This is a genomic window from Embleya sp. AB8, from assembly GCF_049739465.1.
Lineage (GTDB): Bacteria > Actinomycetota > Actinomycetes > Streptomycetales > Streptomycetaceae > Embleya.
Map to the genome: position 1 here is coordinate 223,353 of NZ_JBMHHY010000012.1, position 57,671 is coordinate 281,023.

The following is a 57,671-nucleotide window of genomic DNA, read 5'->3' on the forward strand; positions in this document are numbered from 1 at the left end:
GGCGATCTGAGCATCGACGAGGCCACCTACAGTGCGAAGTTGCGCGGCCGGGTGCTGGACCTGACGTTCAAGGAGTTCGAGCTGATCAAGTACCTCGCGCAGCACCCGGGTCGGGTGTTCACCCGGGCCCAGCTGTTGCAGGAGGTGTGGGGCTACGACTACTTCGGCGGCACCCGCACGGTGGATGTGCACGTACGTCGGCTGCGGGCCAAACTCGGGCCCGAGCACGAGTCGTTGATCGGCACCGTGCGCAACGTCGGCTATCGCTTCGTGGTACCGGACCGGGGTCTCGGGGAGCCCGCCCTCGCCGAGCGCGGCTGAGCCGACGGGGCGTCATATCCCTTACCCCATCGCACAAAACAGACTTTTCCGGAGCAACGCGGAGGACCGTCCCCGGCTCGCGTCCGGGTTGCGAACTCCCGTGAGCCGCGCCGATCCTCGTCCCTACAATGACCGCGTGCCCAAAGTGACCCGCGACGATGTCGCCCGCCTGGCGGGGACCTCCACCGCGGTGGTCTCCTACGTCGTCAACAACGGCCCGCGCCCGGTCGCTCCGGCGACGCGCGAGCGTGTGCTCGCCGCGATAGACAAGCTGGGCTACCGGCCCGACAGTGTGGCCCAGGCGATGGCCAGCCGCCGTACCAACCTGATCGGCCTGGTGTTGCCCGACGCCCGCCAGCCCTTCTTCGCCGAACTCGCGCACACCGTCGAACAGGCCGCCTTCGAACAGGGTCGCCTGGTGCTGATCGGCAACTCCGATTACGAGGACGACCGCGAACTGCACTATGTACGGGCCTTCCTGGGCATGCAGGTGTCCGGCCTGGTGCTGGTCAGCCAAGGTCCCTCGGAACGCGCCGCGCGCGAGATCGCCACCCGGGATGTGCGGGTGGTACTGATGCACCGTCAGCCCGATGCGCTGGGCGGCGACGCGGTCATCCTGGACGACGTACAGGGCGCCTACACCGCGGTCCGCCACCTGCTCGACGTGCACGGCCTCACCCGGGTGGACTGCCTGGGCGGGCCGCCCACCACGCCGGACTCCGGCGACCCGGTCACCGACCACGTCACCGGCTGGCGGCGGGCGATGGCCGAGCGCGGGTTGCCCACCGACGGCCTGCTGCACGAGGCGCCGTTCGGCCGGTTCGGCGCCTATCAGGTCGCGCGCTCGCTGCTGACCGGGCCGGATCGGCCCGGGGCGCTGTTCTGCTCGACCGACGACCAGGCGATGGGTGTCCTGCACGCGGCCCGCGAGGTCGGCGTGCGGGTGCCGGACGAACTCGCGGTGGTCGGCTTCGACGACATCGCCGAGGCGGCCATCGCCGACCCGCCGCTGACCACGGTGACCTCGGACCGGCCCGGCATGGCGCGGGCCGCGGTCGAACTGGCCCTGGAGCGCGAACCGGCCGCAGCCGGCGACCCGCGGGTGCGTACCTTCCCCTCCACGCTGGTGGTCCGCCGCAGCTGCGGCTGCGGCTGACCGCGGGCGGCTCGGTAGCGTGGGCCCATGGACCTCGCGGATGTGTCGATCGAGACGGTGAATCGGGCCTCGACGGAGGATGCCGCGGCCGTACTGGCCCTGGCCGAGGCGGCGGCACGGGTGGACGGCGCCGTGCCGCTGTCCGAGCAGTCCCGCCTGGAGCTGCGACACGGGGCGCCCGCCGCCCGTGAGCTGATCGCCCGGGCCGGCACCGGGATCGTCGGTTTCGCGCATCTGGACGGCGCGGACGAGGTGGACGGCCCCGCCGCCGAACTGTTCGTCGCGCCGGCCGCGCGCGGCGCGGGCCTGGGTCGGGCGTTGCTCGAGGCGCTCCTGGCCGAGGCCGCGCGCGTGGACGAGGGCGGCCGGCTGCGGGTGTGGGCGCACGGCAAGCTGCCGGCGGCCGAGCGGTTGGCCGCGGCGCTCGAGCTGACCGCGTTCCGTGAGCTGTGGCAGATGCGCCGCGCGGCCGACACCCCGGTGCCCGAGCTCGCCCCGCGTGCCGACGTGCGGCTGCGCACCTTCCGGCCGGGCGCGGACGACGCGGCCTGGCTGGCGCTCAACGCGAAGGCCTTCGCACACCACCCCGAGCAGGGCGCGTGGACCGAGGACGACCTGCGCCGCCGCTTCGCCGAGCCGTGGTTCGACCCGGCCGGTTTCTTCCTGGCCGAGGACGCGGACACCGGCGCGCTGCTCGGCTACCACTGGACCAAGACGCACCCCGCGACCGCGGACTCCGGCCCGCTGGGCGAGGTGTACGTGGTCGGCGTCGACCCGGCGGCCCAGGGTCGCGGGCTCGGCGCGCTGCTCACCTCGGTGGGTCTGCGGCATCTGGCCGAGCGCACGGTCGACGGCGCTCCCCTGGCCGAAATCCTGCTTTATGTGGACGAGGACAACCGGGCCGCGGTCAAGGTCTATACCCGTCTGGGCTTTCGTGTGCATACGATCGATGTGATGTACCGACGCTGAACACGGTGTGAAACCTGGCGAACATCTGTTTCGGGTTCGCTTCGCACAGGTGCACATAGACCGTCGCGAAAAGACAATGGTCCGATGAACGCCGAGACCCCCGCCGCGCGATCCTCCCGACACCTGACCGTGGCCGTACCGCCCGCGCAGGCCGGCGGCCGGGTCCCGGTGGCCGCGGTGCCACCCGAACCGGAGTCCGAGCTGCCCCCGGACCGGTTCCTGGACCGCGAGGGGAGCTGGCTGGCGTTCAACGAGCGGGTCCTCGAACTGGCCGAGGATCCGAGCACCCCGCTGCTCGAACGAGCGCGCTATCTGGCCATCTTCGCGTCCAATCTGGACGAGTTCTTCATGGTCCGGGTGGCCGGTCTCAAGCGCCGGATCGCCACCGGCCTCGCGGTGCGCGCGGCCAGCGGCCTCCAGCCGCGCGAGGTGCTGGAGAACATCTGGTCGCGCAGCCGCGCGCTGATGGCCCGGCATTCGACGTGCTTCCACCACGACGTGCTGCCCGCGCTCGGCGAGGCGGACATCCAACTCCTGCGCTTCGACGAGTTGACCGACGGCGAGCGCCAGTCGCTCTACGCGCTCTTTCGCGAGCGGGTCTTCCCGGTGCTCACCCCGCTGGCGGTGGACCCGGCGCACCCGTTCCCGTACATCTCCGGCCTGTCGCTGAACCTGGCCGTGATCGTGCGCAACCCGCGCTCGGGCAACGAGCACTTCGCCCGGGTCAAGGTGCCGCCGCTGCTGCCGCGCTTCGTGGAGACCTCGCCGGCCCGCTTCGTGCCGCTGGAGGAGGTGATCGCCGAGTTCCTCGGCGACCTGTTCCCGGGCATGGACGTACTCGGCCACCACGCGTTCCGGGTCACCCGCAACGAGGACCTGGAGGTCGAGGAGGACGACGCGGAGAACCTGCTCCAGGCGCTGGAGCGGGAGCTGATGCGCCGCCGGTTCGGGCCGCCGGTGCGGCTCGAGGTCGAGGAGAGCATCGACCCGCACGTGCTCGACCTGCTGGTGCGCGAGCTGGGCGTGGGCGAGAAGGAGGTCTACCCGCTGCCCGGACCGCTGGACCTGACCGGGCTGCACGCGATCGCCGACCTGGACCGGCCCGAGCTCAAGTTCGGCCGCTTCGTCGCGGGCACCCACCGCGACCTGGCCGAGGTGGAGACCGCACAGGCCGCCGACGTGTTCGCGGCGATGCGCAAGCGGGACATCCTGGTGCACCACCCCTACGACTCGTTCGCCACCTCGGTCCAGGCCTTCCTGGAGCAGGCCGCGGCCGATCCACACGTGCTGGCCATCAAGCAGACGCTCTACCGCACCTCCGGCGACTCGCCGATCGTGGACGCGCTGGTGGACGCGGCCGAGTCGGGCAAGCAGGTGCTGGTCCTGGTCGAGCTCAAGGCCCGCTTCGACGAGCACGCCAACATCACCTGGGCGCGCAAGCTGGAGCAGGCCGGCTGCCATGTGGTGCACGGCGTGGTGGGCCTGAAGACACACTCCAAGCTGTGCCTGGTGGTCCGCCAGGAGGGCGACGTGCTGCGCCGCTACAGCCACATCGGCACCGGCAACTACAACCCCAAGACCGCCCGGCTCTACGAGGACCTGGGCCTGCTCACCGCCGACCCGCAGGTCGGCGAGGACATGTCGAACCTGTTCAACCGGCTCTCCGGCTACTCGCGCGCGCAATCGTTTCGGCGCCTGCTCGTCGCGCCGCACTCGCTGCGCAACGGATTGATCGAGCGGATCGAGCGGGAGACCGCCAACCACGAGCAGGGCCTGCCGGCCTATGTCCGGCTGAAGTCGAACTCGCTGGTGGACGAGCTGGTGATCGACGCGCTGTATCGCGCGTCGCAGGCCGGGGTGCCGGTCGATCTGTGGATCCGCGGCATCTGCGCACTGCGACCGGGCGTTCCCGGTCTGTCCGAGACCATTCGAGTACGCAGTATTCTCGGGCGATTTTTGGAACACTCCAGGGTGTGGGTGTTCGCCGGCGGCGGCGAACCCGAGGTGTGGATCGGCAGCGCCGACCTGATGCATCGCAACCTGGACCGCCGGGTCGAGGCGGCGGTGCGGTTGCGCGGCGATCGACACCGCGACGAGACGACGTCCTTCATGGACCTGGGGATGAGCGCGGAGACCGCGTCCTGGCATCTGGACCGGGACGGTACCTGGACCAGGCACGCGATCGCCGCCGACGGCAGCCGGCTTCGGGACGTGCAGGAGCACCTCATCGAGACCCGGAGGCGCAGACGTGGGCCGGAGTAAGCAGGCGACGACCGTTCCCAAGCCGCGCGCGGCGGCCGAGGACACCTCGGCCGGGGCCATCCTGCTCGCCCATCTGGTCGGCGAGGCGGGCGCGTTCATCGACGAGCTGCCCCGGCTCGGCGCGGGCGAGGAGGAGGCGGCGCACAACGCGCGGGTGGCCGCCAGGCGCATCCGCAGCGCGCTGGCCACGTGCGCGCCGCTGCTCGACCCCGAACCCGCCGGCCGGCTGCGCGGCCTACTGCGCGAGGCCGCCGACGCGCTGGCCGGCGAACGGGACGCCGAGGTGCTCCTGGAGCGTCTGCTCACCGATCTGGACGCGCTGCCGGAGCGCCCCGGCTCGGCCCGGGCCCGGGCGCTGGTGGGCCGCCGGCTGCGCGGCGAGTTGGGCACCGGCCGGGATCGGGCCCGCGCCGCGCTCGGATCGGAGCTGTTCGCCACGCTGTCCACCGACCTGGTCGCCCCCTCGCTCGGCCTGACCTTCACCGAGCGGGCCGCCGCGCCGGGCGCCGAGGTGGTGCCCAGGCTGGTCGCCAGGACGCTGCGCCGGCTCGATCGGGCCGCCGACGCGCTGCCGCTGGTCGCGGCGGGCGTGCCCTACCCGGCCGACGACACCGGGTTCACCCCGTACGCGGGGACCGACGACGCGGCGTGGCACCGGGTGCGGATCCTGGCCAAGCGGGCCCGCTACGCGGCCGACATGTGCGTGCCCGCGTTCGGCCCGCCGGCCGCCCGACTGGCCCGGCGGCTCAAGGCGGTGACCGAGGTGCTCGGCGTGCACCAGGACGCCACGATCGCGGCCGAGGCGGTCGGCGCGTTGGCGGCCGGGCCGCGGGTGGGCGGGCCGGCCGCCTTCGTGCTGGGCGAGTTGTACGCGCACGAGCGGCGGGTGGCCACCGCGCAGCGCTACGCGTTCACCCGGGTCTGGCCGAACGCCTACGCTCCCGACGCCAGGTCGTGGCTCGATGGATGACCCGCCACCAGGAGCGGCGCGCGCCGGGCACGATCCGGTGCTCGCCGCGGGTGGGGTGTTGTGGCGCCGGTCGCCGGAGGGCGTGCGGGTGGCGCTGGTGCACCGGCCGCGCTACGACGACTGGTCCTTCCCCAAGGGCAAGTTGGCGCCGGGGGAACCCGCGGTGGTGGCCGCGGTGCGTGAGATCGCCGAGGAGACCGGCTATCGGGCGGTGCTCGGGCGCGAGTTGGGCGTGCGCAGCTATCCGATCCACTCCGGCGAGCGGCTCAAGATCAACCGCTACTGGACCGCCGAGGCGGTGGCCGGCGCGTTCGTCGCCAATCACGAGGTGGACCGGATGTGGTGGGGCGCGCCGGAGGAGGCCGCGGCGCGCAGCGGGACCCCGGACTACACCGCGTCGTTGATCGAGGCGTTCACGGCCGGGCCGTCGCCCGCGACCGTGCCGGTCCTGGTGTTGCGCGCGAGCCCGGCGTTCGCCGCGGACCTGGTGCCGATGCTGGCCGCGTTCGGACCCGTCGAGGTGCACGGCTGCGCGGATCCGGCCGCCGCCGCGACGGTGGCGCCGTACGTGGCGGCGGCGGGGGCGCGGGTGTATCCGGACGCCCGCTCGGTGGCCGAGGCGGTGCGCGGCGGCCGACCGACGCTGCTGTGTACGCCCGTTCCGGACCTGACGACTGCCGCCCCCGAAGTGTTTACCGCCCGGTTGGCGGCGGAGCCGTTGTTGCCCGGCGAGTTCGCCGTATTGCACGCCTGGGCGGGTCGGGTGGTGGCCGTCGGCCGCTACGCCCCCTACCCGACGGGAAGCTGAGCACTTGGTCAAGCGGTGATCACGGTTTACGTAACGTCATCCCGCGCTTTTCTGAACGCAGAGTGAACGGCAATCCGTCGACGCCACAAAGCCGCAGTTCACGGGCGGTAAATGACTACATGGGCGGACAATTCATCCAGCAGTCGGCTTATCTGACTCGACCGTTCAAGTTCACCCTCGGTTCACTTTCCGCGGCGGATCGCTTCATTCTCACGGCCTAACTTCGTGGATGACGGCGACCACTCGGGTCGTCGCACCACGAGCAGAGTTCGATCGAAAGGGAGCGCCGTGACCATTCGGCCCCGCAGTGTCCGTCGCGGTATCGGCTTCACCGGCCTGGCACTCGCCGGCGCGCTCACGCTGGCCGCGTGTGGCTCCGACGACAACAGCTCGAGTGGCGACAACAAGTCGACGAAGGCCGCGTCCGCCCCCGGCGCCGAGGCGCCCAAGGGTGACTGTGGGACCGGCAAGATGGCCTTCGCCGGGTCCAGCGCCCAGAAGAACGCGATCGACGAGTGGATCAAGGCCTACCAGGCCAAGTGTTCCGGCGCCTCGATCGACTACGCGTCCTCCGGCTCGGGCACCGGCCGGCAGTCGTTCTTCGACAAGCAGATCACCTTCGCCGGCTCCGACTCGGCGCTCAAGCCGGAAGAGGTCGCCAAGGCCGGCGCCGCGTGCGCCCCCGGCCAGGCGATCAACCTGCCCATGGTGACCGGTCCGATCGCGGTGTCGTACAACCTCTCCAGCGTCAAGGACCTGGTCCTGGACGCGAAGACGATCGCCGAGATCTTCTCCGGCAAGATCACCAAGTGGGACGCCCCCGAGATCAAGGCGCTGAACCCGAACGCGCAGCTGCCCGGGACCGCGATCCAGACCGTGCACCGCTCCGAGGCCTCCGGCACCACCGAGAACTTCACCAAGTACCTCAAGGCCGCGGCCGGCGCCGACTGGACCTTCGACTCGGCCCAGGACTGGAAGGCCCCGGGCGGTCAGGGTGCCAAGGGCAGCGAGGGCGTCGCCGCGATCGTCAAGCAGACGAGCGGCGGCATCAGCTACATGGAGCAGTCCTACGCGGAGAACTCCGGCCTGGGCATCGCGCAGATCAACACGGGCGCGTCGGCTCCGGTCAAGCTCACCCCGGAATCCGCGGGCAAGGCCGTCGAGGCGGCCAAGATCGCCGGCACCGGCAACGACCTGAAGCTGAGCCTCGACTACGCGACCAAGGCCGAGGGCGCCTACCCGATCATCCTGGTCACGTATGAGATCGTCTGCGAGAAGGGCACCCCCGCGGACAAGCTGCCGCTGATGAAGTCCTTCCTCACCTACACCTCCAGTGTCGAGGGCCAGAACGTCCTGAAGAACATCGGCTACGCGCCGCTTCCGACGACGATCGCGGACAAGGTTCGCGCCGCCGTGGCCGGTCTGTCCTAGTCCGAGCCCGCTGAGCGACCGACTCGTACGGAGAGAGATGTCCACCACCACCCCCACCGCACCGCCGGAACCGGAGCGCAGGGCCGCACCCGCGGCCAAGCGCGCCAAGGTTCGGCTCGGCGACCGGATCTTCTCCGGTGCCTCCACCGGCGCCGGCATCAGCCTGCTGGCCATCATGGCCGCGATCGCGATCTTCCTCGTGGTCAAGGCGACGGACGCACTGTCGAAGAACCAGGGCAACTTCCTGACCGACCAGGGCTGGGACCCGAACGCGGCGAAGCCCGTCTTCGGCGTCGTCACCCTCGTGTTCGGCACGGTTGTCAGCGCGGGCCTCGCGATGGTCATCGCGGTGCCGGTCGCGGTGGGGGTGGCGCTGTTCATCACGCACTACGCCCCCCGGCGGATCGCCCAGCCGCTCGGCTACATCATCGACCTGCTGGCCGCGGTGCCCAGCGTGGTCTACGGCCTGTGGAGCTACATCTTCCTGGCCCCCAAGCTGCTCGGGCTGCACTCGTGGCTGTCCGACTACCTCGGCTGGATCCCGATCTTCGACAAGCAGCAGCCCGGCGTCACCGCCCGCACGCTGTTCACCGCCGGCATCGTGCTGGCCATCATGATCCTGCCGATCATCGCGGCGGTCACCCGGGAGGTCTTCCTCCAGGTGCCCCGCGCCCACGAGGAGGCCGCGCTCGCGCTCGGCGCGACCCGCTGGGAGATGATCCGGATCGCGGTGCTGCCCTACGGCAAGCCCGGCATCATCAGCGCCTCGATGCTCGGCCTGGGCCGCGCGGTCGGCGAGACCATCGCGGTGGCGATGGTGCTCTCCCCCAGCTTCGACGTCTCGATCCACATCCTGGACCCGGGCAACAACACCATCGCGGCGAACATCGCGAACCAGTTCGGTGAGTCCGGCGAGATCGGGCGCGGCGCGCTGATCGCCTCCGGCCTGGTGCTGTTCGTCATGACGCTGCTCGTCAACGGCGCCGCGCGCGTCGTCATCAACCGGCGCAAGGCGTTCTCGGGAGCGAACTCATGACCGTCCTCGACACGGGCGACAAGCGCCCGGGCATCGGCGCGGACGCCGCCCAAGGCGGCCTGCCGGATCCGCGCGCGGTCTCGCTGACCCGCCGCACCCTGCCGCGACAGGTGCCGTGGGCGATCGGCGGCGGCGCGCTGGCGCTGACCGTCCTCCTCGAACTGGCCGTGGACAACTGGGCACTCGCGGTCTTCCTGGCGGGCGTGGTGTTCATCGCCGTACTGTCCGGCGTCTCCTGGCGCTTCGAGGACGCGCGCCGGGCCCGGGACCGGTTCGCCACCAGTCTGATCTGCACCTCGTTCGTGCTCGCCGTGGTGCCGCTGGTCTCGCTGCTCACGTACACCATCCAGCGCGGCTACGACAAACTCTCGCCGTACTTCCTGTCCCACTCGATGCGCGGCGTGGGTGCCCGGGACAACACCGGCGGCATCTACCACGCGATCATCGGCACCCTGGAGCAGGTCGGCCTGGCCACCCTGATCGCGGTGCCGATCGGCCTGCTCACCGCGATCTACCTGGTCGAGTACGGGCGCGGCCGGCTGGCCAAGACGGTGACCTTCTTCGTCGACGTGATGACCGGCCTGCCGTCCATCGTGGCGGGCCTGTTCATCTACGCCTTCTGGATCATGATGCTCGGCTTCGAGGCCTCCGGCTTCGCCGGGTCGCTGGCGCTGATGATCCTGATGTTGCCGACGGTGGTGCGCTCCGCCGAGGAGATGCTCAAGCTGGTCCCGAACGAGTTGCGCGAGGCCAGCCTGGCGCTCGGCATCCCGATGTGGCGCACCGTGCTCAAGGTGGTGCTGCCCACCGCGTTCGGCGGCATCATCACCGGCGTGATGCTCTCCATCGCCCGAGTGATCGGCGAGACCGCGCCGTTGCTGCTGCTGGTCGGGCTCACCCAGTCGATCAACACCGACCCGTTCTCGGGTTGGCAGTCGGCGCTGCCGCTCTACATCTACGACCAGAACCACGCCGGCAACCAGTTCGCCGAGGACCGGGCCTGGGCCGCGGCACTGACGCTGATCATCATCGTGATGCTGCTGAACCTGGCGGCGCGGCTGATCGCCCGCTGGAAGGCACCGAAGGCGGGCCGATGAAGGCCACGACCACGACCCGAACGGCCGACCGCGGCTCCGACATCCGCACCGATCCAGAGGCAGGAATGACCAAGCGCATCGAAGTTGCCGGACTCAACGCCTACTACGGCTCGCACAAGGCCGTCGAGGACATCTCGATGACCATGGAGCCGCGTTCGGTCACGGCCTTCATCGGTCCCTCCGGCTGCGGCAAGTCCACCTTCATCCGCACCCTGAACCGGATGCACGAGCTGATCCCGGGCGCCTCGGTCGACGGCTCGGTCTCGCTCGACGGGCAGGACCTGTACGGCAGCGAGATCGACCCGGTCGCGGTGCGCCGCACGGTCGGCATGGTGTTCCAGCGGCCCAACCCGTTCCCGACCATGTCGATCTACGACAACGTCGCCGCCGGACTCAAGCTCGCCGGGATCAAGCGCAAGGGCGACCTGGACGCGATCGTGGAGCGCTCGCTGCGCGGCGCGAACCTGTGGACCGAGGTCAAGGACCGGCTGAACAAGCCCGGCGCGGGCCTGTCCGGCGGGCAGCAGCAGCGGCTTTGCATCGCGCGCGCGATCGCGGTCGAGCCGCAGGTGTTGCTGATGGACGAGCCCTGCTCGGCGCTCGACCCGATCTCCACGCTGGCCATCGAGGACCTGATCGCGCTGCTCAAGGAGCGGTACACGATCGTCATCGTCACGCACAACATGCAGCAGGCCGCGCGGGTCTCGGACAAGACCGCGTTCTTCAACCTGGCCGGGCCCGGTCAGCCCGGCAAGCTGGTGGAGATCGGCGACACCGAGACGATCTTCTCCGCGCCGACCCAGGAATCCACGGCGGACTACATCGCCGGCCGGTTCGGCTGAGCCGCACGAGTCGACGGAGCGCCGAGATGGACACGCGAGAGGGCCCACACCGGGACGGGTGTGGGCCCTCTCGTTCGTTATGCGCGTTATCCGCGCGTTCGTGCCGCGGGTGCCCCGTGCGTCCTGCATTACGTACGCGGCGCCCGGTCGGCTCAGCCCACGATCAGGTGGGAGATCCAGTAGGTGCCCGCGGCGACCAGGGCCGCGGCCGGCATCGTGGTGAACCAGCCGATCAGGATGTTCTTGGCCACTCCCCAGCGGACCGCCTTGACCCGCTTGGTCGCGCCCACGCCCATGATCGCCGAAGTGATGACGTGCGTCGTGGAGATCGGCGCCTTGAACACGTAGGCCGAGGTGTACAGGATGGACGCGGCCGTGGTCTCGGCCGCGAAGCCCTGCGGCGGGTCCAGCTCGATGATCTTGCGACCGAGGGTGCGCATGATTCGCCAGCCACCCGCGTAGGTGCCCAGGGACAGGGTGATCGCGCAGGCGAGCTTGACCCACACCGGGATGTCGTTGCCCTCGTGATGACCGCTGATCACCAGCGCCATCACCACGATGCCCATCGTCTTCTGGGCGTCCTGGATACCGTGCCCGAGCGCCATGCCGGCCGCCGAGACGGTCTGGGCCAGCCGGAAACCGCGCTTTGCCTTGTGCGGGTTGGACTTACGGAACAGCCAGATGATCCCGACCATCACCAGATAGCCGGCGACCAGGCCGACCACGGGCGACAGGAACATCGGGATGACGACCTTTTCGATCACCCCGCTCCAGTAGACGGTGCTGGAGCCCGCGAGCGCGGCGCCGACCAGGCCACCGAACAGCGCGTGCGAGGAGGACGAGGGCAGTCCGAAGTACCAGGTCAGCAGGTTCCAGAAGATCGCGCCGACCAGCGCCGCGAACAGGATGACCAGACCTTGATGGCCTTCGGGGGTGGCGATCAGCCCTTCGCTGACGGTCTTGGCGACGCCTTCGCCGAGGAAGGCGCCCGCGAGGTTCATCACCGCGGCCATGGCCAGCGCCGCCCGCGGGGTCAGCGCCCGGGTGGACACCGATGTGGCGATGGCGTTGGCCGAGTCGTGGAAGCCGTTGGTGTAGGTGAAGAAGAGCGCGACGCCGATGACGATGATCAGACCAGTGAGTTCCACTGGGTCAGGACTCCTTGACGGCGATCGTCTCGACCGTGTTCGCCACGTGCTCGAAACCGTCGGCGGCCTCTTCGAGCACGTCGACGATGCCCTTGAGCTTGAGCACCGTCAGCGCGTCGTAGGCCCCGCTGAACAGGTGGGCGAGGAGCTTGCGGTGGATCTGGTCGGCCTGGTTCTCCAGGCGGTTGATCTCGATCCAGTACTCGGTCAGGTCCTTCATCGTGCGCAGCCGGGGCATCGCCTCGGCGGTCAGTTCCGAGGCCCGGACGAGCACCTCGATCTGGTCCGCGACCTGCGGGGGGAGTTCGTCGAGCTGATACAGCACGACCAGGTCGACGGCCTCTTCCATGTAGTCCATGACGTCGTCGAGTTGCGACGCGAGGGCGTAGATGTCCTCGCGGTCGAACGGCGTGATGAAGGAGGCGTTGAGCTGGCGCATGATCGCATGCGTGGTGTCGTCACCGGCATGCTCGGCCGCGCGCATCCGTTCGGCGATCTCCGGACGAGCGGAGACCTCTGCGCCGAGCAACTCCGTGAGGAGCTTGGATGCGGTGACCAGGTTGCTCGCCGCTGCGGCGAACATGTCGTAGAAGCTCGTCTCCCTGGGGGTCAGACGCAATCGCACTTGAGGTCTCCGGGATAATGAAAGTGGTCGGCGTCGATGCTAGGCGCTCTTGCGGTCCTGCACGCAAACCGGGGAGTCCAGGCGAACCCCGACCGTACCCGGCGGTAATGAGACACACGCACACAGCGACGAACGGGCATGCGGAACCGCCCGGTCCGCCGTCGAGGACGCCCGTCACACGGCCAGAGTATGGGCCCGAGCCCCATTCGAGTGACAGAGCGGCCTACCCTCGATCCATGTCGTCCACATCACACGAACCGGATCCGCGAATCGGCCGACGGGCCGGCGCGCGGACGCCGAGTGCGCGGATCGAGTGGACGAACGGGTCGCATTCGGTGCGCGACACGGACGAAACGAAGGTCGCGCTCGGGCGAGCAAAACGGTTGGCGGAGCACGGGAAGCGCTTGCCGGATATACCCCCCGGGGGTAAATTCGAAGCCGTGGACGGTCACCCGATCGGGCCATGGACGACACGGGATACGGCCGCAGAGATACGGGAGACGACGGTGGAACAGGATCCGCGGACGCCGGAGACGAAGGCGACGCCCGGCGCGGGGCACGGTTACAGCGGGCGCAAGGACGAGCACCTCAAGCGGCTGCGGCGGGTCGAGGGACAGATCCGCGGCCTGCAGCGGATGGTCTCCGAGGACGAATACTGCATCGACATCCTCACCCAGGTCTCGGCGGCGACGAAGGCACTGCAGTCCTTCGCACTCAGCCTGCTCGAGGAACATCTCGCGCACTGCGTCGCGAACGCGGTGGAAAAGGGCGGCCCCGAAGCGGACGAAAAGGTCAAGGAGGCGTCCCAGGCGATCGCACGCCTGGTGCGCTCCTGAGGCCGCGGCGACGGGGGCCGGCCCGGGTATGGGTCCCCGTCCCCCAACCGCCCGCGAGCCCGAGCACGGCGTCGATCTGGGCCTGGGTCAACGGGCCCTCGCTGGCCGACGCCGCGATCATCAGGTCGCCGTAGAGTTCGATCTCGTCGAGGACGACGTGGTCGTGCACGCGACGATCGGAGAACCGTGACACCCACATCACCCCCTCGTGCGCACCCCGGCCGGACTCGGCCCATCCAGCGTAGGGGTGGCGCCGCGGCGCGGACATGGCACGCCTGGGTCATATGGGAACCGCCCGGAACGACTCCGCGGGAGTGACTCAGCCGCGCCCGGCGGGCGCCCCGGACGGGCTCGGCGTCACGTATACGTCCTTGGCCTCGGGCGGCTTGACGTCGACCACGACGCCGAAGTCGTACAACTCGGCGGCGGAGAGCACCTTCGCGGTCGGCCCGGCCTTGCCCTCGTCGGGGCCCATCACGAACGCGAACGACTCCTCGACCCTGCGCAGTCGACCGGCGTCGTCGAGGTAGGCGTCGAACGGGATCGGCGCGCCGTCGAAGGTCTTGAGCGCGGCGGCCAGCGGGCCGCGCACCTCCGGCGGGGTCAGGTCGTGCGCCTTGCGGATGTCCAGGGTGCCCTTGTAGTGCCGCACGGTGTCCGGACCGAGTTTCTCGGTGCCCACCAGGACCACGTCGTCGTTGACCCCACGCAGTATCTCGAAGGACGTGCCCGGGTCGGTGCCGCCGCCGCTGACCAGGTTGCCGTCGGCCAGTCCGTCGATCGCCAGGCGCACCCACTTGTCCTTGGGGACGCCGGGCGAGCCGTTCTTCATGTAGAGCGCCTGGGGGGTGAGGATCTCCTGGAGCGGGCCGGCGATCCCGGAGTCCTTGGGGGTGTCCACGGTGAGCGAGCCGATGTGTCGGACATAGTCGAACATGCCCTGCCCGGTGAGCTTGACCGTGCGGTTGTCGTTCAGCATGGTCATCGTGGTGCGGGTGCGCGAACTCTTCGCGCCGGAGGTGACGTCGGCGGCCTTGCGCACCGCCAGGACCGCCGCGGACGGGCCGGTCGGTGCGGGGCCGCTGCCCTTGACCGGGGCGCCCTGGGGTTGCGCGTCGTCGCCCTGACAACCGGTGACCCCGACCAGGACGAGGGCGCAGCAGGCACTCGTGAGCGCGGTGCGGACCAACATGTGGGCTCTCCCGGGATGCTCGGAATCCTCGCGTGACCGCCGGCCACGCGGCGGCGGCTCCACGGGACAACGAGCGAGGCGGCGCCGGGTTACGGCCGTTCGGGCGAGGCCGGGTCGACCAGGGCGGCGGCCGCGGCCGGGGTCGGCGGGCGGGACCAGGCCAGATGACGGCGGGTCAGGTCCTCGGCGCCGGCCGCGTCGCGGGCCTCGATCAGGTCGAGCAACCGGTGGTGCTCGGCGGCGATGCGGCCCCGGCCGGCCGGTTCGGTCAGCGGGCGTGGACCGTAGAGCCGGGCCTGGGCCCGCAGTTGGCCGACCACCCGGACCAGCCGGGCGTTGCCGGCCAGGCCGAGCAGGTGCGCGTGGAAACGGTCGTCGGCGTCCACGTAGTCCGCCACGTCGACCCGGTCGACCGCGTCGGCGAGGTCCTCGACCAGCGCGCGCAGCGCGGGCAGCGCGTGGGCGCAGCCGTCTCGGGCGAGGCGGCCGATGGTCGGTATCTCCAGGAGCTCGCGCAGGTGGTGGATGTCGTCCAGGTCGGCGGCGGACATCCCGCGCACTCGGAAGCCCTTGTTGCGGACCGGCTCGACCAGGCCGTCCTTGGCCAGGTCGAGCAGCGCCTCGCGGACCGGCGTCGCGGACACCCCGAACCGGGCGGCGAGCGCGGGCGCCGAGTAGACCACGCCCGGCTGCATCCGGCCCGCCACCAGCGCAGCCCGGACCGCGCGCGCGACCTGTTCGCGCAGGCTCAGCCGCTCGCCGAGCCGGCCGGCGTCGCGGCCGCCCTCGGTGTCCGTCCCCATCGTGTCCGCCCCCTCGGCCGCGTCGCGCTCAACCGGCCGGGCGCGGCTCGGCGGTCACCAGGGCGCGCAGCGGCCCCCGTTCGACCAGCGCGACCAGGGGTTCCAGAACCCGGCCGACGAACATCGAGCCGACCAGCGCGACCAGCGCGCCGAGCGCGAAGCCGCCGAGCACGTCGCTCGGGTAGTGCACGCCCACGTACAGCCGGGCGAACCCGGTGAACACCGCGGCGAGTACGGCCAGGATCCCGATCCGGCGGTCCACGAGCAGGATCCCGACCGCGAGCGCCATCGTGGTCAGCGCGTGGTCGGAGGCGAAGGACGGGTCGGTCTTGCCCTGCACGAGCACGTGCAGCCCCTCGTGGCTGAGGAACGGCCGGGGCCGGTCCACCCAGTCCCGCAGCGGTCCGTTGGCCAGCTCCGCGACCAGGGCCGCGAGGGGGGCCCAGACCAGGCCGGCCATTGCGGCGGTGTGGTCGACCCGGGCCCGGGCCCGCCACCACGCGAGCAGGGCGAGCACGGCGAGCACGCCGAACATGCCGTACTCGCCCATGAACTCCATCGCGCCGTGTGCCCAGGTGGTGTGCTCGGTGAGTCCGTTGACGTCCCGCAGGACCTCGATGTCGAGGTTGTCGTCCGTACTCTCCGCCAGGACCTGCAAGGACACCGGTGAACCCCTTCGCGTGGTGCTGTTTGGTGCTGTTTGATGCCGTGTACCGCGGTCGGTGCCGGGCGGCGCCGGGGTGTCGCTACTTGCCCTCGTAGGCGTTGACCACTTCGTCCGTCGGGCCGTCCATCTTGATCACGCCCTGGTCCAGCCAGATCACCCGGTCGCAGGTGTCCCGGATCGACTTCATGCCGTGGCTGACCAGGAAGACCGTGCCGGCCTCCTCGCGCAGCTTGCGGATCCGGGCCTCGCTCTTGAGCTGGAAGTCGCGGTCGCCGGTGGCCAGCGCCTCGTCGATCATCAGCACGTCGTGGGTGCGCGCCGCCGCGATGGAAAAGCGCAGCCGGGCCGCCATGCCGGACGAGTAGGTGCGCATCGGCAGCTTGAGGAAGTCCTTGCCGTTGTAGTTGTTCAGCCCGGAGAAGGTGGCGATCTGGTCGTAGTTGGCGTCGGCCTCGCGCTGGGTCATGCCCATCGCCAGGCAGCCCAGGATGATGTTCCGCTCACCGGTGAGGTCGTTCATCATCGCCGCGTTGACCCCGAGCAGCGAGGGCTGGCCGTCGCTGTAGATCTTGCCGGTGGTCGGCGGCAGCAGGCCCGCGATGCAGCGGAGCAGCGTGCTCTTGCCCGAGCCGTTGCGACCGATCAGGCCGACCGCCTCGCCCTTGTAGGCGACGAAGCTGACCCCGCGCACGGCGTGTACCTCGTTGACACCCGCGGCCTTCTTGCGCAGCGCGAGTCGGGACAACGCGGAGGTGGCGCTGCCCTTGCCCGCGGCGCCGCCGTGCACCCGGTAGATCAGGTGTACGTCGTCGACCACCACGGTCGGCGGGATCTCGTCCCGGCCCTGCTGCGGTTGTTGCGGCGTGCTCTGCTCGGGCACCTCTACCTCGGACCTCGGGCCGGCTTCGGCCACACTCGTGTTGGCGGGCTGCTCAGCCACGGCCGTACCTCTCTTCCGCCTGCCAGAAGTACACGTAACCACCCAGGCCCATCAGCACCGCCCAGCCGACGCCGTAGCCCCAGACGTGCAGCGGGACGTTCTTCTGGCTGTCGATCAGCGCGTCGCGGATCAGTTCGATGTAGACCGTCGCCGGGTTGGCCGCCAGCGCGTGCGACACCCAGGTCGGCGCGTGCTTCGTGTACTGGTCCAGGCTGTAGAAGACACCGCTGAGGTAGAGCCAGGTGCGCAGCAGGAAGGGCAGCAACTGCTTGATGTCCACCAGGACCGCGCCGATCCGGGCCAGGACCAGACTCAGGCCGACGTTGAAGACGAACTGCAGCAGCAGCGCGGGCACCACCAGGAGCCACTTGAAGCTCAGCGGCTCGCCGGTGCCCAGCACGATCGCGCCCAGCACGATCATCGAGAAGAGCAGCTGCTGAAGCTGCACGATGGTGAACGAGATCGGCAGGCACGCGCGCGGGAAGTGCAGTGCGCGGATCAGGTTGAGCTGATCGCTGATCGCCCGGCTGCCCGCGAGTACGGCGCTCTGCGTGAAGGTGAACACGAAGACGCCGGTGACCAGGAAGGCCACGTAGTTGTCGATGCCCTGCCGGGTCTTGACCAGGTAGCCGAAGATCAGGAAGTAGACCGCCGCGTTCATCAGCGGCGTGAGCACCTGCCAGACCTGACCGAGCTTCGCGGTGCTGTAGGTCGCCCGCGTCTTGGCGTTGGCGAAGGCCACGATGAAGTGGCGCCGGGCCCAGAGCTGCCTGGTGTACGCGAGCAGCCCGGGGCGGGCGCCGCTGACCGTCAGCTTGTAGCGGGCGGCGAGGTCCGCGAGAGGTTCGGTGGAACCGGGGGGAGCCGACGTCCCCTGTGGGCTCAGGGTGTCGGCCTGCGCGCTGTTGGCCACGTTGACACTTTCATGTGCGTCGGGTCGAGATCGAAACGGTACGGGGAATTCCAGCCTGTCAGATCACCGGCGGGCGGCCGAGCCTGGTCATCCGGGCGACGGTGCGCCAGGACATCGGCCGGCGCGGGCCGCTCGGGGTCCGCCATCCCTCGCGGAAGCCGGCCAGCCACGCCTTGGCGTTCTCCCCGGACGGGCGGCGGGCGGCGGTGAGCACCACCCAGGTGCCCAGGTAGGCGGGCACGAGCGGCCACGGCAGGTTGCGCCGGGCCAGGTAGACGCGGTTGCGCGCGTTCATCCGGAAGAAGGCCGCGTGTCGGGCCGGGCTGGTCTTGGGGTGCTCCAGGACGATGTCGGCGCGGTACTCGATCTCCCAGCCCGCGTCCAGCGCGCGCCAGGCCAGGTCGGTCTCCTCGTGCGCGTAGAAGAAGTCGTCGGGCAGCCCGCCGACCTCGGCCAGGACGGCCGCGCGGACCGCGCTCGCGCCGCCCAGGAAGGTGGTCACCGGGCCCGAGCGCAGCGGGTCGCCGACCCGGATCCGCGGTACGTGCCGGCGCTGGGTCTCGCCGCTCTCCGGGTCCACGATCCGGAACGAGACGATGCCCAGGCGCGGGTTGGCCGCGAACGCCTCGCGCAGCAGCCGGCCGGCGTCGGTGCCGCCGAGTCGGCCGTCGTCGTCGAGGAAGAGCACCACGTCGGTGCCGGCGGGCAGGCCGGCGGTGCCGACGTTGCGGCCGGCGGGGATGCCGACGTTGTCCGGCAGCGCGATGCCGATCGTGCCCTCGGGCAGTTCGGGCAGCGGGCCGCCGTTGGCCACCACGACCACCGCCATCGGCTCGCCGTCCTGGCCGGCGACCGAGCCGAGCAGTCGGTTCAGTTCGTCCGGGCGATCGCCCATGGTCAGCACGACCGCGCCGAGCGCGAGCCGGTCCGCCGCCTGCCGGTCGGCGCGCTGCCCTTCGGCAGCCTCGGCGGTCACCGGAGCCTGCTCGACATGACCACGCTGACCAGGTGCAGCACGGTCTGCAGGAGGGCGATGGCGGCCAGCGCGGTGACCGCGATCCGGCTGTAGAGCAGGCCGCCGTCGTCGGCCACCAGGTCGAGCACGCCGGCCAGGAGCAGGAGGATGGACGCCTCGACGGCGCCGACCAGACGGTGGAACTTGAGCGAGGCGACGATCTTGCGCGCCGACGCGGCACCCGAGGAGCGCGGCACGGCGGCGGCGTCCTGGACCGGCGGCAGGCCGCTCTTCGCCCGGGCGCCGTCGACCAGGTCGGTCTCCGACTTGATCAGGATCGCGCCGAGCGCGGCGACCACGCCGAGCGTGGCGTAGCCGTTGAAGCCGCCGCCGGCCAGGACGCCGGCCGCGTGCAGCCCGGCGCCGGACAGCAGCGCGGCCTCGGAGAGGTAGTGGCCGACCCGGTCCAGGTAGACCCCGGTGACCGAGGTCTGCCGGCGCCAGCGGGCCACCTCGCCGTCGACACAGTCGAGCAGCAGGTAGAGCTGGATCAGGAACAGCGCCGCGAGCGGCCCGGCGATGCCGGGCAGGATCAGCGCGGCGCCGGCGACGACGCCCGTGAGCATCATCAGGTAGGTGAGCCCGTTGGGCGTCACCCGGGTCCCGACGATGCGTCGGGTGACCTGGAGGGAGATCTGCCGCATGTAGATGCGGCCGGCCCAGTGTTCGCCACTGCGCCGGTCGAGCAGGCCCTCGGGGTGTACGACCGAGCGAAGCTCAGCCGCCGTAGGTGTGGACATATGCGGTCACCGAATCCCGGATGGCGTCGTGATCGAGGTCGAGATGTTCGAGGATGGTGAAGCGTCCCGGACGGGTCCGGGGCGCATGACTCACCGCCGCCACGAATTCGTCGATGGTCAGGCCGAGATGCTCCGGCACGACCGGCAGCCTGTGCCGATCGAGGGCGCTCGTCAAGAGCTCCGTCAGCGCCTTGTCGCCGCGCAGGTACGTGGCGAACGCGGCGCCCAGGCCGACCTGTTCGCCGTGCAGCCCGTCGTGGCCGTCGCGCTCGCCGTAGAGCAGGTCGATGGCGTGCGAGATCTCGTGGCAGGCCCCGCTGCACGGGCGGGTGGTGCCGGCCACCGACATCGCTATGCCGGAGAGGACGAGGCCCTCGGTCAGGGCCACGAGGAAGTCGTCGTCCGCGATGCCGCCGGGTCGGTACAACATCGACTCGCCCGAGGTGCGGGCCAGCGCTGTGGCCAGGCCGTCCAGCGGTTCGCCGGTCTCCCGCTGGGACAACTCCCAGTCGGCCACCGCGCACAGGTTGGACAACGACTCGCCGATGCCGGAGCGGACGAAGCGTTGCGGCGCGGCGCGGACCAGGTCCAGGTCGACGACCAGCGCGATCGGCGTGGGCACGCCGTAGGAGCCGCGGCCCGCGTCGTTGTCGAGGATGCTCACCGGCGAGGCGATGCCGTCGTGGGCGAGGTTGGTGGCGACCGCGACCATGGGCAGGCCCACGCGCGCGGCGGCGTATTTGGTGGCGTCCAGGACCCGGCCGCCGCCGAGGCCGACCACCGCGTCGTAGGCCCCGCCGCGCATCCGGTCGGCCAGGTCGACGGCGGCGGTCAGCGTGCCGCCGGCGACCGTGTACCACTCGGCGCCGGACAGTTGCGGGGCGAACCGCTCGCGCAGTTTGGCTCCGGAGCCCTCGCTGACCACGACCGCGATCCGGCCGGAGGTGGAGACCCGGCGGTCGGCCAGGATGTCGGCGAGGTCCTCGACGGCGCCCGCGCGGATGTCGACGGTGAGCGGGGTGGGGACCAGTCGGGTCAGTACCGGCACGCGATCTCCCGGGCGACCGTCAGGTCCTCGGTGGTGTCGATCTCGGTCCACTGCACCCGGGTGTCCGGCGCGCTGATCGGCTGTACGTCGACCCGACCGCCCCGGTTCACCAGTTCCTGGTAGCCGTCCTCGTAGTAGAGCTGCGGATCGCGCTCGAACGTGGCCCGGAGCGAATCGATCAGCTCGGGGGCGGCACGGCCCTCGATCAGCGTGACGCCGATGTACTCGCCGGCCGCCTCGGCCGGGTCCATCAGCTTGGTGATCCGGCGCATCCGGCCGGCCTCGTCGAGGGTGACCTTCATTTCCTCGTCGGCCAGCGGCTTGGCGGTGTCCAGGGCCAGGATGATGCCCTTGGCGCCGTCCCGGGCGGCCAGCATGGTCTCCTGGACCGAGACCGGGTGCAGCGTGTCGCCGTTGGCCAGCAGCACCCCGTCGGCGAGGAAGTCGCGGGCGCACCACAGGGAGTAGGCGTTGTTCCACTCCTCGGCCTTGTCGTTGTCGACCATGTGCAGCTTGAGGCCGTACCGCCGCTCCAGCAGCGCCCGCCGGTCGCGGATCGCCTCGCCGCGGTAGCCGACCACGATCGCCGCCTCGGTCAGCCCGACCGCGGCGTAGTGGGAGAGGGTGACCTCCAGGATCGAGCGCTCGCTGTCCGGCGCACCGGGCTCGCCCACCGGCACCAGGGCCTTGGGCAGCGAGTCGGTGTGCGGGCGCAGCCGGCGGCCGGCGCCGGCGGCGAGAACGAGGCCGATCATGAAAGGTCTCCAGTTCGATCGGTGGCCGCCGCGGCGGCGGCCTCCAGGGTGCGATACGACGATGTCGCGGCCGGGGGAGCCGGTCCCACCGGGGTCGCGTCGTCGATGTCGGGGCGCGCGCCGCGCACCCAGAACACGACGCTCTCGGCGAGCACGATCACCGCGAGCACGATCGCCGTCACGATCAGGCCGACGCGCAGCGGGTCCGGGCCGAGCGCGGCCAGCACGGTCACCAGGAGCACGCGCCCCTCGTGACCGAGCACCAGCCACACCAGCGCCCGGGGCGGGGCCCCGTAGCCGCCGCGCAGGCGGTAGACCGTGTCGTAGTGATGGTAGGCGGTGGCCGCGACCAAGCCGAACGCCGCGGCCACCGCGGTGGGCACCACCCGTGCGGCCAGGATGGTGATCGCGGCGTATTCGGCGGCCCGGAAGATCGGCGGCACCAGCCAGTCGAGCCGACGCACCAGCGGGCGGCCGACGGCCGACCCGGCGCACAGCACGTAGGCGCCGGCCCCGGCCAGGCCCCACCACTCGCCCGCGCCGCCCGCGAGCAGCACCGCGAGCAGCACGGCGGCGCCGAGCAGGGCCACCGCGGCGGCGGGGACACGCAACCGGAGGCGCGCGATCGGCTCGGCGAGCGGGCCGCTGTCCGCGAGTGCGGCCAGGTGCTCCCCCACCTGCGGGGCGGCGGGCGCGCGGCGCGGCAGCGAGCGCAGGATCCGGCCCAGCGAGGTGTAGCAGGCGGCGAGCACACAGCCGGCGATCAGCACGACGAAGGTGATCCGGGGTGTGCCGACCGCGGTGAGCACGGCGATCAGCGCCCAGCGCTCGCCGATCGGCAGGATGATCATCCGCCGGGCCCACACGGTCCAGCCGACCGTGTTCAGCTTGCCGGAGAGCTTGGCGCCGGCGCCGCCGTCGGCGCCGTCCTCGTCCCCGCCGCCGATGCCGCGCCGGGTCTCGTTGAAGGCGAAGTCGACGATGTGCCGGGTGGTCATCACCACCATCGCGACCAGCGCGAGGGTCCACACGTCGTCGTCGTGCCGGGCCGCGCCGAGTGCCAGGCCCGCGTAGACGGCGTACTCCTTGGCCCGGTCGAAGGTGGCGTCCAGCCACGAGCCGATCCGCGAGTAGCTGACCGCGTAGCGGGCCAGCTGGCCGTCGGTGCAGTCGAGCACGAAGGAGAAGTAGAGGCCGAGCGCGGCGCCGATGTATCCGGCCCGGGTCCCGGTGGCCGCGCCCGCCGCCGCGGCGAGCGCGACGAACAACGAGGCCACGGTGACCTGATTGGGCGTCAGCCCTCGGTGCGCGCACCACCGGGCCAGATAACGCGACCAGGTGCTGACCGCGAACGTGGTGAAGAAGCCGTCCCTGGCCTTGACCGCCGAGTTCAGCCGGATCCGCTCGTCGTCCACCGCCGCCACCGCCGCGAGCGCCCGCTCCCGCGCGCCCCGATCGCGCGGCACCTCGGCGACCAGGTCGCCCAGTGGCACCTCGCGCGGCGGCGCACCGGCGGCCGCGAGCCGCTCGGCGACCAGGTCGGGCAGGCACCCGTCGGCGGGCAACCGGTCGAGCCGGCGGACGATCCGCGCCGCCTCGGCCCGGGCCTCGCCCTCGACGGCCAGCACCCCGGGCACGTGGGCGATCGGGAAGCGGGTGTCGGCCAGCACCAGGCGCAGCGCGTGCCGGTGTCCGACGAAGCGCGCGTCCACGAGGGTCACCCGGTCCTCGCCGCGTTCGAGCGCCGCCGCGAGCGCGTCCGGCGCGAGCACCTCGATCTCCGGGACGCCGCGCTCCAGCGCGGACAGCTCGGCCAGCAGCAAAGCGGGATCCGCCCGCGCCATCCGAGCCGTCGAACCGGTGGCGGTGGGCTCTGTGATGACCAGGGCGGTGGACAGGCGCCATCACTCCTTCGAGCAATCGCCGCGGCGACGCCGACCAAGCGGAGGGTGTGGGGAGTTCCCCGAAACAACGAGACAGGTTAACGGATCATCCGGCCCGATCCGCCACCCGCGAGCGACAACCGTTTCCGCTCGACGGCGGCAGAACCGACACCACCCGCCGCTGCGTCCTCGTAGTCCGGGCCGCCGGCGCCCCGGCCGGGGAATTGGCTCGCCGATCGGCCGCCTGACTAAGCTCGAAGCACCGTTCCCGAACCCGCCCGCGGAGGTGGTCGCATGAGTGTGTCCCGCGCACCCGACGTGAGCGTGATCGTGATCGTCTACAACGACGCGGCCCGCCTGCCGCGCGCGGTGGACTCGGTGCTGCGGCAGACGCTGGACAACCTCGAGATCCTGATCGTCGACGACGCCAGCACCGACGACAGCTTCGCGGTGGCGCGGCGGTTCGCGGCCGAGCATCCCGACAAGGTGCGGGCGATTCGCCTGCCGCACAACAGCGGCGGGTGCAGCCGGCCCCGCAACGAGGGCATCGACCAGGCGCGCGGCACCTTCGTGATGTTCCTCGACAGCGACGACACCCTCGACCGGCACGCGTGCAAGAACATGCTGGTGGCGGCCGAGGAGACCGGCGCCGACCTGATCTCCGGGCTGTGTGTGCGCCTGCACGAGAGCCGTAACGGCAAGGTCACCCCGTGGTATCCGGAGCTGTACGCGGAGCGCGCGGTCCTGGAGTCGGCGAGCGAGCGCCCGGAACTGCTCTACGACACGCTCTCCACGAACAAGTGCTACCGCCGCGCCTTCCTGGACGAGCGCGAGCTGCGTTTCCCCGAGGGCTTCCACTACGAGGACCTGCTGTTCTCCACGCGCGCCTATCTCGGCGCGAACCGGATCACGCTGATCCCGAACACCGTCTACCAGTGGCGGGTGGTCGAGGACGCGAAGGTGCGCTCGATCTCCAACCGCCGCGGCGAGCTGCGCAACTTCACCGATCGGCTCACCATCCACCGGCGGATCGACGAGGAGTTGCAGGGCGAGGAACTGCGGTCGCTGAAGCTGTTGAAGGACATCAAGTTCCTCCAGCACGACCTGGTCCTCTACCTGTGGGAACTGCCCTTCCAGAGCCCGGAATTCCGGCGCGAGTTCATCCCATTGGCCCAGGATTACCTGGCCACGCTCGACCCGAGGGCGTTCCGCGAGGCCAAACAGATCCCGGCGCTGGCCGCCTATCTGCTGTTGCACGACGACTGGCCGAACCTGCTGACCGCGATCGACCTGGTGCTCAACCGCAGCAAGGTGAGCGCGCGGCTGCACCGGCAGGACGGCCGGGTCTTCTGGTGCGCGGAACACCTGGACGACGAGCTCGGCCGCGCGGTCCTGGACGTCACCGACCTGGTCGCCTGGGCCAAGCCGCTGGATCTGGTCTGGCTGGGCAACGACCTGACGCACTACTCGTCCACCGGTGGACGGGTGCGGCTGGCCGGGCTGATCGTCAATCCGCTCGATCGGATCGCGCCGACCGCGAAGCTCTCCGCCCACCTGGAGTTCCGCTCGCGCCGCAAGAAGCTCGCGATGACCACGGTGCGCGTCCCGGTGGAGTCGGTCCGGCACACCCCCGAGGGCCTGGCCTGGGAGACCACCGTCGACCTCACCCGTACCGTGCACCCGATCGGCGTGCTCGACCCGGTGTGGGACGTGTGGATGGACCTGACGGTGGACGGGGTGGTCAGCACGAGCCGGCTGTTCGCCACCTCGCTGCCCGAGGACGCCCGGCGGATCCCGATCCGTCCCCGGCTGAGCAAGGCGGCCGGCGACCACATGCTCCCGTTCATCACGGACAAGGGGCACCTGTCCTTCACCATCACGCACGACGGCGCGATCGCCCGCAAGGGTCGCGAGTTGGTGCTGCGCACCGCCGACAGCCCGTTCGGCCACCGGTTGGTGGCCACGGCCCGCACGCAGATCACCCGTACCGGAGCACGCAAGCGGGAGGCGTTCCGGCTGGCCCGAACCGCGCTGGCCAAGCTGCCGGTACGCAAGGGGCTGGTCGTCTTCGAGAGCCACCTCGGCCTGCAGTACAGCGACAACCCGCGCTACATCCACGAGGAACTGCGGCGCTCCGGGGCGAAGTTCGAGGCGGTGTGGGTCTACGCGGAGAGCCGGGCGGGCTTCCCCAAGGACGCCACGCTGGTCAAGCGCGGCTCGTGGGCGCACTACAAGGCGCTCGCCCAGGCCGAGTTCTGGATCGACAACCAGGGCGTGCTCGGCGACGCGGTGAAGAACCCCGGCACCACCTACATCCAGACCTGGCACGGCTCCGCGCTCAAGCGCATGGGCTTCGACATGCCCTCGGTCAAGCAGTCCGACGCGGCGGCCCAGGCCCGGTTGCAAAAGGGCGTGGACCGCTTCGACTACTTCGTGGTGCGCTCCGAGCACGACGTGGACACGCTGATGGCCGCCTACCGGCTGCGGGCCGAGCCGCTGCGCACCGGCTACCCGCGCAACGACGCGCTGGCCGACGAGCACGCCTCGACCGCCGACGTCGAGGCACTGCGGGCCGAGCTGGGCCTGGTCGGCGACCCGCGCCGGATCGTGCTGTACGCCCCGACCTTCCGGCCGCGCGCGGAGGAGGAAGAGTTCGAGATGCCGTTCGATCTCGAGCGCTGGGTCCGGGAGTTGGGCGAGGAGTTCGTACTTCTCGTACGCACCCACTACCTCGACACCGTGGACTTGCCGCCGTCGCTGGCCGCCGACGTGCGCGACGCGTCGAACACGCACGACGTCACACCGCTGCTGCGGCTCGCCGACGTGCTGATCACGGACTACTCGTCGCTGATGTTCGACTACGCGCTCCTGGATCGGCCGATGGTGTTCTACACCTACGACTACGACGCCTACACGCGGCAGTCGCGCGGGGCCTACTTCGAGCTCGCCGAGCACGCTCCCGGTCCGCTGGCCGCGGACCAGGACGAGTTGTTCACCGCGGTGCGCGAGTCGACCGCCGAGCAGGGACGCTACGCGGACCGACGCCAGGCGTTCGTCAAGTCCTACGGCGAGTACGACCGGGGCACCGCGGCCAAGCAGATCGTCGAACGCTTCTTCCCGACGGGGGGCGCGCAGTGAGCGAGGCCGGCGTGACGCGCACATCGCGCGACATCTTCATCGTCTGCAACAACATCGAGGAGCTGGGCGGACTCCAGCGCTGGGCGCACCACACCGCGGGGATGCTCGAGGCGAGCGGGCACTCGGTGCACCTGATCGGTGTCGTGCACCCCGAGACCGCCCACGACTACGGCCGCGATCTGCCGTACCGCACCAGCGTGCTGCACCGCGTGCACCCGCCGTCCGCGTGGGGTCCGCGCACGGTCCGCGACCGGCTCGACGTCGCGGCCCGGCGCCGGGAACTGCTGCGCAGGGCGTCGGTACGGCAGGCGGCCGACCGGCTGACCGCGCTGTTCCGCGCGGCCCGGCCGGGGGCGATCGTGATCGTCCCGCAGGTCTGGGCGATGGAGTGGGTCGCCCTGGCCGACACCACCGGGCTGCGGGTGATCGGGATGAGCCACGAGTCGTTCGAGGCCTCGATGGCCTCCTCCCGGGGACGCCGCGTGCACCGCTGGTTCGCCGATGTCGACCGGCTGTTGCTGCTGACCGTCGAGGACGCGGACGCGTGGAGCCGGGACGGGCTCAACAATGTCGACGTGTTGCCCAACCCGCTGCCGATCCGGCCCGAGACGCTCTCGCCGCGGGCCGAGCCGCTGGTGGTCGCGCTGGGTCGGCTCTCCTTCGAGAAGGGCTACGACCTGCTCCTGGAGGCGTGGGCCGAGGTGGCGCGGGGCCGGCCCGAGTGGCGCCTGCGGTTGTACGGCTCGGGTCCCGAGGAGGCTCGCTTGCGGGCCCAGACGGCCGCGCTCGGGTTGGCCGACCGCGTCGAGTTCGCCGGACGGACCGCCGACGTCGAGGGCGCGCTGCGCGCCGCCTCGGTGTTCGCCGCACCCTCGCGCGCCGAGGGTTTCCCGATCTCGCTGATGGAGGCGATGGCGATGGGCGTGCCCAGCGTCGCGTTCGACTGCGCGCCGGGCGTGCGCGAGATCGTCACACACGAGCGCAACGGCCTGCTGGTGCCGCGCGGCAACACCCGGGAGTTCGCCGCCGCCCTCGAGCGGTTGATCGACGACCGGGAGTTGCGCGACCGACTCGGCGAGCAGGGGCTGAAGGATGTCACCCGGTTCGCGCCGGAGGCGGTCCTGGAGCGCTGGGAGCAGATCTTCGGGTACGTCTACCGGTGAGTGTCGGGTGGGTCCGGCGGTGCTCCTCGGGCACGTGCACCGGTGAGCTTTCGGTCCGTCCGCCGGTGCGCCGGGGCCGGTCGGGCGGTGGTCACCCCCGCCGGCGGCGCAGGCGGGCGCCCAGGACCTCGCGGATGCCCGCGCCGCCGCCCGCGTAGCGGATCGCCAACGATCGGCTCGCGGTCGCGTGGAACTGCACGAACGCGAGCCCGTTGCGCAGATCCGGGCGCAGCCGCCGGCCCAGGCCGCGGCCGGCGCGCACCTTGGTGACCAGCGGCGGGCCGGCCGCGAGGTGCACCCGGACCCACACGTCCCAGACCGCGAACGACTCCGGGCCCGCCGGATCCAGCGCCTCGACGCTGACCCGGCCGGTCCACGCGTCCGCGCCCGGCACCGCGCGCAGCCGGCCGTCGCGAACGCCCAGGGCCCGGACCTCGTCGCCGTGCCGATCGCGCAACTCCACGTCGATCCGGCTCGGTTCGGCCGCGGCCAGCCGGCCGTAGAGGTCGTGCACGGTGACGTCCAGGACGTTGCCGCGCGGGCCGAGCACGTTCGCCTCGACCACCACCGGCAGTTCGGCGGGCGTGAGGTCGGCGAGGCCGGTCAGCGCCGGCTCGGGTGCCGTCTCGTCCCACACCGGGGTGCCCTCGCGAATGGGGTACGGGCCGAGCAACCGCGGCGGCTCGGCGGCCAGTTCGGCGAGCCGGGCCAGGCCGGTCGGCTCCGGGCGCGCGGCGAGCACGGCGGCGGCCCAGCGCGCGGCCGGGAAAGCGGCCCGGACCGCGTCGGCGTCCAGGGCCGCGAGGTGTTTGCGGGCCGCGTCCCACCACGGCTGCCGATACTCGGCCGGGCGCGAGGGCAGGTCGCGCAGGTAGAGCCGCAGATCGTGCTCGACGAACTTGGTCTGCGCCGCCGTCCGCAGCGCGGGCGCGTCGGCCTCGGTGAAGATGTCCACGACCTGGCGGTGCGCGTCCAGGCGGTCCAGCCAGTTGCCGATCCGGTCCCGCCGCAGCGAGATCGACGGATCGCCGCCCTCGCGGCGCACATGCCACGTGTAGACGTGGTCGGGAATCACCGCGAACCGCGGTTTGGCCGCGTACACCCGGGCGGTGAACACGAAGTCCTCGTAGTGCGCGGCGCCGTCGGGAAAGCGGATGTCGTGGTCGAGCAAAAACGCGCGGTCGTAGAGCTTGTTCACGGAGAGGGTGTCCCACACCGTCTCGGGCCGCTCCGCCGGGTCCCGGTAGCCGACCTCGCCGGTGAACAACCGCGGCTGCCAGGGCACATCGCGAACGCGCGGCAACTCCCGTCGTACGCACAGCCCGGCGACGACCTGGGCCCCGTGCCGATCGGCCGCGGCCACCAGCGCCTCGACCGCGCCGGGCGGCAACACGTCGTCGCTGTCCAGGAACACGATCCGAGCGGCCCGCGCCGCCGCCAGCCCGTCGTTGCGCGGCGCACCACAACCACCACTGTTGCGCTCCCGCCGCACCACCCGCACCCGCGAATCCGCAGCCGCGAGCCGCGCGCACACCGCGGGCGTGCCATCGGTGGAGGCATCGTCGACGACCACGACCTCGCCGACGATCCCCCCCTGATCCAGCGCCGAACACACGGCATCGGCCAGCCGGTCCGCGTCGTTGTAGACGATCACCACGACACCGACCCGAGAGTCGACAAGCTCGCTCATGTCACTTCCTGTCGGGCGCGTCTTGGGGGCTCTTGCAGCCGTTGGCCGGGAACGGGATCCTCGGCACCGCCGCCGCAAGCTCCCCGGGCTTCAACACCGGCTGCGCCTTGAAGTCGTAGGTGCACCGGGTGGGATTGCTGAACAACACGTCCAGCCGCAGATCGGGCCGGTCGCGCCGCAGATTCTGCACCGTCGCCAAAATCTCGGGATCGTCGGTGACCACCCGGATCGGCAACCGGGGAAACTTGACCACGATCCGCCGGGTGAGCTGTTCCGGCGTCTCCTGCGTGCCGTAGGTCGGCTTGGCCTGCCACGCGGTGCCCAGGTTGCGCGAGAGCACGTCGACCCACAACGTCCCGTAGTAGTTGGCCTGCCAGTCGTTCTTCATCTGCACTATCGTCGCGTGGCCCTGCGGGTTCGGCTGGGCCTGGATCGTCTTCAGGACCAGTTGGGCGAGCCTGGGGTGGTCCATCTTCTTCGTGAAGTAGCCCACACCCCAACTGAGATCCCGCGGCGGCTTGCGCCACACGTCGCGGTCCGGGTTCGCGTTCAGGGCGATGGCGGCGACCAGGCTCAGCGCCACCACGAGCGCCGGGATCGGGCGGGTGAACGGCGCCGCCCGGTGGGTACGGCCCGCGAAATGGCCGGGCCGCCAACGCGGCGCCACGAACCAGGTACCGCCGAGGCAGACCAGGCCGACCACGAAGAGTTGATGCAGCAACTTCTCGTAGTAGTACGAGGTCTCGCCCATGATCGCGCTCTGGTAGAGGAACATCAGCGCGACTATCCCGCTCGCGCCGGCCATCCACAGGATCGCCATCCGACGCACCGGATGGCGCCAGGCCGACCGGGAGCACAGGCCGAGGACGACCAGGAAGACCAGGAGCACCAGGAGATGCCGGTTGGTGGGACTGATCCCGCCGCCGGCGTTGAGCGCGTCCGACTTCGCGGCGGAACGATTGACGATCGGCAGGTAGAGCGCGCCGACCGCGGTCACGAGCACCGTCGCGAAGGTCCAGAACGGCTGGGCGAGCAGTGGCTTCCGATTGCCGATCGCCCACACCAGCAGCAGCACCCCGGCCAGCGGCAGGAACAGGTAGTAGGTGAAGGACAGCGCAGTGGTCAACGCGGCGGCGAGGCACATCTGTTCACGCAGCCGGGACAACGGCCGGGCGGTGATCGCGACCAGCAACGCGAGCAGTCCCAGTCCCACGAACTCGCTGGGGAAGCCACGCAGGAACATCGCCATGCCGTCGCCGAAGTACAGATAGGCGGCGGCGGCCGAGGCGACCACGAGGTAGCGCCAGGTGGAGAGCGCGGGTCCGGCGATCCAGCGCAGGGACCACACCACGGCGAAGACGAAGAAGACGAAGGTGGCCGCGTAGAAATAGACGAAATGGTTCAGCGCGGTCGTACCGGAGCCGGCGGCGGTGCTCGAGCGCAGGAAGTTGTCGAACAGACTCATCCCGAAATGACTGCCCTGCGGATAACCGAAGAGTTCATCCGTCAATCCGGTGCGCGTTTCCGAACGATTCAGGAATGTGTAACCTCCCGCGCTCCTGATGTTGTCGTACAACGCGAAATGGCGGCCGAGATCCTCCGCGACCGCCACCATTGAGAGCCGACCGACCAGACCGCGGCCGAGGTAGGGGAACACGGTCAGCGCGGTGACCACGACACCCGCCGCGAGCGTGATCGAATCGGCCGCGGAAACCAGCCGGGGCACCGCGGGCCGCCGCCGGGTGGCTGCCGCCGCGAGCGTCACCGCGGTGAACCCGACCCCGGCGATCGGCACCGGCTGCAATCCCCACGGCCAGACCGAGAAGAGCAGGCCGGCCAGGCACGTCGCACCCGCGGTCAGCCCGAACGCGAGCACCAGACGGTCCAAAACGGTGCGCCCCGAACGCAGCAGGGACGCGACGAGACCGAGAAAGAGCACCGGCATCACGACCGCCGCATGGGCCGCGTAGGCCGCGATCGGTACCAGCCAGGAGGCCGCCAAGGCCGCGAGCAGGAGCAGCGGGCCCCTCGCTCGGCGGGATCCGCGGGAGGACGGCGGGCCCGGCGAAGCGACCGGACCGAACGGTGACGCGGTCGCCCGCGCGCTGTCTGAGACGGTCACGAATCCTCGTTCGGTCCGGGTGAAACACACAACCTGGGCGGGCTCACGATATCGCATGGCATAAAGCCGTCGAATTCAGACCTTGATGAAGTCCCATTTTTGCGTGTCGCCGCTGCCGAGCGGCGCCTGGAATACATCTCCGCCGGGTGCGTGGGCTCCGGTGAGCGCCATACCGGAATGTGCGAAGAGCAGGCTGAATCCGCCCGCGACGTCGCCGTGCGCGCGCACCGCCTGGGCCGGGTCGAGGGCCCGACCGGCCAGCCGGGGAGCACATTCGGCGGCCTTGCTCGCACCCGGGATCGCCACGATGGAGTCGCCGCCCACCGGCATCAGTCCCCAGCCATACCGGATGCCGGCCAGTCGGAAGACGGCCCCCTCCTGCCCCCGGGCCGCCGCGGTGGTCACGGGCGCATCGAGTTCGGGTCGCACACTCAATTCGAGACCGTTGCCACGATTACGAATGCGGTAGTGCGGTCCCAGATAGGGATGTGCGGGGACCGCCCCGACGCGGTCGGGAACCGGCATCGGGAGGACGAGATCGCGGCGCCAGGCGGCATCGGCCGGATAGGATTTATGCAACCAGGGGCCGTAGACCTTGCTGCGCTTCGCGTCCCGGTCATAATCGGTATATACGGCGAAAGCCTTCTTCTTTCGCGCCGCCTGGGCGGCGGTGAGATTGGCCGGATCCCGCTCGATCGTGTAGTCCCGGTGATATACGACGGGGCACGGCGTGGTGTCCTGCTCCAGCGCGTACATGACCAGACGGGCCACCGCCACATGGTCCTGGTGAAAACCACCGACCGGATCCGGATCGCCCTGGAGATCGGACGTCGGATCCAATGTGTTGACCCGGTCCGGCTTGAATTCGTCCCTTATTCCGCGCAGGAAGGCGACCAGCTGGTCGCGGTCGAGGTCCTGGGCCGGGAACGAGTCGCCGGGTCGAGTGGTGACCCGGGTGTTGTCGGCGTACAGACCCCACAGACGCTTGGCGCCGAGCGGCGTTCGCATATAGCCGTCCGGAATACGGGTCTCCAGTATCGAGACCCGGTCGCCCAGGGTCCACAGCGTCGCCCGCACACCGCCCATGTCGTAGGGCTGCGATTTCCAGTCGTCGAGCCGGGCACCCAGCGTTCGCGCGTAGGCGTCGCGCAGCCCCCGCTCTCGATCCGTCATGTACTTCGGGTATTCCTGATAGTCCGACGCGTTGAAGTAGACCGACCGCAGGGTCGCCCCCGCGGTCAGGTTGTCCAGCAACTCCGGGCTGAGGAACAGCAGATCGTCGTCGTGGTGCGCGACCACGTTGAGCACCCGGGTCGCCGCGGAGGCGACGGGTGCGGGTGGGGCGACGGGCCGCTGTGCCGCGGACCCGTCGCCCCGATCGAACAACTCCACTGCTGTGACCACGCCCGCGCCACCGAGGGCAAGGCCACAACCACCGACAAGGACGCTCCTGCGCGATACGACCATCTTCGAACCCGGGTCCACTTCCGTGTGCGTGCGGCGACGGCACGGCCCGGCATCCGCTCGAGAATCGGATCAGCTGGTCGAGATGTGCTCCGACGCGGGAACCTCGGCGACCTGCGCCGGCCGACCGTTCTCCGCGACCCGAGCCGGCGCCTCCGGCCGGTTCGTGTTGAGCAGCTGCGCCTCGCGGATGGCCACACTGCGCGCGAGGTCGGTGATCTTCTTCTCCAGCGACCGGAACCGCATGAAGGTGTTCATCGCCATGAAGGCGACACCCACTACGAGTCCGTAGAGGATCAAGTCGGTTCCACGACCGACGCCGACCTTGTGCGCGAGCCACGTGGTGTCCGAGGGACGAATCACCGCGTAGGCGTTGACGCCGACGAACAGCAGGAACGCGATGCGCTTCCAGGCCCGGGTGCGCACCTGGTCCCACTGCAGGACGAACAGGGCCAGCAGGCCCGCGGCGCCGAGGAGGAGAATTGCCTGGATCAACATACGATCATTTACCCCGCTGCCGAACCGACATGTCAAAGAGGATGTTCACGCCATTGATGAGCGACTGGCCCTTGGCTTTCGAGTATTCGGTGTAGCGCACGGAGACGGGCATCTCCTTGATGCGCAGCCCCGAACGCGCCAGGAAACCGACGATCTCGGACGCGTGCGCCATGCCATTCATACTGATGCGCAGCCGCGACGCGGCTTCCCGGTTGAAGACCCGCAGCCCGTTGTGCGCGTCCGTCAAATGAAGCTTGCGCGAGGTGAGACTCACCGCCGCGACGGTCCGCAGGACGATCCGCTTTATTTTGGGAATCTCCGTGCTGGCTTCCAGGAAGCGAGAACCGAGGACGACGTCGACATCACCCCCGCGAATGCGTTCGACCATTGCCTGGGCATCTTCGACGCGGTGTTGCCCGTCGGCGTCGAAGGTGACGAAATACCGGGCACCGGGCTGGGCCAGCGCATAGGTCATGCCGGTTTGCAAAGACGCACCCTGACCGAGATTGACCGGGTGTTTCACCAGGTGCGCAACGGTTCCGAAAATCTCCCGGGCCGAGTTGTCGGAACTGCCGTCGTCCACACACACAATGTTCGGGAATACTAGAGATGCATCCGTGACGACTTGGGCGATGACCTGGTCCTCGTTGAAGACAGGGATCACCAACCATACGTCGCTGTAGTCCCGCACCAGACACTCCAAGATGAGAGTTTTCGCTACCGCGTCTGATTGTTCCGAGCAACAATCCGAAGAGACGAACCGACGCGCACTCGGCCCGGCCGCGCGGCCTCCGGTCGATCATCGGTCGAACCTGTCGCCTCGTACGTCCAGTAGACTCGCGAAGCTATGGGCCCATCACCTCAGAGGATCCTAACCGATCGGCTGCCTGGTGGGTCGCCCGTGATCGCCTGTACGGTCCTGTCCTGAGGGCCCGAGCGATCGACGGTGGGCGACGCGGGCGGGTCCGATCCCCACACCGCCTCACTCCATCCCAACTTCGCATCGGCCGGGTCACCGTGAATCTCGTAGTACGCGCCGTCCGGGCTCTGCCCCCGGGCACGCTCCGAGTCGGCATCGGCGTCGTCGTACTGGGCGCCGCCTCTTACGTGCATCTCGCACTTGCCGGCCACACGCTGTCGTCCGACGGCATGGCAAATGTGTCGGTTTTGTGGACGATTGCTTTTTCCGTGGGATATGGCTTTTACACCCCGGTCGAGCAGGAGATCACGCGAATCGTCGCCGCCCGCAAAATCGAGGGCGAAGGCGCCGCACCGGTTTTGCGCAGGGGAATGGTGCTGGCCGGCGGCATCCTGCTGGCCGTACTCCTGGTCGTGGGTGCCGGCGCGATCCCGATCTCCGACCGGTTGTTCGCCGGTCAGCGTTCGATGCTCATCGCGTTGGCCGGTGCCTTCGTCGGGCTCGCCGCGACCGCGGTCACCCGCGGCGTCCTCGCCGGGCTCGGCCTCTTCCGGGAGTACGGCGCCCAGTTGGCGATCGACGGCGGCCTGCGGATCGCCTTCGCGCTCGCCCTCGGCATCGCCGGCGTGCGGTCGGCGCTGATGTTCAGCCTGATCCTGACCGCCGCCCCGCTCCTGTCGGTCCTGGTCACCCTGCGCCCGGTGCTTCGACACGCGCTGCCCGGGACCACGGTGCCGTGGAAGTCGATGTATCGGGGCCTGGCGCTGCTGATCGTGTCGATCATGCTGTCCCAGATCGTGGTCAACATCGCCGTCATCAACGTCAAGCTGCTCGAACCCGGCGAGGTCGAGTTGGTCAGCGCGCTGCTGTCGGCGATCGTGTTGGCCCGGGTGCCGCTGTTCGTCTTCAGTTCGTTGCAGACCTCGCTCCTACCGGGGCTGGCCGGCGCGCACGCCGCCGGTGATCGCGCCGCGTTCCGCCAACTGACCCTGCGCAGTTGCGGCATCGTCGCGGTACTCGGCCTCAGTGGCGGAACGGTGGCCACCGTCCTGGGTCCGTGGTTGGTGCCGACGTTGTTCGGCTCGCCCAAGATCCTCGGCACGGGGGACTTCGCGTGGTTCTCGTTGGGCACGCTGTGCTACATGCTCGCGCTCGTACTCGGGCAGGCCCTGATGGCCCAGGGTGCCCATCGGCAGCAGATGTGGTCCTGGGTGATCGGCGTCGCCGCTCTCGCGGCGGTGACCGCCTCGCCGGGCTCGATCCAGATCAGGGTCGAGGCCGCGTATCTGACCGGCTCGCTGGTCACCACCCTGGTGATGGCGTTCCTGCTGTGGAGCCTGGGCAAGCGCCACGTGGGGCACCATGTGAGCGCTGCTCGACCGGACGAGGCGCTGCGGAGCGCACCGTCCGACCATGTCGTGCAGGCCTGACAACACCTCGTCCACTCAACCCGGATCCGGAGATGGTTTTGGAAACGATCGACGTCGCGATGCCCTTCTACGGCGACGTGGGCATGATGCAGCAAGCCGTCCGTAGCGTCATCGCCCAGACCGACCAGAACTGGCGACTGATCGTCACCGACGACGGCTCCGAACCCGGCGTGCCGGAGTGGTTCGCGAGCCTCGAGGACAGTCGTATCGACTACCGGCGCAACGACCACCGGTTGGGTGTGACGAAGAACTACCAGAAGGTCCTGTCGCTGGTGGAGAACCCGCTGCTGGTCTTCATGGGCGGGGACGACGTGATGCTCCCGCACTACCTGGCGACCGTGCGGGACTGCCTGGAGCAGTTCCCGGACGCGAAGATCGTCCAGCCCGGCGTTCAGGTCATCGACACCGCCGGGAACCCGACGATGCCCTTCGTCGACCAGGTCAAGCGGCATCTTTTCGCGCCCAAGACGCAGGGGCGTCGGCTCTACGGCGGCGAGGACCTGGCGGTCGGGCTGATCCGGGGCAACTGGCTGTACTTCCCCTCGCTGGCCTGGCGCAGCGACATCGCCAAGCAGGTCGGCTTCCCGGACGACCTGGACGAGGTGCACGACCTCGCCATGGTGATCGACGCGTTGTGCCTGCACGCGACCATGGTGGTCGACGACACGGTGTGCTTCCGCTACCGCCGACACGCGGTCAGCCACTCCTCGGCCGCGGCCACCAGCGGCCGCCGATTCGTCACCGAGCGGACCTACTTCACCGGCATGATCGAGCGGTTCGAGGCGCTCGGCTGGCACCGCGCGGCCGCCGCCGCCCGCAACCACGTCGGCTCGCGGCTGCACGCGCTCACCCTGGTGCCCAAGGCGGTGCGCCGCGGCGACAAGGGTTCGGTGCGCAACCTGACACGGCACGCGTTCGGCAACACCCGCGCGCGCTGACGACCCGAGGTCCCCGACGAACTCGCGCCCGTCGGGGACCTCGTGATCTCGTCGCGCGTGGCCGGCGGCACCGGCGCGACGGTGTGGTCAGGAGACCCGCTCGCCGACGTGGTGGGCCCACAGGCGCGTCATGGCGTGCCCGAGCGAGTGGTTCGGCCGCCACTTCAACAATTCCTCGGCGCGGTCCAGGGCCATGCACTGCCACTGTTCGTCCGGACCGGCGTCGGGCGACTCCTCGACGAGTTCGGCCGGGATGCCGGCGGCCTCGATCAGCCGGCGGACCGGTTCGCGGGCGGCCACGCCGGCTCCGCCGCCGATGTTGACCACGTCGCGCACCGTCGACTCGACGGCGGCGACCGAGGCGGCCACGACATCGTCCAGGTCGACGAAGTCCCGGCGCGCGCCCAGCGACGCGAAGGTCAACCGGACCGGCTCGGCCGACCCGGCGCCCGCCGACAGCTTCGCCGCGACGCCGCCGAGCAGGCTGTGCCCGGGCTGGCCGGCGCCCACCACATTGCCCACGCGCAGCACGATCGCGTCCAGGCCGTCCGTCTCGACGGCCGCGCGGATCCGCTCCGTGCAACGCAACTTCAGTTCGCCGTAGGCCATCGCGGGCCGTACCGGAGAGTCCTCGTGGAGCATGGTGCCGACCGGGACCAGGCCGTACTCGTGCACCGTGCCGAACTGCACCAGGCGCGGGGCCGGGGTCAGCAGGCCGATCGCCGCGATCAGGTTCTCCACCAGGGTCAGGTTCGCGCCGACCAGTTCCTCGTCGTTCAGACCCCACATGCCGCCGGCCGCGTTGATCACGTGGGTGACCCGATGCCGGTCCAACACCTCGGCCGTGACCCGGGCCGGCGCGTCCTGGACGTCCAGCGCCACGAAGGGCGCGGCGAGCGGGGTCGCCGGTTCGCGCCGACCGATCGCGACGACCTCGTGGCCTCGCCCGGTCAGGGCCGCGCACAGCGGGCGGCCGATGAATCCGCTGCCGCCGAGAACGGCGACGCGCATCGGCGGGGCCGGCGCGCCGTGCGGGGTTTCGGCGCCGGTCGGTTCAGCCATGGTGCGGTTCTCTTTCCGTCGGGGCCGGCGAGGCGCGGGTCAAGGCGCCTGGCGCACCGAGCCGAACGCGTGCGCGACGATGTGCGACACACTCTCCTTGCGCCCGGTCCGCACGGCGCCCGGCAGCAGCGTCAACGCGTGCAGCCGGGACGCGACGTGGAAGCGGGCGGCCTTGGCCGTGCGCGGCCAGCCGTGCTCTTGGGCGACCTTGGCCAATTCCCGGAAGTAGCCACGCTCCTCCGCGAACCGGGCACCGCTGCCGGCCGTGGTCGACGAGATGCTGGCCGAGTGCCTGCGGTATTGGAAGCAGATCGGGCTGGATACGAGCAACTCCTCGCCGCGCAGCAGCAGTTCCATGACCAGCGCGAGATCCTGGGTGACCCGCAGATCCTCCCGGAACGGCACCGACTTGAGCGCGTCGGCCCGCCAGCACATCGACGGGAAGTACAGCCAGTTGCCCCGGACCAGCCCGGTGGCCAATTCCTGACCGCCCATCAGCCGATGCCCGTCCACCTTGGGCGCGTAGATCCGCCGCTTGGTCCCGTCCGCCAGGGTTCTACGCGGCTGCCCAAGCTCGTCGATGACCTCCACGCCCGGCTGGATCATCGCGACATCGGGGGCCACCGCCAGCGAATCGCGCATGCACTCGAGGTAGTTCGGCAACATGATGTCGTCGGTCCCCATCAGGACCACCCGGTCGAACTCGACCAGGTCGATGCACTTGCGGTAGTTGCCGGAGACCCCGAGGTTGCGCTCGTTGCGCTGGTATCGCACCCGCTTGTCGTCCAGCGTGTCGAACCACCGCGCGACGCCCTCCTCGCGGCCGTCGTCGACCACCGTGAGCCGCCAGTCCCGATCGGACTGCGTCATGACGCTGCGCACGGCGGCCTGCATCAGCGGAACGGGGCCGTAGTACGGCAACATGATGTCGAACGTCGTCATGGGATTCATACCTAAGTGATCGGGCGACGGAGCGAGCGTTGGTGCATCCACCATCGAGCCGGATCAGGCGCCGGCCGCCCGCGCCTTCAACGGTTCCCACCAAGACCTGTTGGCCCGATACCAGGCTACGGTGTCCGCGAGTCCCCGGTCGAAGGGTACGGCCGGAGCGTAACCGAGTTCGTCCTGGATCTTTCGGATCGACAACGAGTAGCGAAGGTCGTGTCCCTTGCGGTCCTCGACCGGGCGGACCAGTTCCCAACCCGCCCCGCACGCGTCCAGGAGCCGTCCGGTCAGTTCCTTGTTGGTCAACTCGACACCGCCGCCGATGTGATACGTCTCGCCCGCGCGGCCCCGCCGCATGACCTTCTCGATGCCCGCGCAGTGGTCCGCCACATGGAGCCAGTCGCGCACGTTCGTGCCGTCCCCGTACAACGGCACCGGATGGCCGTCGAACAGGTTGGTCAGGAACAGCGGGATCATCTTCTCCGGGAACTGGTACGGCCCGTAGTTGTTGGAGCAGCGGGTGAGCACGACGTCCATGCCGTGGGTGCGGAAGGCTGCGAGGGCCAGCAGGTCGGAGCCCGCCTTGCTCGCCGCGTACGGCGAGTTGGGGGCCAGCGGCCAGTCCTCGGTCCAGGAGCCCTCGGTGATCGAGCCGTAGACCTCGTCGGTCGACACATGGACGAATCGATTCACCTGATGCTTGCGCGCGGCGTCGAGAAGGATCTGGGTGCCGACGACATTGGTGGTCACGAACTCCAGCGCGCCGGAGATCGACCGATCGACGTGGGATTCCGCCGCGAAGTGCACCACGACGTCGTGGCCGGCCACGACCTGGTCGACGAGATCGACGTCACGAATATCGCCTTGGACGAAGGTGAACGCCGAGTGTTCGGCGACATCGGCCAGATTCGCGGTGTTGCCCGAGTAGGACAGCTTGTCCAATACGGTGACCGAGTCGGACGCACCCGAGGCGGACAACAATCCCCGGACGAACTCCGAACCGATGAAGCCGGCTCCACCTGTCACCAAAATCTTCATAGAGACGGGATTCTACACGGACCTCCACAAGGCTTCGGCCGGCCCCCGCGGGGCGCTCGGGGTGCCTTCGTGATCCGACCGAACCGGGCGTTCACCCGCACCACGTAGGGTGTGCGCCATGCGCGGCATTCTTCTCGCGGGTGGCACCGGCTCCCGTCTGTGGCCTTTGACCCAGGCTGTCTCGAAGCAACTCATGCCAGTCTTCGACAAGCCGATGATCTACTATCCGCTGTCCACTTTGATCATGTCCGGCATCCGCGAGATCCTGGTCGTCACCACCCCGCACGACCAGCCGCAGTTCCGACGTCTGCTCGGGGACGGCTCGAGGCTCGGCCTACGGCTGGAATACGCGATCCAGGAGCGCCCCGAGGGAATCGCCCAGGCTTTCGTACTCGGCGCCGACTTCATCGGTGACGAACCCGTCGCACTCGTCCTGGGCGACAACATCTTCCACGGTGTCGGCCTGGGACGGCAGTTGCGCGGGCACACCCGGTTGACCGGCGCCCGCGTGTTCGCCTGCCCGGTCGCGGACCCGAGTGCCTACGGCGTGGTGGAGTTCGACGCCGAGGGCCGGGCGCTGTCGATCGAGGAGAAGCCGGCCGTGCCCAAGTCCCGCTACGCGGTACCCGGGCTGTACTTCTTCGACAACCGGGTCGTCGAGATCGCCCGTGACCTCAAGCCCAGTGCGCGTGGCGAGTTGGAGATCACCGAGGTGATCGACGCCTATCTGCGGGAGGACCGGCTGAACGTGACGCTGCTCGATCGCGGCACGGCGTGGCTCGACACCGGAACCTTCGACTCGATGGTCCAGGCCGCCGAGTTCGTCCGGGTCATCGAGCAGCGCCAGGGGCTCAAGATCGGCTGCATCGAGGAGGCCGCCTGGCGGGCGGGCTTCATCGACGAGGACGCGGTTCGGGCGATCGCGACTCCCCTGCTCAAGAGCGGTTACGGCAAATACCTGCTCGATCTGCTCGAATACGGTGAGGGCTTGGCCCCCAACCCCGACAATCGCTGACGAGGAAGCTCGTATGGATATCCGCCCGCTCGGTATCGACGGGGTTTGGGAGATCACGCCGCGTCTGCACGGCGACCCGCGTGGCATGTTCACGGAGTGGTACCGATTCGATCACCTCGCGAAGGTCGTGGGTCACCCGCTGAACCTCGCGCAGGCCAATATGTCGGTGTCGGCGCGCGGCGTCGTCCGAGGCGTGCATTTCGCCGACGTACCGCCGGGGCAGGCGAAGTACCTGACCTGCGTGCGTGGCACGTTGCTCGACGTGGTGGTCGATCTGCGGGTCGGATCCCCCACGTTCGGTCGTTGGGAGAGCGTGCTGCTGGACGATGTCGAGCGCAAGGCGCTCTACGTCTCCGAGGGCATCGGGCACGGATTCTGCGCGCGTTCCGAGGACGCGACGCTGGTCTACCTGTGCTCGGCCACCTACGCCCCCGAGCGCGAGCACACCGTCCATCCGCTCGATCCGCGGTTGGCGATCGACTGGCAGACCGATACTCCGGTGCTCTCGGTCCGAGACGAAGCGGCGCCCTCGTTCGACGAGGCGATCGCTTCGGGCCTGCTCCCGCAGTACACGACCTGCAAGGACTTCACCGACTCGCTCGGCTTCGTCGACGCCTGACCCCGGCGAACAGGACGTCCCTCCGCAACTCGCGCCGGGGTCGCCGACATCTCGATTTCCGTCCTGCCGGTCCATCCGCGCGTGATCGCCCGCGGGTCGACCGGCAGCCCCTTGCCCGGCCCCTTTGAAGGAGATACCAGGTGGAGTGCGCCCCATCGCCCGATCTGCCCACGTCCTCACCACCACCGAAGGCGCTGCCGACGACGACAGCCGCAGCGCCGACGCCCTGGTGGCGGCGTCCGCTGCTGGTCTGTGCCGAAGGCGCCGTGGCGGTGCTCACCGCGATGGTGTTCGCCGTGTGGGCGCGCAACATCCGGGTCAACCCGCTCAACCGGATCGGTCAGGTCAGCGGCCTGGCCACGCTGCAGTTGCGGATGACGCTGATCTCGCTGCTCGTCATCGCGGCACTGGTGATCGCCTATCGGCGGTTCGGTCCGGACCTGCAGGCGCTGTTCGTCCGCCTGTCGTGCGCCGTCGTGGCGGGCCTCGCCACCGGCTTCGTCGCGGGCGGCACCACGATCGGCCTGCGCGGCACGCCGTGGCCGATCAACGGTGTCGGCGGTGACATGGGCACCCTCGCGAACTGGGCGGGGGCGATCAACCGGGGCGAGTCGATCCCGTCGGGCGTGTATCCACCACTGTTCCCGGAGTTGCTGGCGCTGTGGGCGAAGGTGTTCCGGCACGGAAACACCTCGTACTCGCTCCAGGATCTGCAGATCGTGATCATGGCGATGATCGGCCCGGCCGCCTACCTCGCCTGGCGGGTGTGGTTCCAGCCGCTGTGGGCCCTGGCGATCGGCGTGACCAGCTCGATCCCGCTGTACGAGCCGATCAAGCCCTACACCACGATCGTCCTGGTCGTGTTCGTGCCGATCATCGCGAAGTTCATCCAGGTCCTACGCCGATCACCGCAGATGACCAAACGTGATCGGCTGCTCACCGGCGTGGCGTTCGGCGTGATATTGGGTGTGCTGGTGATTGCCTACTCCGGCTGGTTCGTCTGGTCGGCCGCCGGTGTGCTCGTGATCTGTCTGCTGGTGCTGCCCTGGCGAGGCGGTTTCAAGCCCGCCATGGTCTTCCTGGCCGCGACCATCGTCCCGTTCCTGATCATCAGTGGCCTCTACCTCAAGGACCTGTTGCTCAAGGGTGGCGGCGAGAAGGACTCGTACTTCTACTTCGACACCAAGATCGACCCCGCCTACTACCTGATGTGGCGCGGCGACACGCCCGGCGAGGTGGGCATGTGGCCGCCGCCCGGCGAACTCGGCGGCGTCGGCGTATTCATGCTGATCCTGCTGGTGGCCCTCGCGGTCGCCGTCGCGCTCGGCATGCGACGCTCGCTGGTCCTGGCGCTCGTGGCCTGCTTCGCCAGTTCGTGGCTGATGCGGTTCTGGTTCGCCTCGCACATGTTCCAGGACCAGGCCGTGCAGCTCTACCCGCGCACCTCGTACGAACTCGCCTACGTCAGCCTGCTCCTGGTCGGCGTGGCCGTACATCTGTCCGCGCAACGGCTGCGCGCGTTGTGGAACCGGTTCGTCGTGCACCGCGCGGACCCGGCCGCGGACGCCGAACCCCGGCACGTCGGCGCGCGCTGGCGCACGACTCCCGGGATGGCGACCACGATCGGCGCGCTGTCCGCGATGGTCCTGCTGTTCGGGACGGCGGCCTCGTCGGTCGCCAACAATCTGATGCCGGTGAACGACTCGAGCATCGGGTCGCTGACCTATCGCTCGCACCAGCTGCAGAAGACCAGCGGCGAGTGCCCGAGGTACGCGAAGGACCACAAGTGTGACCGGCTGGGCACCCCGCCGTGGCGGGCCCCCGTACACGGCACCCCCGGAGCGAACAACGGCTGACCATGCTCGCCGGACCCACGGGCCGGGGGTCCGGGGCGTGTCTCAGCGGTTGATCGTCACGGTCGAAGGCGGCGTCGAGGTCGAATCCGACGCCGCCTTCGTCGGGACCGGGGAGGTCGACCCGGTGTCCTTCGCCGCGCCGGCTTCGGGGAGCCGGGAACGGAACAGGCTCGGGGTCCAGTCCTTGAGCCGCATCGCGGGCTTCTCCACCAGGTACCACGAGCCGGCGGCGAGGACGAAGGTGCCGACCAGCGAGAGCCCGAGGTAGGCGAGGAAGCCGTGCCGGTTGTACCCGAGCACGACCAGGAACTGCTCGACCACGAAGCCGTAGATATAGATGCCGTAGGAGAGGTCGCGCTTGCGACCGACCACTCGGAAGGGCTTCGGCAGCCGTACCGCGAGCCACATCAGCGCGTAGGCGAAGGCCGGGAAGCCGATCACGAAGAAGCCGCCGAAGCGCATGCTCGCGAACAGCGCGACGATCGAGACGACGCCGAGCACGTCGTTGACCGGGATCCGCTCCTGGTAGAGCTGGAAGAGCATGCCGACGCAGAAGAGGAAACTCAGGTAGATCAGGTACTGGCTGTGCAACGGGCCGATGAACTCGCTCAGGATCGGCACGTGGATGTTGGTGCCGTTGGTGTTCTGCGGACCACGCCAGCCGGGGGCGTTCACCAGGTCCATCACGATCCAGCCGTACAGCAGGGCGGTCAGCAACAGTACGAACCGGCGGGATCCGCGCAGCACGCCGGACCAGGCCATCGCCGCGACGACCACGTAGCAGATCATCTCGTAGCTCAGCGACCACAGCGCGCCGTCGAAGCCGGGATCGAACGCGTGGCCCGCCTTCTTACCCGTGGCCAGGATGTTGGAAATGTCCAACTGCCGCAGGCCGGTCCACCAGTTCGCGCGGACGTAGTCGAACGGGCCCTCCCCGTGTCGCCAGAAGCCGTCCAGCGAACCCTGCTGGTGGCGGAACATGATCGGCGCGGCCACGAACGCGGTGAACAACACACAGACCCACAGGCCGGGCAGGATGCGCAGCAGTCGGTGCCACAGATAGCGCCCGGTGGTGGTGCGCATACCGCTGCGGGTGATCAGGAAGCCCGACAGTACGAAGAAGCCGTACACGGACATCCGGCCGAGCCCCACCTGGAGGCCAGTGAACCCGTTGCCCGGTTCGCGCTTGCCGAAGCCACCCAATATGTGCGCGTGTGCCACCACGACCGCTGTCGCCAACAGAAGTCGGATCAATCCGATGCTGTTGTCCCGGCCGGAGAATCGTTCAGCCAGGGTGCCCTGCCGACCCATTCCGAAATCGCGTCGCACGCGGTTCACACCCTTCTTGACGTGGCCGCCGCAGAGCGACGCAGGTTCCCCCCTCGGACGCATGTGCGCCCCGCCCACGAGATCCTGTGCATGGTAACCGGCGGCCCGGCGCCGAATCCGGCACCCCGGGCCGGCGCGCGCCGATCGGCCGGCTCGGGCCGTTCCGACACCCGCCGCAGGCCCCGGATGCCGGATAGGGTCGTCCCATGAAGTGGCTTGTCACCGGCGGTGCCGGGTATATCGGGACGCATGTCGTGCGGGCGTTGCTCGCGGTCGGTGAGGATGTGGTCGTGCTCGACGACCTGTCCACCGGAGCGCGGGAGCGGGTGCCCGAGGGGGTGCCGCTGGTGATCGGCTCGGTGCTCGATCGGGGGGTGCTCGACGAGGTGTTCCGGGGGCACGCGGTGGACGGCGTGGTGCACATCGCGGCGAAGAAGCAGGTGCCCGAGTCGGTTTCGCGTCCCCTCTATTACTACGAGGAGAACGTCGAGGGGCTGCGGACGTTGTTGGCGGCGATGGTGGCCGCCGAGGTGACGCGGATCGTGTTCTCCTCCAGCGCGGCCGTCTACGGCATGCCGGACGTGGATCTGGTCGACGAGGACACCCCGTGTCTGCCGATCAACCCGTACGGCGAGAGCAAGTTGGTCGGCGAGTGGATGATCGGGGCGACGGCGCGCGCGCACGGGATGTCGTACGCCGCGCTGCGCTACTTCAACGTCGCGGGCGCGGGCGCGCCGGAGCTCGCGGACGCGGGCGTGTTCAACCTCGTGCCGATGGTGCTGGAAAAGCTGACGGCGGATCAGCCGCCGGTGATCTTCGGGGACGACTACGAAACCCCGGACGGCACGTGTGTGCGCGACTTCATCCATGTGGTGGACCTGGCCGAGGCGCACGTGGCCGCAACGCGCCGGCTCGCCGCCGATCCGGACGCGCGCCTGGTGTTGAACGTGGGGCGCGGCGAGGGCACGTCGGTGCGCGAGATGGTGGAACTCATCCGCGAGGTCACCGGGTTGCGCTCGCGCACGCCGGAGCTGCGCCCCCGGCGGGCGGGCGATCCGGCCCGGGTGGTGGCGAGCGCCGACCGGATCGGCGCCGAACTGGGCTGGAAGGCCCGGCTCGACACCCCGGACATGGTGGAGAGCGCGTGGGCGGGATGGCGGGCGCAACACGGCTGAGTCGGCCGGCCGCATCGGGTTATCCCGGTATTCCCGGCCATTTGGCCATCGAGTGGCCGGGAACGGTCCTTTCCGGAAGAGATCATCCACTTTGCGCTCAACCGCAAAACGGATAATCGACTTCTATCCGACACAGACTTGTGATCTACGGCGAGGGCTGCTTAGCGTTCGATCCGTCCGTATCCCACACGGACCCCGATCGCCGGTACGCCGAATCCTGTCGCCGGCCGCTCGGGAGGCTGACGAGTACCACACGACAGGAGCGGGGGAACCACAGGTGAACCGCCGCGAACGGCCCCGATCCGGGCGATCGGGCGCCGCGAACGGCTAGGGGTGAAGCCATCTCCTTCGGGAGGTGGCCGGGCTATCGATCTCCGGCCCGAATCCGACAGCTCACCTCGTAGGCGTGGGAGAGGATCAAGCCATGTTGTCCGGAACCGGGCGTCATCGCCGTCGCAGCACCAGCAGGACCACCCGTCTGATCGCCGCGGCGGGTGTCGCCGGCGTCGGCGTCGCCATGCCGATCATCGGCGCGGGCACGGCCCAGGCCGCGTCCGTGAACACCTGGGACAAGGTCGCCCAGTGCGAGAGCACGGGCAACTGGCAGATCAACACCGGCAACGGCTTCTACGGCGGCCTGCAGTTCACCCAGAGCACCTGGCACGAGTTCGGCGGCACCCAGTACGCCACGCGGGCCGACCAGGCGACCAAGGGCCAGCAGATCGCCATCGCCGAGAAGGTGCTCAAGAGCCAGGGCCCCGGCGCGTGGCCGGTGTGCTCGGTCAAGGCGGGCCTCAACCGCGGCGGCTCGAGCGCCGACGTCGACACCGGCTCCTCGGGCTCCTCGGGTTCGGCGGGCAAGACCGCGCCGAAGAGCACGCCCAAGGCGCAGAGCGAGACCACCAAACCGGCCCCGAAGAAGACCGTCGAGGCGCCCAAGGCGCAGACGCCGAAGACCGAGGCGCCCAAGACCGAGACCACCGCCAAGACCGAGACCGCCGAGACGCCGAAGACCGAGCCCGCCGCCGACTCCGCCGCGAACTCGTCCTACGTCGTGGTGGCCGGCGACACGCTCTCCCGGATCGCCGACGCCGCACACGTGCCCGGCGGCTGGCCGAAGCTGTACGAGAGCAACAAGAGCGTCGTCGGGCAGAACCCGGACCTGATCTTCCCGGGCCAGAAGCTCGCGGTCGACGGCACGGCCGCGCCGACCGCCGCCAAGACGGACACCGCACCCAAGACGGACACCACGACCAGGACCGAGGCCGCGCCCAAGGCCGAGGCGGTCAAGACCGAGACCGTCGCCAAGACGGACACGCCGAAGACCGAGACACCGAAGACCGAGACCCCCAAGTCGACCACGCCGAAGGCCTCGACCGCCAAGTCCGACACCGGCGGCGAGCACGCCTCCGGCTCGTATGTCGCCCCGGTCTCCGGCGCCACGCTCACCGCGAGCTTCGGCTCCGGCGGCTCGCACTGGGCCAGTGGCCACCACACCGGCCAGGACTTCGCGGTCTCGACCGGTACCACGGTGCGCGCGGTCACCTCGGGCACCGTCGTGTCGGCCGGTTGGGGCGGCGCGTACGGCAACGAGGTGGTCATCCGGCACGCGGACGGCAAGTACACCCAGTACGCGCACCTTTCCTCGATCTCGGTCAAGGCCGGGATGAAGGTACAGACCGGCCAGAAGATCGCGCTGTCCGGCGCGACCGGCAACGTCACCGGCCCGCACCTGCACTTCGAGGTCCGGACCACGCCCAACTACGGCTCGGCGGTCAACCCGATGACGTGGCTGCGCAGCCACGGGGTCAGCGTCTGAGGTTGGCCTCACGCGCCGGCCGGGCTATTTGGCCTCAGGCGCCGGCCGGGCTGGATTTGGCCTCACGCGCCGGCCGGGCCGGGACGACCCGGCCTCCGGCCGAGGTGGCCTCAAGCGCCGGCCCGGCTACTTGGCCTCAAACGCCGGCCGGGCTGGATTTGGCTCGGCTCGCGACGAACGGTCGCCGGGCCGGGCGTATTTGGTCCGGTTCGCGAGCGACTGTCGCCGGATCGGGCGCATTGGCCCGGCTCGTGACCGACTGCGCACCGCGGGCGCACCTTTCGGGGTGCGCCCGTCATCGCCCGCCAGGGGTTGGTCCAAATGCGCGGCTCAGGGTAGGCGGGCCGTCCTGAGCGAGCCGTCCCGGCTCAGCCACAGAGCCGTCGGGTGTCCGTCGCCGTCGACCGCACCGGTGGGGTCGGTCGGGGCGGCGTGGTCGTCGAGGGTGGTCGGCACGCCTGCCGCGTCCACCGCGACCGGGTTGCCCGCCGCGTCCCGGGTCAGGATCGTGGTCGTGCCGGCCGGCCCGGGCAGTTGGGTCAGGGACTCGTAGCCGACGCCCGCCGCCCGCTCCCCCGCCGGCTGCCACCGGCCCGGTTCGGCCTCGACCATGCTCACGATCGCCGCCGTGCCGGCTCGCCGGTAGGCCACCGTCACCCGCCCGTCCACGCCCACCGAGGCGGTCGGCGGACCCACCGGGTGATCGGCCGCGATCGTACCCGGCACCGCCGACCGGTCGCCCGTCACATCCCAGCGGCGGATGCCGTCCCGCGCCGTGCCGAAGACGGTGATCCCGCCGTCGGGCCGAGTCACCGCGGTCGGCCCCTCGACGATCTCGGCACCGCCCAGGTCGCGCCACGGCGACCAATCGGCGCTTCCGGCGGCCAGGTACCGCGTACTCAGCCCCTTCCCCCGGTTGCGCGCGAACACGTGCAACCCGCCCGCGCCGTCGGCCTGGACCAGCGGCGGGCCCAGGCCGCGCGCACCGCCGTCGGGCCCGCCCAGGTCCTGCCACGGGCCCAACTCCCCACCGGGCGCCGCCTCGATCGCGGTGAGCACCTCGAACCGGTCCCGATCACCCCGCCGGGCGCCGCCGAGCCGCAGCACGAACACCCGGATCCGCCCGTCCGCCGTGCGTACCGCCGCCGGCCCCGGGGCCAACTCGCCGTCCCCGGGCGCCGACCCGGCCTGCGGCGCGGACCAGGCGGCGGCGCCGACCCGCTCCTGGGTCCAGCGGGTGACCCGGCCGCCGAGCACGGCCCACGCGGTCAGCCGCCCGTCCGCGCCGAGCACCGGTCGCGGGCCCGCGTCGGGGAAGCGATACGTGGTGCTCTGCGGCCAGTTGGTGCCCGGCGCGGTGTCGCGCACCTTGAGGTCGCCGCAGTCCGCGCGCCCCGGGCAATAGTGCACGCGGTCGGTCCAGCCGTAGACGCTGTCGATCTCGTCCTTGCGCGCGCGGGCGTCCGGCGCCAGATTGTGCGGCCACCGCTCGTTGTAGTAGCCGCGGTAGGCGATCGCCGCGGCGCGCGCCGCGGGCCGCTCCGCGTTGTACCGGCGCAGCGCCGCCCAGGCGAACTGCGCGGCGGCGGTGTGGTCCTGGTGGTCCGAAACGCCGCCGCTGTCCGCGTGTTCCGGGTGCTTCGCGTCGTGGGTCTGCCGGTCGGGATCGGGGTCCAGGGTGCGCACCACGGTCGGCCGCTGGGCGCGCATCAGGTCCACGAGCGAGTCGATCAGGCCGTCGCGGGTATACGCGTACGGCCCGCCGGCCGGCTCGTCCAGCGGCGCCAGGGTGTCGAGTTCGCGCTCGCGCCCGCTCCACAGCGTGCGCAGCCGGCCATGCGCGCCGAGGCCCTCCTCCTTTCGGGTGTTGAGGAAGACCAGCTTGATGTTCGGCGCATCGGCGAGCCGGTCGAATTCGGCGTACGCGCCGTCCCGAAGGCGGATGCTGTGTCGCTCCCAGCGCGCCGCACGATCGCCGAGCGCCATGAACGCGTACGCCGCGCGCGAGCCGTTGTCGCGCGCGGCGGCGTACGCCTCGGGATTCCGGCGGCCACCGGGGCCGTTGCGGCCGTCCGCCTCGCCCGCGGTGAGGAAGACCGTCACATTGTCCGTGCCCGCCCGGACGGCCCGGTCGACGTCGGGGTTCATGAAGTAGAGGTCGTCGTCCTGATGCGCGACCACCTGCATCGCCGCGCCCGCCGCGGTCGGCCCCGGGGCCAGCGCGTCCAGCCCGATCGGCCGGGTCGGCGGGTGGAACGGCGGCGATCCGTAAGGGCCGGTCAGCGCCACCACCGCGCCGGTGAAGGCGAGGGCGAACACGGTGACCAGCGCGGTGAACCTGCCGGTGCCGGGGATCGTCGCCATCTGGGCGGGGCCTTTCTGGCGTTACGGGCGGGGCGGTCCCATCATCGCCGGTTGCCGCGCCGCAGCCGCAGCCGGCACGAGCTGGACGCCCACCGCGTCACCGCCCGGACACCCGCCACGACCAGGCCGGCGCAACCGAACCAGCCGAGCCCGAAGCGCGCCGGCTCGGCATGCACCCGCACCACCCGCGCGCCGGGCAGGAGTTCGGCGGCGTGGTGGAGCCACGCGGGTCGCGGGTGGGGTGGGTGGGGTGGGGCGGAGTCGCGAGCGCGGCCGGCAGGCGGGCCGGAGTCGCGAGCGCGGCGTTGCTGCTTGTTGGGCGGCTTCGCCGCCGGCTCGCGAGATACCGCTTTTTTGCTCCCCCGCTTCGCTCCTCCGCAAAAAAGCGGCACCTCGCTCGGGACGGCGTGTCCCTCCGCTTCGCTCCGGGCCACACCGTCCGAACTTGCGGCTCCGCCGCTCTCCGCGCTTCGCGCGTCGATCACGTGGGGTGGCCACGGTCGTGGGCGCTGACGCGCCCGGGATGGGCGCGGGGCGGCCCGGGTCGTGGGCGCTGACGCGCCAAGGAGTGGGCGTGTGGCGTGGGCGAAGGCTTGGGTGGTGGCGCGCGTCGGGGTGGGCGCGGGGCGAGGCCGGGTCGTGGGCGCCGACGCGCCAGCGCGACGAGGGTGAGTGTTCAGGGCGAGGGTGAGTCGTAGATGTGAGCGTCGCGCGGCCGGTCGGCGGCGGGCAGTCGGGTCGGCGCCGTACCGCCGCCCGTGGCCGCCGACTTCCCCGGCGCGGCAGTGCCCGACGCCGCGCCACCCGGGGCGGCCCCACCCGGCGTGGTCGACTTCCCCGGGTCCGCGGCCGGACTGCCCGCGCCCGATTGGTTGTTCGCCGAGCCCGCGCTGTGGTCCGGCAGTGCTTTGGCGCCCTCGGGGGTGACCCGGGTCGCGCCGATGTAGTCCGGCTTGTCGATCGGCCCGAACTTGATCACCGTGCCGGTGTACGGCGCGTGGATCATCTGGCCGTTGCCGACATACATCCCGACGTGGTGGATGCTGCGCGGGTCGCGCAGGTCGGTGGCGAAGAACACCAGGTCGCCGGGCAGGAGTTGGTCCCGCGAGGGATGCCGGCCGGCGTTCCACTGGTCGTTGGCCACCCGGGGCAGCTTGATGCCCACCGTCTCGTAGGCGGCCTGGGTCAACCCGGAGCAGTCGAACCGGCCGCCGTCGGCCGCGGTGCCCTCGCCGCCCCACAGGTAGGGCGTACCGAGCTTGGTCTGCGCGTAGTTGACCGCGCCCGCCGCGAGCGCCATCGGCTGCAGCGGCGTCTGCACCACGCCGAAGCTCTGTTCGAGCGAGCGGATGGACTTCACGTAGTCCTGGGTCTGGGTGTACGGCGGGATGCCTTTGTACTGCATCACCCGGTAGGCACCGGCGTTGTACGCGGCGAGCATGTTGTTGGTCCGGTCGCCCGGCACCGAGGCGACGTATTTGGCCAGCGAGCAGTCGTAGCGCGCGGCGGCCGGGATCGCGTCGGCCGGGTCCCACGGGCTGGCCTTGCCGTCGCCGTTGCCGTCGGTGGCCCACTCCGGCCAGGTCGTCGGCATGAACTGGGCGATGCCCTGGGCCCCTACCTCGCTGACCGCGTTCGGATTGAAGCCGCTCTCCTGGTAGAGCTGCGCGGCGAGCAGCGGCGGCGAGATCTCCGGGCACAGCCGGCCCCACTTGTCGATGATCGCCTGATAGGCGGCCGGCACCGTACCGGGGGCGAGGGTCATCGAACCACCCGCGCCGGTCTGGCTGCCGGCGGCGGACTGCATCGCGCCGACGCCCACCGTGAGCAGGCCCACCAGTCCGAACGGGACCGCCAACGCGATGCCGCCGGCCACCCAGGCTTTGCGCATCGCAGGCCCCCCGATTCTCCGCTGCTCTCCGCGGCCGGGACGGGCCGCGACGGAACACTCCGAGCACATTGTGCGTGCCACGATTGCTCAGCGCAATCACCCGTGATACACACAGTGATCAGACACACTTGCCGAGGTGGTAGCCCGATCGGCTTCCCCACAGCACAATAAACGAACGACCCACTCCTCTTGTCGAAAGTGACCGGAGGCAACCAAAAGCCCGACCTCGGGGGCGGTGAACAACGTGTTTCTTGGCGAAGGCAACGGCGACATCAATACGATCATCGGCGGGATAGCTCCGAACTGGGGCCCGTTCGCGAAGCTGGGCGGCGAAGCCCGGATCATGGTCGAGGTGATCATGGCCGTAGCCCTGCTGCTGTGTCTGGCGATCGCGATCTGGGGCGCCGCGAAGCAGCGCATAGGGGCGACCGCGATGCGCGACACCTTCAGCGCGGAGCAGGGCAAGGGCCTCATCATCGCCGGCTTGACCGGTGTCTTCATCATCGGATCGCTCGGGACGCTGTTCACGATCGTGTACGGAATGGCGATCTAGACCGATTCGCACCCTGCCGTCCCCAAGGTGGCGAATCCGTGGTGTGTTATCCCGGGCGCGGCGCACTCCGGTGTGTCGTGCGCCCCGAAAACGGAATGCCCCATTCCGCATTCGAGGCAAAGCAGCAATTCCGGTTCCTTTACCGGACAATCGAGCCTGTGTTCACGCAACAGCGCGGTGCCACCGGAATGACCGCCCGTCTGGGAAGATCGTTCCGGCTGCAACCGAACCCGGCGGCGCTCCGCCCCCGGGGACTGTGTTGTGCGCGCAGGTCGTCCGCTTCCACCGGCCTGCCGCGGTAAGGGGGGACAGGCCATGAGCGACGAGGAACCCGCCACGCGTACCCGCCTGCCCAGACCCACCTCCGCACCGGAGGGTCCGGAGCCCAGGCGCAACCCCATACTGTCCGGGATCGGCGTGGTCGTGGTGATCGCCGTGGTCATCGTGTCCCTGCTGTTCGCCGCGAACCGCTCCGACCACGGCAACGGCAACGGCTCCACCGCGGGCGACGCCGGGAAGACCTCCGCGGCCCCCCAAGCGCCGGGCGGACCACCGCTGTCCGCCGCACAGGTGCCCGAGCGGACCGAGTCCGGCGTACCCGTCGGCTACCCGCAGACCGCGGAGGGCGCGCAGTCCGCCGCGTCAAACTTCGTCGTCGCCTACGGCTCCGCCCGGATGTTCCGGGCCACCACGCGCACCGCGATCATCGGCACGATCACCGACCCGGCCGTGCGTGACGGCCTGCTTGCCCGGACCGACCAGGTGTTCCGGGCGCAGACCACCACGTTCGGCCTCCAGGCCGACGGTGCCCCGCCCAAGGGACAGACGTTCGTCTGCCGGGCCGTGCCGATGGGTACCAAGTCGGTGTCGTACAGCGCTACTTCGGCAACCGTGGAGGTCTGGAGCGTGGGCGTGGTGGGGCTGGCCGGTACGGGCTCCACCAAGCCGGTGGCCGAGGCGTGGAACACCACCACGATGCGGCTGTCCTGGGTGAACGGCGACTGGAAGATGTCCGAGTTCGGCCAGAAGGAGGGTCCGACCCCCATCTCCGGACTCCAGGATCCGTCCAGCGCCACCGACATCGCCAAGGCCGACGGGGAGTTCGGGGAATTGCGCCATGCACGCTGACCGGGAACGCCACAGCCGCCGCAATCGCCTGCTGACCGTCGGCGGGCTGGTGACGACCCTTCAGGTCGTCCTCGTGCTCGGCGCGACCCGCGTGTTCGCCGACCCCACCCCCGGCGCGAGCACACCGCCGTCCGGCGGCGCCACGCTCGCGCCGAGCGCCCCCGCAAGCAAGCCCGAGTGCGACCTGCTCACCGGTCCCGCCAAGGACATCTGCAACAACGGCGGCCCCAGCGCGCCGGGTTCCGGCACCCTGGGCACCGTCACCGACCCGCTCGGCTCGATCGCCAAGGGCTGCGCGGACGCGGCGACCTGGATCATCGACAAGCTGGCCGGCGCGGTCAACGACACCACGCAGGTCGACTTCACCAACCCCGGCTTCCTGCGCCAATACGCGGTGGTGTTCGCCGCGTCCACCTTCCTCACCCTGATCCTGTGGATACTGGCCGTCGCCAAGCGCGCCGTGCGCGGCGTGCCGATCGGCACCGCGATCAGCGAGGCGGTCGGCTATCTGTGGCTCGCGGTGATCGCGTCCGCGTTCACCCCGCTGATGCTCTATCTGGCCGTGTCGATGACCGACGCGATCACCGCCGCCATCGCGACCGGCACCCAGCAGGACACCAACAAGTTCCTCGGCGGCTTCTCCAAGGCGCTGGACCCGGCGAGCAATCTGGGCGGCGGCCCGGTCATGCTCATCTTCGTATCCCTGCTCTCGATGGCCGCCGCGGCCGTTTTGTGGGTCGAACTCCTGGTCCGCGCCGCGATGTTGTACGTCGGCGCGATCCTGGGCACGGCGGTCTACTCGGGCCTCGTGGACAAGGCGATGTGGCACCACGTACGGCGCTGGGCCGGGATCATGATCGCCGTACTGCTGGCCAAGCCGGTGATCGTGATCGTGCTCGGACTGGCCACCGCGGTCACCTCGGGCGGCAAGGACGACGCGTTCTCCTCGGTGCTCTCCGGCCTGGCGATCCTGTTCCTGTCCATCTTCGCCAGCGTGCTCATCTACCGCTTCGTGCCCAGCATCGGCGACGACATGGCCGCCCTGCACAGCAGCCGAAAGGCGATGCAGTCGGCCGGTCCGGCCTCGATGGTCAACGGCCCCGCCACCTACATGAAGCAGGGCATCCAGGCACACGCCTCGCGCGGGTCGACCGGCGCCGGCTCTGCCCCGGTGACCGCGAACGCCGTATCGTCGGGCATTGCGGCCCACGGCACCAGGGGCGGGGGATCGGGCGGCACCCCGGCACCGGCACCGGCGCCCCAGGCCAACCCCGCGGCAACGCCTCACGCGAGGAACGGTAAAGAGTAATGACAACGCAACCGGTCGCCCGACGCCGGACCTTCCTGATCGGCAAGGCCAAACCCACGGCGGTCATCGGCAAGAACCGCGAGCCCGGCGAGATCTTCCTGATCATCGCGGCCGGCGGACTCGCGCTGCTGTGGGGCCTGGTGGTGCCGATCCTGGTGCTGCGCATCGCGGGTCTGGTCGGCTTCCCGGTACTCGCGTTCGCCGCCGTGTACATGCCGTACAAGAAGCGCACGTTCTACAAGTGGTGGGAGATCAACCGCACCTACAAGCGCACCCTCAAGCGCGGCGCCACGTATCGCTCGGCGGTCTCCGAGGCGGGCACCCGGCTGACCGGGCAGGGCGTCGCGGTCGGCGCGCCGCCCGGGGTCGGCCGGGTGACCTGGTCGAGCGTGCCGTTCGGCCCGGACGACCTGACCGTGCTGCTGCACCTGGAGCGGCGCACCGTCACCGCCGCGATCGAGATCGAGGGCCCCGGCGTGGGGCTGCGCGACTCGGAGGACCAGGAGGCGCTGGTCGAGCGGTTCGGCACGCTGCTCAAGCACGTGGCCAACGGGGACGGCTTCGTCACCCGGCTGCAGGTGCTGGCCCGCACACTGCCCGCCGACCCGGACGCGCACGCCAAGGACGTGGCCCGGCGCGGCGATCACAAGGCGCCGCTGTGGGTGCAGGACTCCTACGAGCAGCTCCAGTCGATGGTGTCCACGTCCTCCGAGCAACACCGGGCCTATCTGATCGCGTGTATGCACTACACCCGCGACCTGGCCGCCGAGGCGAACGTGATGGGCAAGGGCGACAAGGGCATCGGCGTGGTGATGGCGCGCGAACTCACCGACGTGTGCGCCCGGTTGGCCGAGGCGGACATCCGGGTCCGGCAACCGCTGAACGAGGCCCGGCTGGCCTCGCTGATCCACTCGATGTACGACCCCGAACACCAGATCGACGCGTTCGACGGCATGCAGGCCCGCTACTCGTGGCCCGCCGAGTTGGACGCGACGCACCCGAACTACCTGGAGGCCAAGACCCGCGAATCGGACTCGGCCGAGCCGTGGTGTCACGCCACCGCGTGGATCAAGGAGTGGCCGCTGACCCCGGTCGGGGTCAACTTCCTGGCCCCGCTCCTGGTCCACACCCCGGATGTGATCCGTACCGTCGCGGTCACCATGGATCTGGAGCCCACCGACGTCGCGATCGAGCGCATGCTCACCGAGAAGACCAACGACGACGCGGACGCGGCCCGCGCGGCCAAGATGAACCGGGTGCTCGACCCGCGCGACATGGCCCACACCGGCCGGGTCGACCAGCGCGGCGAGGACCTGGCGGGCGGCGCGGCCGGGGTGAACATCGTCGGCTACATCACGGTGTCCTCGCGCAACCCGGACCAACTCTCCCGGGACAAACGCACGATCCGGGCGTCGGCGGGGAAGTGTTTCCTCAAGCTGGAGTGGTGCGACCGCGAGCAGCACCGCGCGTTCGTCAACACGCTGCCCTTCGCGACGGGTATCCGCAGGTGAGCGCCGGCGGCGGGACCGCCGGGCACCGGATGAAAGGGGTGATCGCATGGCGGGTCTGATGTCCACGCTGACCCAGGGCTTCTCCGGGATGATCTTCGGCCGGGGCGAGACCCAACGACTCCCGGTGCGCACCTCCACCGGCCAGGCCCAGGCGGTCTACCTGCCCACCGCCGCACCCGGGCTCGGCGACTCCGGGGTGATCATCGGGCGCGAGGTCTACTCCGGCAAGGGCTACATCTACGACCCCTTCCAGCTGTACGGCCAACAACTGCCCGCGCCGCACTGGCTGGTCCTGGGCGAGTCCGGGAACGGCAAGTCGGCGCTGGAGAAGACTTACGTACTGCGCCAGTTGCGCTTTCGCGACCGCCAGGTGGTGGTCCTGGACGCGCAGGGCGAGGACGGCGTCGGCGAGTGGAACCTGATCGCCGAGGCGCTGGGCGTCCGACCGGTCCGGCTCGACCCCAACGACCTCGCCAGCGACGCGGTGCGGCTCAATCCGCTGGACCCGGCGATCGCGGTCACCGGCCAACTGGCGCTGCTGCGCACCATCATCGAGGTGGCGATGGGCCACACACTCCAAGAGCGCGCCGGCTATGCGCTCAAAGCCGCGCACACGCACGTGATGCGCACGGTGCACGGCCGCCAGCCGATCCTGCCGGACATCGTCGAGGCGCTGCGCAATCCCACCCCGGAGTCGTGCGAACTGCTCAGCCTGGACGTCAAGGACGTCCGGATCTGGGGCCTGGACGTGGCACTGGTCCTGGACCGGCTCACCGACGGCGACCTCAAGGGCATGTTCGAGGGGCCGACCACCGACGGGATCGATCTCGACTCGCCGCTGATCATCTTCGACCTGTCGCACATCGACCGGAACTCGATCGCGATGCCGATCCTGATGGCGATCGTGGGGGTGTGGCTGGAGCACACCTGGATCCGGCCGGACCGGGTCAAGCGGATCTTCCTGGTCGAAGAGGCCTGGCACATCATCAACAGCCCGTTCGTGGCCCAACTCTTCCAGCGGCTGCTCAAGTTCGGCCGCCGGCTCGGCCTGTCCTTCGTCGCCGTGGTCCACCACCTCTCCGACGTGGTGGACGGCGCGGCGGCCAAGGAGGCGTCGGCGATCCTGAAGATGGCCTCGACCAGGACCGTGTACATGCAAAAGGCCGACGAGGCGCGCGCGACCGGGAAGGTGCTCGGGCTGCCGCGCTGGGCGGTGGAGATCATCCCGACCCTGACCC

General features: G+C 70.2%; 47 protein-coding genes, 1 pseudogene and 1 riboswitch (2 of these 49 cut by a window edge). Of the genes and pseudogenes, 25 read left to right on the forward strand and 23 right to left on the reverse strand.

The annotated features are described in order from the left end of the window. The 10 genes from ABIA38_RS19620 to pstB form a co-directional block, all read left to right on the forward strand. Nucleotides 1-321, forward strand: partial view of a winged helix-turn-helix domain-containing protein gene (locus ABIA38_RS19620; RefSeq protein ID WP_424639982.1) — the 3' portion only. It extends 393 nt beyond the left edge of the window; the window shows 321 of its 714 coding nt (coding positions 394-714); its start codon lies off the left edge, out of view; it ends in the stop codon at nt 319-321. A gap of 136 nt (nt 322-457) precedes the next feature. Further along, nucleotides 458-1,477 carry a LacI family DNA-binding transcriptional regulator gene (locus ABIA38_RS19625; protein WP_424639983.1) on the forward strand — a complete coding sequence of 340 codons (1,020 nt, stop codon included), beginning with the start codon at nt 458-460 and terminating at the stop codon, nt 1,475-1,477. 27 nt (nt 1,478-1,504) lie between these two features. Continuing rightward, a complete protein-coding gene (mshD, locus tag ABIA38_RS19630) occupies nt 1,505-2,446 on the forward strand; it encodes a mycothiol synthase (protein WP_424639984.1) in 942 nt (313 codons plus the stop codon). Nucleotides 2,447-2,530: 84 nt separating this feature from the next. Beyond that, complete coding sequence (locus tag ABIA38_RS19635) at nt 2,531-4,708, forward strand: RNA degradosome polyphosphate kinase (RefSeq protein WP_424639985.1); 2,178 nt, start codon at nt 2,531-2,533, stop codon at nt 4,706-4,708. Then, the gene (locus ABIA38_RS19640; RefSeq protein ID WP_424639986.1) at nt 4,695-5,678 is read left to right on the forward strand and encodes a CHAD domain-containing protein; all 984 of its coding nucleotides are present in this window, start codon (nt 4,695-4,697) and stop codon (nt 5,676-5,678) included. The genes ABIA38_RS19635 and ABIA38_RS19640 overlap by 14 nt, the downstream gene beginning before the upstream one ends. Continuing rightward, a complete protein-coding gene (locus ABIA38_RS19645; RefSeq protein ID WP_424639987.1) occupies nt 5,671-6,486 on the forward strand; it encodes an NUDIX hydrolase in 816 nt (271 codons plus the stop codon). The genes ABIA38_RS19640 and ABIA38_RS19645 overlap by 8 nt, the downstream gene beginning before the upstream one ends. A gap of 288 nt (nt 6,487-6,774) precedes the next feature. After that, on the forward strand, nt 6,775-7,917 hold the full coding sequence (pstS, locus tag ABIA38_RS19650) for a phosphate ABC transporter substrate-binding protein PstS (protein WP_424639988.1): 1,143 nt from the start codon (nt 6,775-6,777) through the stop codon (nt 7,915-7,917). Nucleotides 7,918-7,954: 37 nt separating this feature from the next. Continuing rightward, nucleotides 7,955-8,953 (forward strand): phosphate ABC transporter permease subunit PstC, encoded by a 999-nt coding sequence (gene pstC / locus ABIA38_RS19655; RefSeq protein ID WP_424639989.1) that lies wholly within the window; start codon nt 7,955-7,957, stop codon nt 8,951-8,953. Then, nucleotides 8,950-10,050, forward strand: a complete 1,101-nt coding sequence (gene pstA, locus ABIA38_RS19660) for a phosphate ABC transporter permease PstA (RefSeq protein ID WP_424639990.1) — start codon at nt 8,950-8,952, stop codon at nt 10,048-10,050. Before pstC ends, pstA begins: the two co-directional genes overlap by 4 nt. A gap of 65 nt (nt 10,051-10,115) precedes the next feature. After that, nucleotides 10,116-10,892, forward strand: a complete 777-nt coding sequence (gene pstB, locus ABIA38_RS19665; RefSeq protein WP_424639991.1) for a phosphate ABC transporter ATP-binding protein PstB — start codon at nt 10,116-10,118, stop codon at nt 10,890-10,892. A gap of 152 nt (nt 10,893-11,044) precedes the next feature. Here the strand turns inward: pstB and ABIA38_RS19670 are convergent, their stop codons facing one another. Further along, nucleotides 11,045-12,040: an anion permease gene (locus ABIA38_RS19670; RefSeq protein WP_424639992.1), complete on the reverse strand. Its 996-nt coding sequence runs from the start codon at nt 12,038-12,040 to the stop codon at nt 11,045-11,047. 4 nt (nt 12,041-12,044) lie between these two features. Further along, on the reverse strand, nt 12,045-12,665 hold the full coding sequence (locus ABIA38_RS19675) for a DUF47 domain-containing protein (protein WP_020552276.1): 621 nt from the start codon (nt 12,663-12,665) through the stop codon (nt 12,045-12,047). A gap of 506 nt (nt 12,666-13,171) precedes the next feature. Here ABIA38_RS19675 and ABIA38_RS19680 point away from each other — a divergent pair. Beyond that, the gene (locus tag ABIA38_RS19680; protein WP_424639993.1) at nt 13,172-13,501 is read left to right on the forward strand and encodes a metal-sensitive transcriptional regulator; all 330 of its coding nucleotides are present in this window, start codon (nt 13,172-13,174) and stop codon (nt 13,499-13,501) included. A 319-nt stretch (nt 13,502-13,820) separates the two neighbouring features. On the opposite strand, the gene ABIA38_RS19685 is transcribed toward ABIA38_RS19680, so the two are convergent. From ABIA38_RS19685 to ABIA38_RS19730, 10 genes are all read right to left on the reverse strand, one after another. Then, nucleotides 13,821-14,693: a hypothetical protein gene (locus tag ABIA38_RS19685; protein ID WP_424639994.1), complete on the reverse strand. Its 873-nt coding sequence runs from the start codon at nt 14,691-14,693 to the stop codon at nt 13,821-13,823. Between the two features lie 89 nt (nt 14,694-14,782). Then, nucleotides 14,783-15,496 carry a GntR family transcriptional regulator gene (locus ABIA38_RS19690; RefSeq protein WP_424639995.1) on the reverse strand — a complete coding sequence of 238 codons (714 nt, stop codon included), beginning with the start codon at nt 15,494-15,496 and terminating at the stop codon, nt 14,783-14,785. Nucleotides 15,497-15,524: 28 nt separating this feature from the next. Beyond that, nucleotides 15,525-16,160: a phosphatase PAP2 family protein gene (locus ABIA38_RS19695; RefSeq protein ID WP_424639996.1), complete on the reverse strand. Its 636-nt coding sequence runs from the start codon at nt 16,158-16,160 to the stop codon at nt 15,525-15,527. 82 nt (nt 16,161-16,242) lie between these two features. Continuing rightward, nucleotides 16,243-17,043, reverse strand: coding sequence for an ABC transporter ATP-binding protein (locus tag ABIA38_RS19700; protein ID WP_424640066.1), 801 nt, complete (start codon nt 17,041-17,043; stop codon nt 16,243-16,245). Nucleotides 17,044-17,095: 52 nt separating this feature from the next. After that, entirely contained in the window at nt 17,096-18,016 is a 921-nt protein-coding gene (locus tag ABIA38_RS19705) for an ABC transporter permease (RefSeq protein ID WP_424639997.1), read from the reverse strand. Nucleotides 18,017-18,074: 58 nt separating this feature from the next. Beyond that, complete coding sequence (locus tag ABIA38_RS19710) at nt 18,075-18,911, reverse strand: glycosyltransferase family 2 protein (RefSeq protein ID WP_424640067.1); 837 nt, start codon at nt 18,909-18,911, stop codon at nt 18,075-18,077. 77 nt (nt 18,912-18,988) lie between these two features. Then, nucleotides 18,989-19,771 carry a CDP-alcohol phosphatidyltransferase family protein gene (locus tag ABIA38_RS19715; protein ID WP_424639998.1) on the reverse strand — a complete coding sequence of 261 codons (783 nt, stop codon included), beginning with the start codon at nt 19,769-19,771 and terminating at the stop codon, nt 18,989-18,991. Next, the gene (locus tag ABIA38_RS19720) at nt 19,749-20,819 is read right to left on the reverse strand and encodes an iron-containing alcohol dehydrogenase family protein (RefSeq protein ID WP_424639999.1); all 1,071 of its coding nucleotides are present in this window, start codon (nt 20,817-20,819) and stop codon (nt 19,749-19,751) included. Before ABIA38_RS19720 ends, ABIA38_RS19715 begins: the two co-directional genes overlap by 23 nt. Further along, a complete protein-coding gene (locus ABIA38_RS19725) occupies nt 20,807-21,574 on the reverse strand; it encodes a sugar phosphate nucleotidyltransferase (protein ID WP_424640000.1) in 768 nt (255 codons plus the stop codon). Before ABIA38_RS19725 ends, ABIA38_RS19720 begins: the two co-directional genes overlap by 13 nt. Then, complete coding sequence (locus ABIA38_RS19730) at nt 21,571-23,418, reverse strand: DUF5941 domain-containing protein (protein ID WP_424640001.1); 1,848 nt, start codon at nt 23,416-23,418, stop codon at nt 21,571-21,573. Before ABIA38_RS19730 ends, ABIA38_RS19725 begins: the two co-directional genes overlap by 4 nt. A gap of 333 nt (nt 23,419-23,751) precedes the next feature. On the opposite strand from ABIA38_RS19730, the gene ABIA38_RS19735 reads away from it, so the two are divergent. Together ABIA38_RS19735 and ABIA38_RS19740 are read left to right on the forward strand one after the other, a co-directional pair. Next, nucleotides 23,752-26,595: a bifunctional glycosyltransferase/CDP-glycerol:glycerophosphate glycerophosphotransferase gene (locus tag ABIA38_RS19735; protein ID WP_424640002.1), complete on the forward strand. Its 2,844-nt coding sequence runs from the start codon at nt 23,752-23,754 to the stop codon at nt 26,593-26,595. Nucleotides 26,596-26,606: 11 nt separating this feature from the next. Next, nucleotides 26,607-27,758, forward strand: a complete 1,152-nt coding sequence (locus ABIA38_RS19740) for a glycosyltransferase (protein WP_424640003.1) — start codon at nt 26,607-26,609, stop codon at nt 27,756-27,758. Between the two features lie 91 nt (nt 27,759-27,849). On the opposite strand, the gene ABIA38_RS19745 is transcribed toward ABIA38_RS19740, so the two are convergent. The 5 genes from ABIA38_RS19745 to ABIA38_RS19765 all read right to left on the reverse strand — a co-directional run bounded on the left by ABIA38_RS19745 (nt 27,850) and on the right by ABIA38_RS19765 (nt 34,223). After that, nucleotides 27,850-29,448 carry a glycosyltransferase family 2 protein gene (locus ABIA38_RS19745; RefSeq protein ID WP_424640004.1) on the reverse strand — a complete coding sequence of 533 codons (1,599 nt, stop codon included), beginning with the start codon at nt 29,446-29,448 and terminating at the stop codon, nt 27,850-27,852. Nucleotide 29,449: 1 nt separating this feature from the next. After that, nucleotides 29,450-31,570 carry a hypothetical protein gene (locus tag ABIA38_RS19750; protein ID WP_424640005.1) on the reverse strand — a complete coding sequence of 707 codons (2,121 nt, stop codon included), beginning with the start codon at nt 31,568-31,570 and terminating at the stop codon, nt 29,450-29,452. Nucleotides 31,571-31,645: 75 nt separating this feature from the next. Then, nucleotides 31,646-32,974, reverse strand: a complete 1,329-nt coding sequence (locus ABIA38_RS19755) for a PIG-L family deacetylase (protein ID WP_424640006.1) — start codon at nt 32,972-32,974, stop codon at nt 31,646-31,648. A gap of 132 nt (nt 32,975-33,106) precedes the next feature. Continuing rightward, entirely contained in the window at nt 33,107-33,532 is a 426-nt protein-coding gene (locus ABIA38_RS19760; RefSeq protein WP_424640007.1) for a DUF2304 domain-containing protein, read from the reverse strand. Between the two features lie 4 nt (nt 33,533-33,536). Continuing rightward, nucleotides 33,537-34,223 (reverse strand): glycosyltransferase family 2 protein, encoded by a 687-nt coding sequence (locus ABIA38_RS19765; RefSeq protein ID WP_424640008.1) that lies wholly within the window; start codon nt 34,221-34,223, stop codon nt 33,537-33,539. 497 nt (nt 34,224-34,720) lie between these two features. On the opposite strand from ABIA38_RS19765, the gene ABIA38_RS19770 reads away from it, so the two are divergent. Both ABIA38_RS19770 and ABIA38_RS19775 read left to right on the forward strand, forming a co-directional pair. Further along, nucleotides 34,721-35,881 carry a lipopolysaccharide biosynthesis protein gene (locus ABIA38_RS19770; RefSeq protein ID WP_424640009.1) on the forward strand — a complete coding sequence of 387 codons (1,161 nt, stop codon included), beginning with the start codon at nt 34,721-34,723 and terminating at the stop codon, nt 35,879-35,881. 32 nt (nt 35,882-35,913) lie between these two features. Beyond that, a complete protein-coding gene (locus tag ABIA38_RS19775) occupies nt 35,914-36,819 on the forward strand; it encodes a glycosyltransferase family 2 protein (protein ID WP_424640010.1) in 906 nt (301 codons plus the stop codon). 87 nt (nt 36,820-36,906) lie between these two features. Here the strand turns inward: ABIA38_RS19775 and ABIA38_RS19780 are convergent, their stop codons facing one another. The 3 genes from ABIA38_RS19780 to rfbB all read right to left on the reverse strand — a co-directional run bounded on the left by ABIA38_RS19780 (nt 36,907) and on the right by rfbB (nt 39,864). After that, nucleotides 36,907-37,881: an NAD-dependent epimerase/dehydratase family protein gene (locus ABIA38_RS19780; RefSeq protein WP_424640011.1), complete on the reverse strand. Its 975-nt coding sequence runs from the start codon at nt 37,879-37,881 to the stop codon at nt 36,907-36,909. 39 nt (nt 37,882-37,920) lie between these two features. Beyond that, nucleotides 37,921-38,823, reverse strand: coding sequence for a glycosyltransferase family 2 protein (locus ABIA38_RS19785; protein ID WP_424640012.1), 903 nt, complete (start codon nt 38,821-38,823; stop codon nt 37,921-37,923). Between the two features lie 63 nt (nt 38,824-38,886). After that, entirely contained in the window at nt 38,887-39,864 is a 978-nt protein-coding gene (gene rfbB, locus ABIA38_RS19790; RefSeq protein ID WP_424640013.1) for a dTDP-glucose 4,6-dehydratase, read from the reverse strand. Between the two features lie 118 nt (nt 39,865-39,982). On the opposite strand from rfbB, the gene rfbA reads away from it, so the two are divergent. From rfbA to ABIA38_RS19805, 3 genes are all read left to right on the forward strand, one after another. Next, entirely contained in the window at nt 39,983-40,879 is an 897-nt protein-coding gene (gene rfbA, locus ABIA38_RS19795) for a glucose-1-phosphate thymidylyltransferase RfbA (protein WP_424640014.1), read from the forward strand. 13 nt (nt 40,880-40,892) lie between these two features. After that, on the forward strand, nt 40,893-41,498 hold the full coding sequence (locus tag ABIA38_RS19800; protein WP_424640015.1) for a dTDP-4-dehydrorhamnose 3,5-epimerase family protein: 606 nt from the start codon (nt 40,893-40,895) through the stop codon (nt 41,496-41,498). Nucleotides 41,499-41,638: 140 nt separating this feature from the next. Continuing rightward, nucleotides 41,639-43,354 (forward strand): hypothetical protein, encoded by a 1,716-nt coding sequence (locus tag ABIA38_RS19805; protein ID WP_424640016.1) that lies wholly within the window; start codon nt 41,639-41,641, stop codon nt 43,352-43,354. A gap of 42 nt (nt 43,355-43,396) precedes the next feature. On the opposite strand, the gene ABIA38_RS19810 is transcribed toward ABIA38_RS19805, so the two are convergent. Further along, a complete protein-coding gene (locus ABIA38_RS19810; RefSeq protein ID WP_424640017.1) occupies nt 43,397-44,683 on the reverse strand; it encodes an acyltransferase family protein in 1,287 nt (428 codons plus the stop codon). A gap of 206 nt (nt 44,684-44,889) precedes the next feature. Here ABIA38_RS19810 and galE point away from each other — a divergent pair, with 206 nt between their 5' ends. Together galE and ABIA38_RS19820 are read left to right on the forward strand one after the other, a co-directional pair. Beyond that, nucleotides 44,890-45,858 (forward strand): UDP-glucose 4-epimerase GalE, encoded by a 969-nt coding sequence (gene galE / locus ABIA38_RS19815; RefSeq protein WP_424640018.1) that lies wholly within the window; start codon nt 44,890-44,892, stop codon nt 45,856-45,858. A gap of 230 nt (nt 45,859-46,088) precedes the next feature. After that, nucleotides 46,089-46,278: riboswitch (cyclic di-AMP (ydaO/yuaA leader) on the forward strand. A gap of 4 nt (nt 46,279-46,282) precedes the next feature. Then, on the forward strand, nt 46,283-47,677 hold the full coding sequence (locus tag ABIA38_RS19820) for a transglycosylase family protein (protein WP_424640019.1): 1,395 nt from the start codon (nt 46,283-46,285) through the stop codon (nt 47,675-47,677). 330 nt (nt 47,678-48,007) lie between these two features. Here ABIA38_RS19820 and ABIA38_RS19825 read toward each other — a convergent pair whose 3' ends face one another. Together ABIA38_RS19825 and ABIA38_RS19830 are read right to left on the reverse strand one after the other, a co-directional pair. Then, nucleotides 48,008-50,041: a PIG-L family deacetylase gene (locus tag ABIA38_RS19825; protein ID WP_424640020.1), complete on the reverse strand. Its 2,034-nt coding sequence runs from the start codon at nt 50,039-50,041 to the stop codon at nt 48,008-48,010. Between the two features lie 898 nt (nt 50,042-50,939). Then, nucleotides 50,940-51,932, reverse strand: a pseudogene (locus tag ABIA38_RS19830) (NlpC/P60 family protein); the annotation flags it as partial. A gap of 244 nt (nt 51,933-52,176) precedes the next feature. Between ABIA38_RS19830 and ABIA38_RS19835 the strand changes: the two are divergent. The 5 genes from ABIA38_RS19835 to ABIA38_RS19855 all read left to right on the forward strand — a co-directional run. Next, nucleotides 52,177-52,485 (forward strand): hypothetical protein, encoded by a 309-nt coding sequence (locus ABIA38_RS19835; RefSeq protein WP_424640068.1) that lies wholly within the window; start codon nt 52,177-52,179, stop codon nt 52,483-52,485. 315 nt (nt 52,486-52,800) lie between these two features. Further along, on the forward strand, nt 52,801-53,613 hold the full coding sequence (locus ABIA38_RS19840) for a hypothetical protein (protein ID WP_424640021.1): 813 nt from the start codon (nt 52,801-52,803) through the stop codon (nt 53,611-53,613). Beyond that, nucleotides 53,603-54,922 carry a hypothetical protein gene (locus ABIA38_RS19845; protein WP_424640022.1) on the forward strand — a complete coding sequence of 440 codons (1,320 nt, stop codon included), beginning with the start codon at nt 53,603-53,605 and terminating at the stop codon, nt 54,920-54,922. The genes ABIA38_RS19840 and ABIA38_RS19845 overlap by 11 nt, the downstream gene beginning before the upstream one ends. Next, nucleotides 54,922-56,433 (forward strand): SCO6880 family protein, encoded by a 1,512-nt coding sequence (locus tag ABIA38_RS19850; protein ID WP_424640023.1) that lies wholly within the window; start codon nt 54,922-54,924, stop codon nt 56,431-56,433. The genes ABIA38_RS19845 and ABIA38_RS19850 overlap by 1 nt, the downstream gene beginning before the upstream one ends. Before the next feature lie 58 nt (nt 56,434-56,491). After that, on the forward strand, nt 56,492-57,671 hold the 5' portion of the coding sequence (locus ABIA38_RS19855) for an ATP-binding protein (protein ID WP_424640069.1). 164 nt of this gene lie beyond the right edge of the window; the window shows 1,180 of its 1,344 coding nt (coding positions 1-1,180); its start codon is at nt 56,492-56,494; its stop codon lies off the right edge, out of view.

Excerpts from the sequence above, each read along its gene's own strand:
- mshD (WP_424639984.1), top strand. The coding sequence starts at position 1,505 with ATGGACCTCGCGGATGTGTCGATCGAGACGGTGAATCGGGCCTCGACG.
- ABIA38_RS19635 (WP_424639985.1), top strand. The coding sequence starts at position 2,531 with ATGAACGCCGAGACCCCCGCCGCGCGATCCTCCCGACACCTGACCGTG.
- ABIA38_RS19645 (WP_424639987.1), top strand. The coding sequence starts at position 5,671 with ATGGATGACCCGCCACCAGGAGCGGCGCGCGCCGGGCACGATCCGGTG.
- pstC (WP_424639989.1), top strand. The coding sequence starts at position 7,955 with ATGTCCACCACCACCCCCACCGCACCGCCGGAACCGGAGCGCAGGGCC.
- pstA (WP_424639990.1), top strand. The coding sequence starts at position 8,950 with ATGACCGTCCTCGACACGGGCGACAAGCGCCCGGGCATCGGCGCGGAC.
- pstB (WP_424639991.1), top strand. The coding sequence starts at position 10,116 with ATGACCAAGCGCATCGAAGTTGCCGGACTCAACGCCTACTACGGCTCG.
- ABIA38_RS19685 (WP_424639994.1), bottom strand. The coding sequence starts at position 14,693 with ATGTTGGTCCGCACCGCGCTCACGAGTGCCTGCTGCGCCCTCGTCCTG.
- ABIA38_RS19690 (WP_424639995.1), bottom strand. The coding sequence starts at position 15,496 with ATGGGGACGGACACCGAGGGCGGCCGCGACGCCGGCCGGCTCGGCGAG.
- ABIA38_RS19710 (WP_424640067.1), bottom strand. The coding sequence starts at position 18,911 with ATGGGCGATCGCCCGGACGAACTGAACCGACTGCTCGGCTCGGTCGCC.
- ABIA38_RS19715 (WP_424639998.1), bottom strand. The coding sequence starts at position 19,771 with ATGTCCACACCTACGGCGGCTGAGCTTCGCTCGGTCGTACACCCCGAG.
- ABIA38_RS19725 (WP_424640000.1), bottom strand. The coding sequence starts at position 21,574 with ATGATCGGCCTCGTTCTCGCCGCCGGCGCCGGCCGCCGGCTGCGCCCG.
- ABIA38_RS19730 (WP_424640001.1), bottom strand. The coding sequence starts at position 23,418 with ATGGCGCGGGCGGATCCCGCTTTGCTGCTGGCCGAGCTGTCCGCGCTG.
- ABIA38_RS19735 (WP_424640002.1), top strand. The coding sequence starts at position 23,752 with ATGAGTGTGTCCCGCGCACCCGACGTGAGCGTGATCGTGATCGTCTAC.
- ABIA38_RS19745 (WP_424640004.1), bottom strand. The coding sequence starts at position 29,448 with ATGAGCGAGCTTGTCGACTCTCGGGTCGGTGTCGTGGTGATCGTCTAC.
- ABIA38_RS19760 (WP_424640007.1), bottom strand. The coding sequence starts at position 33,532 with ATGTTGATCCAGGCAATTCTCCTCCTCGGCGCCGCGGGCCTGCTGGCC.
- ABIA38_RS19775 (WP_424640010.1), top strand. The coding sequence starts at position 35,914 with ATGGTTTTGGAAACGATCGACGTCGCGATGCCCTTCTACGGCGACGTG.
- ABIA38_RS19780 (WP_424640011.1), bottom strand. The coding sequence starts at position 37,881 with ATGGCTGAACCGACCGGCGCCGAAACCCCGCACGGCGCGCCGGCCCCG.
- ABIA38_RS19785 (WP_424640012.1), bottom strand. The coding sequence starts at position 38,823 with ATGACGACGTTCGACATCATGTTGCCGTACTACGGCCCCGTTCCGCTG.
- rfbB (WP_424640013.1), bottom strand. The coding sequence starts at position 39,864 with ATGAAGATTTTGGTGACAGGTGGAGCCGGCTTCATCGGTTCGGAGTTC.
- rfbA (WP_424640014.1), top strand. The coding sequence starts at position 39,983 with ATGCGCGGCATTCTTCTCGCGGGTGGCACCGGCTCCCGTCTGTGGCCT.
- ABIA38_RS19800 (WP_424640015.1), top strand. The coding sequence starts at position 40,893 with ATGGATATCCGCCCGCTCGGTATCGACGGGGTTTGGGAGATCACGCCG.
- galE (WP_424640018.1), top strand. The coding sequence starts at position 44,890 with ATGAAGTGGCTTGTCACCGGCGGTGCCGGGTATATCGGGACGCATGTC.
- ABIA38_RS19820 (WP_424640019.1), top strand. The coding sequence starts at position 46,283 with ATGTTGTCCGGAACCGGGCGTCATCGCCGTCGCAGCACCAGCAGGACC.
- ABIA38_RS19825 (WP_424640020.1), bottom strand. The coding sequence starts at position 50,041 with ATGGCGACGATCCCCGGCACCGGCAGGTTCACCGCGCTGGTCACCGTG.
- ABIA38_RS19840 (WP_424640021.1), top strand. The coding sequence starts at position 52,801 with ATGAGCGACGAGGAACCCGCCACGCGTACCCGCCTGCCCAGACCCACC.
- ABIA38_RS19845 (WP_424640022.1), top strand. The coding sequence starts at position 53,603 with ATGCACGCTGACCGGGAACGCCACAGCCGCCGCAATCGCCTGCTGACC.
- ABIA38_RS19850 (WP_424640023.1), top strand. The coding sequence starts at position 54,922 with ATGACAACGCAACCGGTCGCCCGACGCCGGACCTTCCTGATCGGCAAG.